Genomic DNA, 57,671 nt, shown 5'->3' with positions numbered 1-57,671 from the left:
GGCGCGCATTGGCGGTGATGAGTTCGCCGTGGTGCTGCCGGGGCTGAAAGATATCGCCGCCGCGCATCAGATCTCAAAACGCCTGATCGAATCCGTGCGTCCGCCGGTGATGGTCGACGGCCATTCGCTGTCGGTCGGCCTGAGCATCGGCATTGCGCTGGCGGATTCACCGGATAACACGCCGGATCAGCTGCTGCGCTGCGCAGACATGGCGCTGTACGAGGCCAAACGCAACGGCCGCAACCGCTATGAAGATTTTCGCATTGAAATGGATGCTGCCGCGCGTAAACGCCGTGTGGTGGAACTGGATTTACGCGATGCAATCACCTGCAATCAGCTGCGCCTCTACTATCAGCCAATCACTGATGCCAAACATGATGCAGTGATCGGTTATGAAGCGCTGATGCGCTGGCACCATCCGCAAAACGGTTTGATCATGCCGATCGATTTCATTCCCATTGCCGAAGAAACAGGGTTGATCCACAGTCTGGGATCGTTCGCGCTGCACGAAGCCTGTCGCGAAGCGACCACCTGGGCGGGAAACCAGACCGTTGCGGTGAACCTCTCGCCGATCCAGTTCAAAAACAGCGGCCTGGTTTCCGTAGTTGAATCCGCACTGGCCGCGTCAGGGCTGGCACCGGAAAGGCTGGAAGTGGAAATCACCGAATCGGTATTACTCGATAACACGCTGGGCAACGTCGGCACGTTGCGTAAACTCAAGGCGCTCGGCGTGCGCATCGCGCTGGATGATTTTGGCACCGGCTATTCATCGCTGAGCTATCTGCGGTCGTTCCCGTTCGACAAAATCAAAATTGACCGGTCGTTTATCAATGATATGCAAGACAGCCCGGAAGCGCTGGCGATTATCCGCGCCATCACCGGTATGAGCCGCAGTCTGGCTATTCAGACCACCGCCGAAGGCGTGGAAACTGACGAGCAGTTCCGGCGTCTGAAAGAAGAAGGGTGTTCATTGTTTCAGGGGTATTTTTTTGGACGGCCTCAGCCCTCAGAATCCCGCCTGCTTGGCTTTGCACCTGTCTGATGTTATCCAGTAGACCAGAAATCGGTAAGACCCGATCGGGGAATAAAGGGGTGTTTTGCGGTTTACTTCAGGCGATTAGCCTTTCTTAAATCACGTACTGCTCCCTGATAAAACGAAAGAAGCCCGCTTAACGGTTTACGCTAAGCGGGCTTTTGGCGTTTAGAACCGCATCAGATCATGGGTAAGTTGAGCCCGTTGCGCTCTGCGCACGCTGCCGCCTGTTCATAGCCGGCATCGGCGTGACGCATTACGCCGGTCGCCGGATCGTTCCACAATACCCTTGCCAGACGGGCATCCGCTTCTTTTGTGCCATCCGCCACAATCACCATGCCCGCATGCTGTGAAAAGCCCATGCCGACGCCGCCGCCGTGATGCAGGCTGACCCAGGTCGCGCCGCCTGCGGTGTTAAGCAAAGCATTGAGCAGCGGCCAGTCGGAAACCGCGTCGGAACCGTCTTTCATCGCTTCAGTTTCACGGTTCGGCGAGGCAACGGAGCCTGTGTCCAGATGGTCGCGGCCAATCACTACCGGCGCTTTCAGCTCGCCGTTGCGCACCATTTCGTTGAACGCCAGCCCGGCGATGTGGCGCTCGCCCAGGCCCAGCCAGCAGATACGCGCCGGTAATCCCTGAAACGCAATACGCTCACGCGCCATGTCCAGCCAGTTGATCAGATTGGCGTTATCCGGGAACAGCTCTTTCAGTTTGGCGTCGGTTTTGTAGATATCTTCCGGGTCGCCGGACAGTGCCACCCAGCGGAACGGGCCTTTGCCTTCGCAGAAGAGCGGACGGATATACGCCGGAACAAACCCCGGGAAATCGAAGGCATTCGTCACGCCTTCATCTTTCGCCACCTGGCGGATATTGTTGCCGTAATCGACGGTCGGGATGCCCATGGCGTGGAAATCAAGCATCGCCAGCACGTGTTTGGCCATCGAGGCTTTGGCCGCTTTGATCACCGATTGCGGGTCAGACTGACGCGCCGTCTGCCATTGTTCTACGCTCCAGCCTTCCGGCAGATAGCCGTTCAGCGGGTCGTGCGCGGACGTCTGGTCGGTGACGATATCCGGGCGCAGGCCGCCTTCTTTGGCACGCGCCACCAGCTGCGGCATCAGTTCGGCCGCATTACCCAGCAGGCCAACGGAAATCGCTTTTTTCCCGGCGCAGGCTTTCTCGATCAACGCCAGCGCTTCATCAATGCTGTGGGCTTTATGGTCGAGATATCGGGTGCGTATACGAAAATCAATGCGCGACTCCTGACATTCAATCGCCAGCACACAGGCTCCGGCCAGCACTCCGGCCAGCGGCTGCGCGCCGCCCATGCCGCCCAGACCGGCGGTCAAAATCCACTTACCGCGCAGATCGCTGTTGTAATGCTGACGCCCCGCTTCGGCGAAGGTTTCGTATGTGCCCTGCACGATGCCCTGCGCACCGATGTAGATCCACGAACCGGCGGTCATCTGGCCGTACATCATCAGCCCAGCTTTATCCAGCTCGTGGAAATGTTCCCAGTTCGCCCAGTGCGGCACCAGATTGGAGTTGGCAATCAGCACCCGTGGTGCGTCGGTATGAGTGCGAAATACGCCGACCGGTTTGCCGGACTGCACCAGCAGCGTTTCGTCTTCGCGCAGCGCGCGCAGGCTGGTGAGAATGGCTTCAAACGCCGGCCAGTTGCGTGCCGCTTTGCCTATTCCGCCGTACACCACCAGATCGTTCGGGCGCTCGGCGACGTCCGGATCGAGATTGTTTTGCAGCATGCGGTATGCCGCTTCGATCAGCCAGTTCTGGCAACTGAGCTCTGTGCCGTGCGGGGCACGAACAACGCGTGCAACGGCAGTTTTTTGTGGAGCGTTCATTTTCGGTTCCTTTATCGGGTCAGGAGAATCAGGCAAAACTCGGCAACAGCGCTTCAACCGCCGCTGGCCAGCGTTCACGGGTGGCCCACAGGCGCATCATTTCAACGTCCGGTGCCATCAGGCGGTCATGTTCAAGGAACGGCACATCGGCACGGATGGCTTTCAGCTCGTTTTCCAGCACCCGCGAACTTTGCAGCGGACGGTGGAAATCAATACCCTGCGCGGCAGCCATCACCTCAATGCCCACCACGACGCTGGTGTTAAAGCACATGTCGCCCAGACGACGTGCGGCGTAGGTCGCCATCGAGACGTGATCTTCCTGATTAGCGGAGGTCGGCAGGCTGTCCACGCTGCCCGGATGCGCAAGGGATTTGTTCTCAGAGGCCAGCGCGGCGGCGGTCACCTGCGCAATCATAAAGCCGGAGTTGACCCCACCGTCGTTGACCAGGAACGGCGGCAGGCCGGAAAGCCCGGTATCGAGCAGCAATGCCATGCGCCGCTCGGAGATCGCGCCGATTTCGGCAATCGCCAGGGCGAGGATATCGGCGGCAAAGGCCACCGGTTCAGCATGGAAATTGCCACCGGAAATCACATCCCCGTTTTCGGCGAACACCAGTGGATTATCGGATGCCGCATTGGCTTCGATGCGTAAAATACGGGCAGCGTGATGAAGATTATCCAGACACGCGCCCATGACTTGCGGCACGCAGCGGATGGAATACGGATCCTGCACGCGGCCGCAGTTGGAATGTGACGTGACAATGTCACTGCCTGCCAGCAATTCTGTTACCGCCGCCGCCACGGCGATTTGCCCGACCTGACCGCGTGCCTGATGTATGCGCGCATCCAGCGGTTTTACTGACCCTTTAATAGCTTCCAGGGACAGCGCACCCGCCACCAAACCTGCCGCAAAAACGCGTTCCGCTTCAAACAATCCGGACAACGCCAGCGAAGTTGAGACCTGCGTGCCGTTGAGCAGCGCCAGCCCTTCTTTCGGCCCCAGCTCAAACGGCGCAAGCCCGACGGTTTTCAGCCCTTCTACCGCCGACACTTTCTCACCCTTAACCGTCACCTGACCTTCACCGATCAGCATCAGGGAAAGATGCGCCAGCGGTGCTAAATCGCCGGACGCGCCCACGGATCCTTTCTCAGGAATACATGGATAAACACCGGCGTTGAACAAGGCAATCAGCGCGTCGATCACTTCAATGCGGATACCGGAATGCCCGCGCGAGAGGCTCAGCACCTTGGTGGCCATCACCAGACGCACCACGTTATCCGCCAGATCCTTGCCAATGCCGACGCTGTGCGACAGCACCAGATTACGCTGCAATTCCGCCAGCCTTTCCGCCGGAATGCGCGTTTGCGCCAGCTTGCCGAAGCCGGTATTGATGCCGTAAACCACCTTGCCAGATTCGACGATGCGCGTGACCGTTTCCTGAGAAGCCTGAACGTCTGCCCGCGCGCTCTCTGCCAGCGCAAGGCGGACGTTACCCTGATAAATCTGGCGCAACGTCGGTAAATCAACCTGACCCGGTTGCAGAGGGCAAAGGGTTATTTCTGGTGATGAAGAAGCCATAATCTATTCCTGTATAGACAAGTTAAGCTAAACGAAAACCCGCACCAGAACACAGTCTGTCGGGCTGTTCTTCGCAACGATTAATCCGTAATGATTGAGGCCCAAAGCAGCAGGCCGTCAGGGTGTTCTGTGCTGACGATAACCGGGTTTATCTGCGCCGTTGCCGTCCAGTAAAATCCATCGCCCTGCCCGATTTGCGCGCCGTCCGGCAGATGCCAGTCACCGTTAAGGACGTAAATCACGCCGCCGTTTTCAGGTAAAACCGCCAGCGTATCGCGGGCGGCAATCACCCGTGCAAGGCAAGCACTACGGCGGGTCATGATGTTGAAATCGGTGGTCACGCCGCCGAGCAGCCGGGCGCTCACCGCCTGTTCGCCGCGAAAAGCAAAAGGTTCAGCCGCGCGGCTGAGGGAATGGCTGACGTCCGGTGCGGCCAGCAAATGAACGCCTGCACCGCTGAGTAACGTGATCGAACGGTCAATGCCGGGGAATAAGGAAAATGGGGCGTCCTGCGCGATGGTCGCGATGCTGGCACGCCAGTCAAAATCCGCGCTTCCTGCCGGAAAGCTGATGATTTCGCGGGTTTCGCCGCCGCCGTTACGCCACGGGCTGACCGGCAGGCTCGCAAAGCTGAATGGCTGCCAGCCGGTCATGCGTCACGCTCCGCCAGTTGGTTCAGCACCTTGAGGAAATCCGCCGCAGCGGTCTGTTGCTGTGTATGCTGACCTTCGACAATGCGCGCGATACCGCCGACATAGACATCGCGGATTTGCCCACTGTTACCGGCAAACAACCAGCGGTTAAGAATTTCGCTGTTTTTGGCCGCCGCCAGATAGGGATCGCTGCCGTCGAGTACCAGCCAGTCGGCGCGATAGCCCACGGCCAGCGTGCCGATCGCCGCACCGCATGCCTGCGCACCGCCCTGTAAGGCGTGGGAATAGAGCACGTCGCCGACGGAATGCTGGTTCTGATGCGGCAGCGTCAGGCGGTTGCGGCGCTGATCGCGCAGACGCTGACCGTATTCGAACCAGCGCAGCTCTTCCACTACGTTGAGCGAAATGTGGCTGTCGGAGCCAATGCCCCAGCGGCCGTTGTGAGCCAGGTATTCCACGCCGGGGAAAATGCCGTCGCCTAAGTTAGCTTCCGTCGTCGGACATAATCCCGCCACCGCACCGCTTTTCGCCATGCTGGCTAATTCAAAACGGTCGGTGTGCGTGGCGTGGATCAGGCACCAGCGGCTATCAATATCCAGATGGTCATACAGCCAGGTGACTGGCCGCTGTCCGCTCCAGCCGAGGCAATCGTTCACCTCTTTTTGCTGTTCGGCGATGTGGATGTGTACCGGGGAATTTTTGTCGCCCGCCGCCAGCACCTCACGCATTTGTGTCAGAGTCACGGCGCGCAGCGAGTGGAAGCACAGACCGGCGTTTTGCAACGGTTTGCCGCCAGTCTGCTGACGGATCGTATCCTGCTGTTGCAGGTAGCTGTCCACTTCCTGAATAAAGCGTCTTTGCCCGCCCTGCGCCGGTTGCGCGCCAAATCCGGCGTAGCTGTACAGCACCGGCAACAGTGTCAGGCCGATGCCCGCCTGCTCCGCCGCCGCGCTCAGCTGTGCGGTCATTTCGCCGCGATCGGCATAAGGCTTCCCGCTGAGGTCGTTATGCAGATAGTGGAATTCGGCAACCTGTGTATAGCCGCCTTTGAGCATTTCGATATACAGCTGGCGGGCGATGACGCCGGTCTGATCAGGCGTCAGGCGTTGCACCATGCGATACATCAGGTCGCGCCACGTCCAGAAGCTGTCCTGCGGATCTCCGGCGACTTCCGCCAGCCCGGCCATCACCCGCTGAAAAGCGTGCGAATGCAGATTCGGCATGCCCGGCACCACCGGTCCTGAAAGCGTGGTGCAGCCCTGCGGATGGCTACCCGGCGTCACCGCCGTCAGCATTCCGGCGGCGTCAACCTCCAGACGAACATCGTGCGCCCAGCCGTCGGCAAGTAAGGCGCGTGAAGCAAAATAAGCAGCCATGACATCGTTCCTGAATCAACATGGGGAAACATAAATGCAATTTTTGATAAACAAACGCTACTGTTTTAATCAACTTGTCTATACATATACATATGCCTGATTGCGCTGTAAACTTGCAACAGGAATTTTTTTGATTTTTGTTTCCCCCGTCCTCTTTTCGTTTGCCTGCCCGTGGTGGACACTACGGGGCTGTGAACGGAAAACAATTCAGCAAGATCAACGAGCGAGGTACGAGACATGTCGGAGCCGACACCACTTTTTCATTCTGGTGCAGCGCAACAGGGAGTGTCCCAGCAGACATTGTCCGAACTGGCGGCCGCAATGAGCGACACCCCCGCCCCTATTTATCAGCGTGTGAAACAGGCGATCGTCAGCCAGATCCGCGCGGGCGTATGGAAACCGCATCAGCGCGTACCTTCCGAGAGTGAGCTGACCAACGAGCTGGGCGTCAGCCGCATGACCATCAACCGCGCACTGCGTGAGCTGACCAGCGAAGGTTTTCTGATCCGCATGCAGGGCGTCGGCACCTTCGTGGCCGAAGCCAAGGCCTATACCCCGATGCTGGAAGTGCACAACATCGCCGATGAAATCGCCGCGCGCGGCCATCAGCACGACAGCAAAATTCTGCTGTGCGAAGCCCGGCTGGCGGATGCCGCACAGGCGCAGCAGATGGACGTCGCCCTCGGGCAAATCCTGTTTTATTCGCAAATCGTGCATTACGAAAATCATGTGCCGGTACAGATTGAAGAGCGTTTTGTGAATCCGGAAATGGCTCCCGATTATCTGGAAGAAGTGCTGAATAAGCAGTCGCCTTATACCTATCTGATGACCATCGCGCCGCTGACTGCCGGTGAGCATCGCGTGGAAGCCGTCAGCGCCAGCGACGAGCAGCGCGAACTGTTGCAGCTTAGCGAGCATGAGCCTTGTCTGCTGATCCACCGCCGTACCTGGAGCGGCAGCCGCGTGGTCACGTCGGCGCGGCTGATCTACGCCGGTTCCCGTTATCAGCTGTTCGGACGCTTCACCAGTCACGGTTGAGACGCTTTTCGCTTGCCGGTTTTCGGGTTATGCGCTAGGTTGACTTTAGTTGTCTATACAAGATCAACCTTGTCCGGAGCCCGTCATGCCCTTAACGCTGTCCACGCATTTCTCTTCTGAACCCTCCTCGCAATGTGACAGCGTCTGGCGCGGCGCCACGCTGGTCACCATGCGGGACGGGAAATACAACCTGATCGAAAACGGCGCGATTGCCGTCAGCGGCGGCCAGATCCTGTGGGTCGGCGCTGACGCTGACTGCCCGAATTACCCGAACGCCATCGAACATCAATTCGACGGCGGGATCATCACGCCGGGGCTGGTCGATTGCCACACGCATCTGGTATTTGGCGGGAATCGCAGCGCCGAATTTGAACAGCGGCTGAACGGCGTGAGTTACGCAGAGATTGCCGCAGCGGGCGGCGGCATTTTATCAACGGTCAACGCCACACGCGCCGCCAGCGAGGATGAACTGCTGGCGCAGGCGTTAGTCCGCCTGCAACCGCTGCTGGCCGAAGGCGTCACCTGCGTGGAGATTAAATCGGGCTACGGCCTGAGCGTGGAAAGCGAAATCAAAATGCTGCGGGTGATCCGCAGGCTTGGCCATATGCTGCCGGTCGAGGTGAAATCCACCTGCCTCGCCGCCCATGCGCTGCCGCCTGAATTCAAAGACCGGCCGGATGAATATATTCAGCTAATTTGTGACACCCTGCTGCCGGTGGTTGCACAGGAAAATCTCGCCGACGCCGTGGATGCCTTTTGTGAACACCTGGCGTTTTCGCCAGAGCAGGTGGAACGCGTCTTCAATGCCGCAAAATCGCTCGGCCTGCCGGTAAAACTTCACGCCGAACAACTCTCTTCCCTGCACGGCAGTGCGCTGGCCGCACGCCATCATGCCCTGTCTGCCGATCATCTGGAATACGCCACCGAAGACGATGCCAAAGCAATGGCCACCGGGGGTACCGTCGCGGTATTACTGCCCGGCGCCTACTATCTGCTGCGCGAAACGCAGCGCCCGCCGGTGGAATATTTTCGCACTCACGGCGTACCGATGGCGCTGGCCAGTGATGCCAATCCGGGAACCTCTCCGGCGCTTTCTCTGCGCTTAATGCTGAATATGGGCTGTACGCTGTTTCGACTGACGCCGGAAGAGGCGCTGGCCGGTGTGACCTGCCACGGCGCGCGGGCACTGGGTTTGCAGGATTCTCACGGCTCGCTGGAAGCGGGCAAGGTCGCCGATTTTATTCACTGGCCGCTGTCGCGCCCGGCTGAACTGGTTTACTGGCTGGGCGGACAGCTGCCCTGCACCGTTATTTTTCGTGGTCACCTGCGTGGAGAAGTTCGTTTATGAGCCTTTCAGCTAATTCTGTTATCGCCGAACCGCTACATTTCATCCGGGGAACCGCCCCGTTGCTGATCAGCATTCCGCACGCCGGAACGCACCTGACGCCGGAAGTCGCCAGCGGGCTGACCGATGCCGCGCTGCCGCTTTCTGACACCGACTGGCATATTCCGCAGTTGTATGATTTTGCCCGTGCGCTCGGGGCCAGCATTCTGGTCGGGCAATATTCCCGCTTTGTGATTGATCTCAATCGTCCGGCCGACGACACCCCGCTTTATGCCACTGCCACCACTGGCCTGTTCCCGGATACGTTATTTGATGGCCGCCCGACCTTCAGAGCCGGGATGGAGCCGACCGTGGCGCAGCGCCAGCAGTATCTGGCGCAAATCTGGCAGCCGTATCACCACACTATTGCGTCAGAACTGGCGAGGATGAAACAGGAGTTTGGCTACGCGCTGCTGTTTGATGCTCATTCTATTGCCTCACAAATCCCGCGTCTGTTCGATGGCAAACTGCCGGATCTGAATCTCGGCACCAACGGCGGCGCAAGCTGTTCGCCCGGTTTAAGCGGCGTGGTGGAAGGCGTTTGCCTGCAACAATCGCGCTTCAGCCACGTGCTGAACGGCCGTTTCAAAGGTGGCTACATTACCCGCGAATACGGTCAGCCGGATGTGCATCAGCACGCGGTTCAGCTGGAGCTGGCGCAGGTCAATTACATGGAAGAGATCGAACCGTTCGCCTATGACGACGCTAAAGCCACTGAATTACAGGGCGTTCTGAAACCGCTGCTGGCCGGGATGCTGGCGTGGGGCGAACAGCAATATAAGAAATAAAACAGTGTACGAATGATCCGGTGCAGGTTCCCCGCCTGCACCGCCAAATTTCTACATTCACTTTCTACCTTCACAAACCTGTCATGTCACCGTCACACATTCTCTTTAGGCTCAGCAGCACTAATAAGTCCCAAAGAGGATAGTACCGTCATGAACATTCCAGCTTTAAACGGCGGGGATGCGCCACCGCGCATTGCTTCGCCTCCCGCTATCGCAGTCCATCAGGTGTCCCATTTCTTCGGGAGCACACCGGTACTCAATCACGTCAATCTGACCGTGCCCAAAGGCACGATCCTCGCCCTGCTCGGCCCCTCGGGCTGCGGCAAAAGCACGCTGCTGAAAATGCTCGCTGGTTTACTGCACCCGGCCTCCGGGCAGTTAAGCTTCGACGGCGAAATCGTCGCCAGCGGCACCTTCAGTCTGCCACCGGAGCGGCGCAATCTCGGCATGGCCTTTCAGGATTACGCGCTGTGGCCGCACATGAGCGTGCGGCAGAACGTCGCGTTTCCGCTGCAAATGCGCGGAGTTCGTGGCGCACTTCAGCAGGAAAAAGTGATGGCTGCGCTAGATCGCGTCGGGCTGGCCGATTTCGCTTCACGACGCCCTTCCGAGCTTTCCGGTGGTCAGCAACAGCGCGTGGCACTGGCGCGGGCGATTGTCGCTGAGCCGCGCATTCTGCTGTTCGACGAACCGCTCTCCAATCTTGACCGCGATCTGCGCGAAAGCCTGTGTGAAGAGATGGCAACGCTTTTACGCCAGCTCGGCACCACGGCGGTGTACGTCACCCACGACCGGCACGAAGCCCGCGCACTGGCGCACCGTATTGCACGCATGGACCAGGGCGCGATCGCCAGTATTGACCTGAATGATGCTTCCGTTGTTTCCCCTTTTGTTGCTTAACCTCTGATGGAATTGACTCAATGACTCGCACACTTTTATCCCGAACCAAAACAGGCGTAATGACTGCAATGACTCTTTCTCTCGCAATGGCAGCGGGCAGCGCCCAGGCACTGACGCTTTACACCGCCGGGCCGGGTTCGCTGGCCAAAAAACTGGCGGCGGGCTATGAAAAACAGACCGGCGTAAAAGTCGATGTGTTTCAGGCCACCACCGGCAAAGTGATGGCGCGCCTCGAAGCCGAACAGGCCAATCCGCGCGCCGACGTGCTGATCTCAGCGTCATGGGATACCGCTACCGATCTCGAACAGCGCGGCTGGTTACTGGAATATCAGAGCCCGAACGCGGCGCAGGTTCCGGCGCAATTCAAGACGCCGTATTACGTGGCGCAGGGCATTTCCGCGCTGGGGATTGTGTGGAACACCAAAAGCGGAACGTCCGAGCCGAAAGACTGGGGCGACCTGACTAAACCGGAGTTCAAGGACAAAGTCACCACACCGGATCCCTCCCTGTCCGGCGCGTCGCTGGATCTGCTGATCGGGTTGCAGAATGCCCACGCGCAACAGGCATGGAAATTGTTTGACGACCTGAAAGCCAACGGCATGATCATTGCCGGGCCGAACGCGCAGGCGCTGACGCCGGTGTTACAGGGCGCGAAAGCGGCGGTATTTGGCGCGGTGGATTACGTCTCTTACGCGAGTATGCAGGACGGTGAATCCGTCAAAGTAATTTTCCCGCAGAGCGGCACCGTGATCGCCCCGCGCCCGATGATGATCCTCAAATCCAGCCAGCAGCAAAAAGAGGCTAAAGCCTTTATCGATTACGCACTGTCGCCAGAAGGCCAGAAGCTGGTGGCCGACGCATGGCTGATGCCAGCCCGTACCGATATTGATGCTAAACGTCCGCTGTTTAAATCCCTGAAACTGCTGCCGGAAGACCCAAAAGCGACCGCCTCGCGCAAAGACGTTCTCGATCGTTTCGCCAAACTCTTCGCCCAGCCGTAACCCCCCGACGGGCTGCGCACACCCGCTGCGTAGCCCGTTTCTGAGAACTGAATCATGAATAGAAACGCTTTTTTACCCGGCGTGACCGGTCTTGCGCTGCTGTTGCTGGTCGCCGTGCCGGTCAGCTTTGTGGTGCTGCAGGCGATTTTCCCGCATCTGGATTCCGGCCGCTATTCTGCGCCGTTCAGCGCCTTTTCCCGCGTCTTCGCCGAACCACAGATGCTGGCGCTGATCGCCACAACGTTAAAAGTCGGGCTGGGCGTGGCCTTGTGCAGCGCGCTGATCGGTATTCCGCTCGGCGCACTGCGCGGATTGTTCCGGCTGCCGGGCGCGGCGCTGTGGGACGTGCTGTTTCTGGTGCCATTTTTGCTGCCGCCGTATATCGCCGCGCTGTCCTGGATGCTGGCGTTGCAGACCAACGGCTATGTGCAGCAGTTGCTGCCGTGGCTGCATCTCAATGATTTTCTGTTTTCACTGCCGGGTATGATTGTGGTGATGACGCTGAATATTTTTCCGGTGGTCTATTTCGCGGTTTCGCGCAGCATGGCCGCCAGCGGCAGCCGGCTGGCGGATGTCGCGCGCATCCACGGCGCCGGTGCGTTTCAGGCTTTTATCCGCATTACGCTGCCCATGGCGTTACCGGCGATGGCGTCGAGTTTACTGCTGGCGTTCACGCTGTCGATTGAGGAATACGGCGTGCCCGGCGCGCTGGGCTCACGCAGCGGTATTCTGATGCTGACCACCGGCATCGAGCAGCGGCTGGCGGACTGGCCAATCGATTTGCCGGGCGCGGCGGTGCTTTCGCTGGTGCTGGTGGCGATGGCGTTGTGCGCCTACAGCGTTCAGCGCGCGGTGCTGGCGGGGAAAAATGTCGAAAGTATGACCGGCAAACCGGCGGACGTAACGCCAAAGCCGCTGTCCGGCTGGACGGTGCCGGTGCTGGCGCTGTTTTCGCTGGTGGCGCTGACCGCCGTCGCGCTGCCTCTGGCATCGATGCTGGTAACGGCGTTTTCCGGCACGCTGTCCGGCGGGCTGTCTTTTGCCAATCTCACCCTGCGGCACTTCGCGGCGCTGTTTGCCACCCACGGCGACGCGCTGGGTGCGCTTTCTACCAGCCTCAGTCTGGCGCTCGGTACAGCGCTGATTGCGGGGGCAACCGGCTTTCTGGCGTCGTGGCTGGTGGTGGCGAGGAAAATTCGTGGTGCGGCCGTGATCGACGGGCTTTCTCTGCTGCCCGCCGCATTGCCGGGGATTGTGGTCGGTGTCGGGCTGATTCTGGCGTGGAACCGCAGTTTCTGGCCGGTCACGCCGTATAACACCTGGGGGATTTTGTTGCTGGCCTATTGCTGCCTGCTGCTGCCCTATCCGGTACGCTACGTCAGCGCAGCGCTGAAACAGATTGGCGGTAATCTGGATGCTGCCGCCCGCGTTCACGGCGCAACGGCGGCGCAGACGTTGCGGCTGATCCTGCTGCCGCTGGTATTACCGAGTTTGCTGGCCTCAATGATGATGGTGTTTGCCGTCGCGTCGCGCGAACTGGTTACCTCCCTGCTGCTTTCTCCGGCGGGCGTGCAGACAGTGTCGGTCTTTGTCTGGCGTCAGTTTGAGCAGGGCTCGGTGGGCGACGGGATGGCGATGGCGTCGGTCGCAGTATTACTGAGCCTGACGCTGATGTTAGCCGCATTCAGGCTTTCGCAACGCCAGGCATGAATTAACTTTCGCGCTGAGGTGCTGCGTGCGGGCGGTCACCCGCCGGGATCAATAAACCGGCAGCGACCGCCAGCACGGAAATCACCGCCGACACCACAAATACCCAGTGCAGCGAGGCCGCCACGCTGTCGGTCAGCGCGCTGAGCTGGTCAGAGCCCATCGCGCTGCGGGTGGCTTTCTCCATCAACTTTTGCACCGGATCGGCAATCTCCGGCAAACGGTATTGCAGATTGAGATTGAGCGTCGCACCAAGCAGCGCAGTGCCGATGGCGGAACCCAGCATCCGCGTAAACAGCGTGGAAGCCGTGGCTATTCCACGGATAGCAGGGCCGACGCTGTTTTGCACGGAGACGATAAACGTGGTGTTACACAGCCCCATCCCCGCACCAATCGAAAACGCCGCCAGGCGCGCAATCCACAGGCCCGAGGTTGGTGAAAGCAGCAGTAACGCCAGACTGCCGCCGACCAGCAAAATCCCGCCAATCACCGCCGTAGCGCGGTAAGACGTCGCCTGCATCAGACGGCTGCTGAGCATACTCGCCAGCGGCCAGCCGATGGACATCAGCGCCAGCGTAGTGCCCGCCTCCAGCGGCGTGCCGCCGAGTACGCCCTGCACGTACGTCGGCAAAAATGCGCTGATCCCCATCATGGTCGCACCGATAATCAGGCCGCCGATGTTCCCGGCGATAATCACCTTGCTTTGCCACAGCTCCAGCGGGAACAGCGGCTCCGGCGTTTTGCGCTCCTGCCGGATAAGCAACAGCGCGCTGCACACCGCCAGCGCAATCAGCCCCAGCGCCCAGTAGCCGAGCACTTCGGCCTGTAACAGCGCCAGCAGCAATGCGGCAACTGAAAGCGTCAGATACCCGGTTCCCGCCAGATCCAGCTGATGTTGTTTACGCTGGCCGTCCGGCGGCAGGTATTTGATCAGAATGCCCATCGCCACCAGCCCGATGGGCACGTTGACCCAGAACACCACCGCCCAGTGAAAATGCGAAACGATAAACGCGCCCATCAGCGGGCCGACGATCGCCGAAACGCCCCACACGCTTGACAGATAACCTTGCGCTTTGGCGCGTTCCTGCGGGCCGTAAACGTTGGCGATTAGCGTGGTGGCAATCGGCGTGATTGCCCCGGCACCCAGCCCCTGCAAGGCGCGAAAACCGATCATCCAGCCGAGCGAAGGCGCAAAACCACACAGCACCGAGCCAATCAAAAACAGCGTGGTGCCGATGAAAAACATCTTCCGGCAACCGTACAAATCCGCCAGCCTGCCATACACGGGCACGGTGATCGCCTGGGTCAGCAGATAGACCGCAAATACCCAGCCCAGCAGCGAGAAACCGCCGAGATCGCCAATGATGGTCGGCATCGCGGTCGCGACAATCGTCACTTCCACGGCGGCCATAAACATCGACAACATGCAGGCGATGAGGATCAGCGGACGGTGAGCATTTTTAACGACGGGTGAGTGTTCAGATGAGTGCGTAACGGCCATGTTCTCTTTTTTCTTCAGATTGATGCATTAAAGCTAATCCTGAATTATAGACAAAAAAAACGGCTCCGGGCGAGGAAGCCAGAACCGTTTAACCGTTGTGGAACGTAGCGACGCGGCCAATCAGGCGCTGGTCAGCGTTTTCAGATTAAAACTGGAGAGATCGATAAACTTCGCCATATCGCGGCTTTCTGCCCGTGGCAGATACGGAATTTCACCGAGCAGAGGCGCGGAAATATTCGCGGTAAGCGCTTCGATAGTCTCCTGATAATGAGCAAGGCATGGATTAATTCGGTTTGCCACCCAGCCTAACAACGGTAATCCGTCAGCAATAATGGCCTGCGCGGTTAATAACGCGTGACTGACACAGCCTTCCTGAATACCGACAACCAGCACGACCGGCATATTTTGCTGGCGTACCCAGTCGGAATATAAAAGATGTGGAGTAATCAAGGTTCTCCAGCCGTCGCATCCTTCAACCACTACCGAATCTGCCTCTTCACGCATAAAATTGAGGCCGTCTGTCATTATTTCAAACACGTTTTTCGGTATTTCACTGGCATAAATATCTTCATCCGTTAATGCCAGTGGCGTTATTTTCTTAAAAGGATAAGCAATAGAAGATGACTGCTGAAGAGTTACCGCATCTTTATTTCGAACCCCGTCGGCCAACTCCTGGCTGCCAGTAGCGATAGGTTTATAGCCAAGAACGCAGCGATCCTGCGCGGCTAAAGCCTGAAGCAGGGCACGTGTGACAATGGTTTTACCTACACGGGCGTCCGTACCCGTGACGAAAAAGTGCGTTAACATGGAATTCAGGCTCCGGGATCTCTCCGTCTTATTGAAAGATAGTCTCCGGGAAAACACCGCCAGAGACAAAGTAACGACGGAAAGTCTAGGCGATGCGAGATGCGAGCAGTTTGCGTTAGCGCAATGTTTTGTTTACCAGCGCGAGAAAGCTTATTCGGATTTATTTTAAATCAGTCTTTAACGTTATAAAAAACTTAGCCTTGTAAGAGTTTTATCAGCAATGATCCGCTGTACAGCGCGTCTTTAACTAATGCCGCGCCAGGCATCGTTCCCTGATTATAAAATTGCGTGGATTCGAGTTTGATATTTTCACTATATGCGGGAAGGGATTGCTGTTGAATACAAGACATTATTGCCGGATGAAGAATATCCTGCGATAAATTAAGCGGTGAGCCGATCAGCACTTTTTCAGGATTGAACAGATTGACCATGATCGCCAACATCCGCCCGACGCTCTGCCCCACGCCGACGATGACGTCGCGTGCCAGCTGATCGCCACGGTTTGCCGCATCACACACCGCTTCGATGGTCAGCGTTACCCCGTGCAATAAACTTGCGGGGGCTGAAGCGGTCAGACGCTGACGCACCAGTTCGAGAATGCTGTCGGTACTGGCGACGGTCTCCAGACAGCCATGATTGCCGCAATAACAGCGTTTGCCATAAGGATCGACCTGCGTATGGCCGATTTCAACCACGCTGCTGCTGCCCGCGTGCAGAACGCGTCCGCTGGTAATAACACCTGCGCCAACGTTGTGATCGATAACAATCTGCACCACGTTTTTGCAGCCGCGCGATGCGCCGTACAAGGCTTCCGCCAGCGTCCACGCGCTGATGTCATGCTGCACGTACACCGGCAACCCCGTATGTGCGCAAAGAGTATCGCCGAGCGGCATATCGAACACATCGTGATAAAACGGCATGCGGTGAACGATGCCGCGCCGCGCGTCGATCATGCCCGGCAGGGTAATGGCGATGGCGGTCAGGCGTTCGAGTTTGCGCTGATGGCGGATAAAGAACTGATCGATTTCAAATATGATGCGCTGCATCAGCGACTGCGGAGCCTGTTCCGGCAGCGGCAACACTTCTTCCACCACCAGTTTGCTGCTCAGATCGCGTAACCCCAGCGTGATAGAGCCGAGGCTGATGCGGGCAGAAAGGTAGTGCCAGGCTTGCGTGTCGAGGGCTAAACCGATTGCCGGACGCCCGCGGCTGCCGGGATCCTGAAATTCCGTTTCCAGTACCAGGTGCGCCTGAATCAGTTCACGGACAATTTTGGTAATACTGGCAGGTGCCAGCTGGGCTTTTTTGGAAAGCTCAATGCGCGAAATAGGACCAAACTGATCTATCAGGCGATACACAGCACCGACGTTAGTTTGTTTGATTTGATCAATATGGCCGGGCTGCCCATCGGGGATCACTCAGGGAACTCCTGTTATTTTCGCGCTTCAAAATAAAGATTAGAGGCTATGGTGGGGTTTTTGCCATATGCCGTCAACTATTTGATTCGTTATGTGATTTAGTGCACACATTGCGCGAAAACACGTTCGGAATTGACTGGAAATTCAGCAGCTTTTGTCTTATGTCAAACACCGTCCTCTTTCATCATCAGATCTGTAAAGGCCTTGGTCGCCGCCGTCATTGGCCGTTCGGCGTGATTCACCAGCCAGAGTTCTGTGGTGCCTTGCATATCCCCGAAGCGTAAATATTTCACGCCGTCGACCTGAATGCGCAGATAGGACGCCGGTAAAATCGACACGCCCAGTCCGGCGGCGACCAGCCCGATAATGGTCAGCGGCTCACCCACTTCCTGCGTGATATAGGGCGTGATCCCCTGCGCTCTCAGCTGGTCGAGAATATCGTCGTACAGTGAGGTGCCGACATCTTTGGAAAAAAATACGAAAGGCTGATCGGCCAGATGCTGGAACGTCAGTTCACCGGCGGGCAAATCATTGAGCGGATTGTCTTTATGCACCACGGCAATCAGCGGCTCCGACCATATCCGCTGATGCGCCAGCTGCGGCGGCAGATCGCCGTTGCGCATAATCCCCAGATCCAGTTTGCCTTCCAGCAGCGGGTCGATCTGCTGCTTGCTGTTGAGCTGTTCAATGCGAATATTCACGTCGGGATAAGTTAAGCGGAAACGATGCAGAGTGCGGGAAACCCGGTGTAAAAACGGTGCCGAAGAGGTTAGCCCGAGCGTCAGATTGCCGGACTCACCGCGATGGATCCGCGCTGCCTGCTCTGATGCTTCTTCCACCCGCTGCAAAATCTGCCGCGCTTCATGCACAAACGCCACGCCCGCCTGCGTCAGCCGCACCGTCCGGTTACTGCGGTAAAACAGCGCCGCACCGACGTGGGCCTCCAGCGCCTGAATCTGCTGGCTCAACGGCGGCTGGGAGATGTGCAGCCGCTCGGCTGCCCGCCCGAAATGCAGCTCGTCAGCGACGGCGATAAAATAACGCAGGTGACGCAGTTCTATATGGCTCATCGCGCGGTGTTGGCTCCAATTGATACTTTAAACATATCGTTTTAGCGAAATTAATATATTAGACAATATAAATCTCAGGGTTAAAATTTTCATACATTTTCAAATATTTTTTATTATCACCCTCGCTAAGGATTGACAGTGAAAACCACTCAGCGGAAGCCCGCTGCACCATCCGGATCTCCCTTCGATAACAGTCTGGTCAATGACGACGAACTTAATCCTGACACCTCCGTCGCCCGCACTACTCCAAAATCGCCCTTTATCAAACGTGGTACTCCACAGTTTATCCGGGTGACACTCGCCCTGTTCTCTGCCGGGCTGGCGACGTTTGCATTGCTTTATTGCGTGCAGCCGATCCTGCCAGTGTTATCTCATGATTTCGGCGTGTCACCGGCGACCAGCAGCCTTTCGCTGTCGTTATCCACCGGGCTGATGGCCATCGGCCTGTTGTTTACCGGGCCGGTTTCGGATGCCGTCGGGCGTAAATCGGTGATGGTGGTAGCGTTGCTGCTCGCGGCAGGTTGTACGCTGGTATGTTCCTTTATGCAAAGCTGGGATGGCATTCTCGTCATGCGTGCCCTGATTGGCCTTTCGCTCAGCGGCGTAGCAGCGGTGGCGATGACCTATCTGAGCGAAGAAATTCACCCGAGCGTGGTGGCTTTCTCGATGGGGTTATACATCAGCGGCAACTCTATCGGCGGCATGAGCGGGCGACTGGTCAGCGGCGTGCTGACCGATTTCTTCTCATGGCGCATCGCGATTGCGGTAGTCGGCCTCTTCGCGCTGGCGGCGGCCATCATGTTCTGGCGCATCCTCCCGGCCTCCAAACACTTTCGCGCCAGCTCGCTGAAACCACGCAAACTGCTCATCAACTTTAAACTGCACTGGCGCGACAGCGGGCTGCCTTTGCTGTTCGTGGAAGGTTTTCTGCTGATGGGCAGCTTCGTGACGATGTTTAATTACATCGGCTATCGCCTGCTCGGGACGCCGTACAATATGAGTCAGGCCATCGTCGGGATTTTGTCAGTGGTGTACCTGATGGGCACCTACAGTTCGCCGAAAGCGGGCGTGCTGACCGGCGTTTATGGCCGGGGCCCGGTGCTAATCGGTGCAATCGCCATCATGCTGGCCGGTATTCTGCTCACTGCCTTTTCGCCGGTCTGGTTGATTTTCATTGGGATGATCCTGGTCACCGGCGGCTTCTTCGCCGCCCATTCCGTCGCCAGCGGCTGGATCGGCAGGCGCGCACGCCGTGCGAAAGGACAAGCCTCCTCACTGTATCTGTTCTGTTATTACGCGGGTTCGAGTGTGGCGGGTACGCTGGGCGGATTCTTCTGGCATGCGTACGGGTGGAATGGGATCACGGTGTTTATTAGTGTGATGCTGGTGGCAGGTGTAGGCGTAGGGGTCAGGTTGATGAGGCTGGCGGAGGCTAAACCGGCGTAATTTTTATTGGCCGGGCTGCTGTTTAAAATCAACGTCAATGTCAAAACCGTGGGTTGCCACCCACACTGGCCTTAAGGGGGCTTATCGCCGCCCCCTTAAGAATCCGCGGCTCTTTAAAACACGTGCCATGCAGACGGGCTATGTTTCAGCCACCACCGCTATTGCCGCAAAATCCCGCCGCGGCGCGGTACCCTCCGGTCGGGTTACAACCTGCGCAAAAAGGCGCGCGGTTTTCCACCTCTCCCTTCGGCGTGATTTTTGAAAGCGGCCAGAGCTTTTTAGGGCACAGCCTCACCGGCTCAGGATCATTTTAAAAACCAAACGCGCAGTTCAGATGTCTTGGATTTGTTTCTAAAAATGGCGAGATGGCGCGATCAAAAAATCCTGCTGAACGGAGCGGCTTCGAGACCGTAGGCTCGAAGACCGAGAGAAGGAACCGCGCAGCGGCAGGGTTTTGCGCCACACGCGGGAGTCAAAGAACACGTCCATCGTTCCAGCGGTAGCGCGTGTTTTAAAAAGACGCGGAGATTCCAAAGAGGGCCCGTCCTGGTCCTCTTTGGGCGGTTTCGACGCAGTGCGCTATGGGATCGCTGAGCGTCAGAAACCGAAATATCCTCGATCATTGTTTTAAAAATGTCACCATTCCCGAATGGTTTGAACCGCCCGGTGCCCGGTCATGGCACCAAATTTTCCCCTTGTTTCGCCAGCCGCCTCTGACTCCCTCCGTCAAACACCTGCACCCTTGCGGTATCAATTGTTATCCACACTCTGTCCCCCGGCGCGGCTCCCGATCTCACCATGCTGTAAACACTCAGCTTTTCGCCGCCCAGCGTCCCGTGAATAAGCTCGCTCAGACCGGTCGGTTCAATGAGGGTCACATCCAGAGGCAGCGCGCCCGGCGCGTCCCCGGAGCAGAGCACAATCGCCTCGGGACGAACGCCGTAAATGACTTTTGCATCGCTTTGCAGGCCGGTAATGGCCGGGTCCACCGGTAGCGTCAGGGTGGGAGTGATGCGCAGCTGCGGGGCGGAATCGCCCATCTCTATCGTGCCGTCGATAAAGTTCATCGAAGGTGAACCGATAAAACTGGCGACGAATTTATTAGCGGGCGTGTCGTAAAGCTCCAGCGGCGTGCCGACCTGTTGGATCAGGCCGTGATTGAGTACCACGATACGATCGGCAAGCGTCATGGCTTCGACCTGATCGTGGGTCACGTAAACAATGGTGTTGCGCATTCTTTGATGCAGACTTTTAATTTCAATGCGCATCTGGCCGCGCAGCTGGGCGTCGAGATTGGAGAGCGGTTCGTCGAACAGGAACACCTGCGGTTCGCGCACAATCGCCCTGCCCATCGCCACGCGCTGGCGCTGCCCGCCGGAAAGCTCTTTCGGGCGGCGATGCAATAACGCGGTCAGGCCGAGAATGTCGGCAGCTTTATTCACGGCGGCGTCGATTTCTGCTTTCGGGCGCTTTTGCACTTCCAGGCTGAACCCCATGTTGCGTGCCACTGTCATGTGCGGATAGAGCGCGTAGCTCTGGAACACCATCGAGATATCCCGGTCTTTCGGCGCAACCTGATTCATCAGCCGCGTGCCGATGTGGATGTCCCCCGCCGTCGCCAGTTCCAGCCCGGCGATGGTGCGCAGTAAAGTGGATTTGCCGCAGCCGGACGGGCCGACCAGCACCACGAACTCACCGTCTTTGATCGTCAGGTTAATGTGCCGCAGCACTTCGACATTGTCGTAACGTTTTTGGAGATCGGAAATCGTAATCTGAGCCATAAAATTATCCTTTTACCGCACCGGCAGTCAGCCCCTGAACCAGGTAGCGCTGAATGAACGCAAAGAACAGACAAGCAGGGATCAGCGCCAGCACTGCCGCCGCCATCATGTCGCCCCAGGAAACCGCAAACTTCGACACAAAACTCAGCAACCCCACCGGGAAGGTCATCACGTCATTTTTGTTGATTAACATCAGCGAGAACAACAGTTCGCTCCACGCCGCGGTAAACACAAATCCCAGCGTGGCGGCCATGCCCGGCAAGGTCAGCGGGATGATGACTTTACGCAGCGCCATAAAACGGCTGCACCCTTCCAGCATTGCTGACTCTTCGAGATCTTTAGGAATGCTGTCGAAAAATGACTGCATCAGAAAGGTCGCGAAAGGCACGTTAAAAGCGGTGTAGATGAGAATTAATCCCAGCAGACTGTTGGTCAGCCCGAGCGGTGCCATTACTTTGTAAATCGGCGCGAGGATCATCACCAGCGGGAACATCTGGGTGAACAGCAACAGCGCGGCCATCACCGTTTTGCCTTTAAAGCTGAAGCGGGAAAAAGCAAAGCCCGCACCGGCGGCAATCACCGTGGTCAGAAACGCCGTGCCGAATGAAACAATCAGGCTGTTGAAGAAATACAGCGGAAACTGGCTTTCGGTAAACACGCGCTGAAAATGCACCAGCGTCATCTCCCCCGGCCACATCTTCACGCCTTCGCTGTAGAGCAGTTTGTCCGGGGTGATCGAAATTTTGATCAGCCAGTAAATCGGAAACAGCGAGAAAATCAGATAACACAGGATCCCCAGCCGGTGGCCGCCTTTGCGCAGCCAGAGTCCTAATGACAATGCATTCATATGGCGCTCCTTTATTTCAGTAACTGATGGCGGATGCGCAGAAGAACCAGCGCGTAAAGCGTCATCAGCACCAGCAGGAAAACCGCCATCGCCGAGGCATAGCCAAAGTCGAGTTTGCGGTAGGTGGTAGTGAAAATGAAACTTGAGAGAATGGATGTCGAATTCGCCGGACCACCGTCGGTCATCACCACAATCAGGTCAGCGAAATTGGCGATCCAGATGGTGCGCAGCATCACCGTGATGGCAATCATCGGTGCCAGAAACGGCAGCGTCACTTTGCAAAACTGCTGCCAGCCGGACGCTCCGTCCATCGCCGCCGCTTCGTATAAATCTTTCGGGATCGACTGCAACGCCGCCAGCAAAGTTATCGCAAAGAACGGAATGCCGAACCAGACGTTGGCCACCACCGGCCCGTACAGCGCCAGTTGCGGATCGGACAGAATGTTGTACGGCTCGGAAATAATGTGCAGATCGGTCAGCCAGTACGGCAGCACGCCGATCACCGGGTTGAGCAACCACGCCCAGGTCAGGCCGGAGAGAAACGCCGGAACTGCCCACGGCAGAAAAACCAGCGCCTGTACCCAGCCGCGTCCGGCAAATTCGCGGTTAAGCAGCAACGCCAGCCCGAGACCGAGCGCGAATTGCAGGACTAAGGACGTCAGTGTCCAGTTGAAGGTGTGACGCAGCGCAGCGTAGAAATGCCGGTCGTCAAACATGGTGCGAAAATTATCCAAACCGACCCAGCCGGTGTCGGAAGGGTTAAGCAGCTGAATGTTCTGGAATGCATAGGAAATGCCGATCGCCATCGGGACAAAAATAAACAGCGCGATCAGCACCAGCGTCGGGCTGAGGTAAACCCAGGGTTCCAGCAGCGCCCGCAAACGGGGAAAGCGCGGCGCGGCAGCGGTGTCTGGTGGTGAAACTTCCAACATCATGACGCGTCTCCAACAAAGGGGAATTTGCGCTCCGGCAGCAGTTGCCGGAGCCGTTGAACCTTACTTCTGCGCGGCCAGCCACGCTTTCTGTTCTTTCGTCAGGTACTTCGCCCAGTCTTTCACCATGCTTTCGGTGTCGTTCTGCCCGAGCAGCGTTTCCTGCGAACTGTCTTTAACGATGACCGAGTTGAAATAGCCCCAGCCTTTGAGGTGCGTCGGCATGGTCAGCGGGATGTAATCCGGGCTATTCAGCTCGGCAAACCAGCCAGCAAACTGCGGCGCGTGGTAATAGGCGTCCTGCTCCGCGCCCTTATAAATCGGCAACGTGCCAACAAATTTCGACCACGTCAGGTTGTTTTCTTTGTTACTGAGAAACGAGATCAGGTCCCAGCTTTGATCCTGATTTTTGCTTTGTTTGAACATCGACCAACCGGTGTAACCGATGGTCGGATAAGCTTTGCCGTTCGGTCCGAGCGGCATCGGCGCGACTGAGAAGTCATCCGGATTCATGCTGTTTTTGATGGCAATCAAGGCATCGGGATCCTGATCGAGCATTGCGCACTTGCCGGAGTAGAAGCTGGAGACGATTTCATTGAAGCCCCAGTTGACGCTGTCTTTCGGTGCATAACCTTTCTGATACATATCCACCAGGAACTGCGCACCTTTAATGGCGCCCGGTTGTGTCAGGGTGCTGTTACCCTCTTTATCGAAGAACTCCGGCGAACCGTTCATCGCCGCCATAAACATCATCCAGGCGTTGGTGCCACCCACGCCGCCGCGCATACAGTAGCCGCTGATGCCGTTGCCGAGCGCGCTGATTTTCTTCGCATCGGCCATAAATTCCTCCATCGTTTTCGGCGGTTCGGTTAGTCCCGCCTGCCCGAAGAGTTTCTTGTTCCAGAACATCGCCCGCAGGTAGAAACCATAAGGAACCATCGTCGCCGTGCCGCCGGAAGAGCGCGCCATGGTCAGCGTTTTGTCGGTTAAGTCTGGCGTGCCGTTCCAGCTTTTCAGACGCGGTTCAAGATCCGCCAGCATGCCGTTACTGGCGTAAAGCCCCTGCCAGGTGTCCGGCATTTCCACCACGTCCGGGTATTGTCCGCTCTGGATCATGGTGCCCAGTTTTTCAAACGCCTGCCCCCACGGCAGCGACACCACTTCAATCTCAACCCCCGGGTGTTGCGCTTTGTAGGCGGTGAGCATTTTTTGCAGCATTTCGGTACGCGCCGGGCTGGTGATCACTTCCACCAGCGTCAGTTTGGTCGCGGCAAAGCTGGCGCTGGAACACAGGCTGACGCTGAAAGCCAGCAGGCTGAGCAGATGACGTTTCGGGTGTCGCATAATCTTGATTCTCCACGGAGCTAAAGGTCGGATCACAGGAACAGTCTTTGAGAAAAATCTTCAGAAACAGGCGCTTTCGATGGCGTTTTTTAGGTCGCGCCACAAATCCTCGGTATCTTCCAGGCCGATGGAAATGCGGATCACCCGTGGCGATACGCCGAAATCAATTGCCGAATTGAATTCACCCGCCTGATTCAGCACGGAGACCGCCGGCATCACCAGGCTTTCGAAACCGCCCCAGCTGACGCCCATGCGGAATAACTTCAGCGCGTTGCAGAAAGCAGGAATGTCGATGCCGTCGCCAAGCTCGAATGAAAACAGGCCGCTGTAACCGGTCAGGGTTGACGTGGGCAGCGGATCTAAACCGGGATGATTGACTTTCGTGATGCGCGAATAACCTTGCAGGCGGTGCGCCAGCTGGAGTGCGCTTTCATGATGCTGACGCATCCGCAGCGGCAACGTGCGCAGGCCGCGCAGCAGCAACCAGGCTTCATTAGCAGAAAGTTTGCCCCCCAGAAACGGGCTGATATGACGGCTGATGGCACTGATGCGTTCAGCGCTGGAGATGACCAGTCCGGCCACCACGTCGCTGTGTCCGCTGATGTATTTGGACGCGGAGTGGATCACCAGATCGATGCCCGCCGCCAGCGGTTTCTGGAAAATCGGCGATGCCCAGCTGTTGTCGATCATCGTCACCACGCCGTATTTTTTTGCTAATTCCGCAATCGCCCGCAGGTTCTGTTCGCCCATCACCCAGCTGTTCGGGCTTTCGAGATACAGCAGCTTCGCGCCCTGCAATGCTTCTTCCAGAACGGCCAGCGAACTGCCGTCGACGAACTGAGATTCAATCTGAAAACGGGTGCAGAACCCGCGCAGGAAGCGGTAGGTATCCGGGTAAACGTGATTGACGCACACCACTTTGTCGCCGGGACCGGCTACGCTGAGAATAGCGTTACTGATTGCCGCCATCCCGCTGCCAAACGCCAGACAGGCTTCGCCGCCTTCCAGCTGCGCCACCTTTTTCTGCAATTCCACTACCGTCGGGTTATCGACGCGGGAATAGAGTGCGTGGTCGCTGTCGCCACGAAAACGGGCAATCATGCTGTCATAATCGGTGAAGCTGAAAAGTGACGACTGGTAAATCGGCGGCGAAATCGCACCGCGATCGTGGCGTGCGTCGTGAACTAAACGGGTACTTTCCGACAACTCATCGTGCTGGCTTTTATCATCTTGCTGCATTGATCACTTCCTTCATGTCGCGTTCAGTTATGTTCAGAATGTCGTTGCTCAGCCTGCGCGCGGTTTCAGGTTCGCGACGCGCGATGGCTTCAAATAGGGTGCGGTGCAGCGGGAATGAGTCGCTGAATAACGCCTGTTCAGGCGGCGATTCGAAAAAGGCGTGCAGCAGGTCGTAGATACCGCCAACCATCTGTAACAGCAGCGGATTATGCGCGGCGGTGTAGATTGCGGCGTGAAACTGCCAGTCCTCTGCCCCGGCAGAACCGACGCTCAGGTGGACTTTTTCCATCACATCCAGCTTGTGTTCGATGAACAGCAAATCGCTCTCCGTGGCGCGCACCGCCGCCAGCGCCGAGGCTTCGCATTCGATGATCCGGCGCACTTCCAGCGCGTGCAGCATGGTGGCGGAATCATTTTTGAAGCGAAGCGACAGAAAGCTGTCGTTGGCAGTGACTTCCGATTGCAGGAACGTCCCGCTGCCCTTTTTACGCAGGATAATCCCCAGCGCTTCCCAGCGTTTCAGCGCCTCACGCACCGTGTTGCGGCTAACCGCCAGCCCTTCGGCCAGCACGCGCTCAGGCGGTAACTTCTCCCCCACGCGGGTGCCGGACTGCGCCACATAACGGGTCAGCGCATCAAGCACCAGCGTGTCACTCTGCTGTGGCGCGATCGGGTGCAATAAATTCAGTTCACCGTGCATCTGTGTCTCCGCGCATCTGCCAAAATTGGCCCAACAACTCAACCTGTGGACCACTTTGCAATTTGTCTGCCAGTTTTACGCACAGAATTCAACCGCATGATTTAATAGCCTAATGTTTATTTTTCATTCAAAACGGACGCAAAGGAAAAGATCGCCGTGGTGCAATTTGCAGGTGAAGTGGACAGGAAACGTGCAGGCGTTGTTCCGGCATGGCGCAATCCGCCAATGGAAATGAGAGGTCAGGTCGATTGACGCGCATCGGCGCAAATGATAATTGTTATCATGTGAATTCATTTTGTCAGGCAGGTTGTTATGTCATCGAATACTGAGTCAGCCGCAGCGTCATGTTGCATTGTGGGCGGCGGCCCGGCCGGTTTAATGCTGGGCTATTTGCTGGCGCGTAAGGGTATTGACGTGACGGTGCTGGAAAAACATCGGGATTTCCTGCGTGATTTTCGCGGCGACACCATTCACCCTTCGACGCTGGACATTATCTGGCAGCTCGGCTTTCTCGATGAATTTCTTAAATTGCCGCACCAGCGCGCCGAAAAGCTCTACGGCGAAATCAACGGCAAGGAAACCACGCTGGCGGATTTCAGCCATCTGCCGACGCAGTGCAAATTCATTGCGTTTATGCCGCAGTGGGATTTTCTGAACTTCATTGCCGGTAAAGCCGCCGTGCTGCCCAATTTCCGTCTGATCCACAACGCACAGGTCCTGTCCTTGCAGGAAGACCACGGCAAGGTCACCGGTGTGCTGGCTGAAGTCGATGGCGAACAACAGCCTTTTCATGCAGATCTGGTGGTCGGCTGCGACGGGCGTAATTCGGTTGTACGTGAAAAAGCTGGTATGGAAATCCGCCGCTTCGGCGCACCGCGCGACGTGCTGTGGCTGAAAATCAACAAGCGCCCGGACGACCCTGAATGGTCGATGGGGCATCGCGGGCCGAAGAAAAATTTCATCATGATCGACCGTGGCGATTACTGGCAGTGCGGCTACTCGATCGCGAAGGACAGCCTCGACGCCCTCAGGGCGCAGGGCATTCCGCCATTTCTCGATTTGCTGGCCGAAGTCTCGCCCTTCGATCGCGGGCGTTTGCAGGAAGATATCGCCAGCTGGGACGACGTGCGCCTGCTGGTGATCCGCATTGACCGCCTGAAAGAATGGGCAAAGCCTGGCCTGCTGTGCATCGGCGATGCGGCGCATGCGATGTCACCGATTGGCGGCGTGGGTGTAAATCTGGCGATTCAGGACGCGGTGGCGACAGCCAATATTATTACGCAGCCGCTGATATCCGGGACGCTGACGTTGCGGCATCTGCAACGCATCCAGCGCCGCCGGACGTTTCCGACGTGGGCGACACAATCGTTGCAGATTATGATCAGTCGTGCCGGACAGAAGAAAAGAACCAAACCCCCATCCCGGATGGAGGCGTGGCTGCGCGGGCGGAAATTTATCCCGTTCTTGTTTGGGAGGCTGATAGGCGTTGGGTTTTATCGGGAAATCCCGAAGCTTTGAGATTGTGCAGAGGCCGCTGAAATGTGGCTTTTAAAACAACTTCAAGGTCAACACCGTGGGCGTCTGCCCACACCGACTTGGGGGCGGCATATCGCCGCCACCCCCCAAGACCCCCGGGCTCTTTAGAACACGCGCAGTCGCCAGAACGATGGCCGTGTTCTGTGGCTCCCGCGTTTGGCGCAAAACCCTGCCACTTCGCGGTGCCCTCTCTCGGTCCTGAAGCCCCAGGTCTTCAGGCCGCTCCGTTCGGCAGGATTTTTTGATCGCGCCATCTCACCATTTTTTAAAAAACAAAAACGTATTTGGTTTTTTGAAATGATCCGAGCCGGTGAAGTTGTGACCTAAAAGCTTCTGGCCGCTTTCAAAAATCACGCCGTAGGGAGAGGTGGAAAACCGCGCGTCTTTTTCGCGGGTTGTAACCCGACCGGAGGGAACCGCGCAGCGGCGGGATTTTGCGGCAATAGCGGGAGTTTCTGAAACATAGCCGGGATGCAGGGCACGTTTTTTGATAACGCGGGAGTCCAGAGGGCGCGCGTTTACGCGTCCTTTGGGCCGGTTTGGGCGGCAGCACAAGGTCTTGACCTAAAAATCGATTTAAAAGCCGCCCCCCGTTATGTCAGCCTCGCATCACATTTCCCAAATCCCCTCCCCGTTTCAACCCCAATCATTGATGGGCGTCATAACACGCACCGCATTTATTGTTCACAGTGCCCGCCTTTGTCCAAATTTAATCTCCGGGGAGTCAACGTATGTGGGAATTGCTGATCGGGCTGGTGGTCGCCGTGTTTGTCGGGCGATACATCATCAAAGGATATTCACCAACTGGCGTGCTGATGGTGGGCGGGCTGTTGCTGCTGGTAATAAGTGCGCTGATGGGCCACAGCGTGCTGCCGGAAGGTGCGAAAAGCACCGGCTGGAATACCACGGATATCGTCGAGTACGTCAAAATTCTGCTGATGAGCCGGGGTGGCGATCTCGGAATGATGATCATGATGCTGTGCGGTTTCGCGGCTTACATGACGCATATCGGCGCGAACGACGTGGTGGTCAGACTGGCGTCCCGCCCGCTCAAGATGATCAATTCCCCGTATATCCTGATGGTCGCCGCCTATATCCTGGCGTGCCTGATGTCACTGGCCGTCTCCTCAGCGACCGGACTGGGCGTGCTGCTGATGGCAACACTGTTCCCGATTATGGTCAACGTCGGCATCAGCCGTGGTGCGGCAGCGGCGATTTGTGCGTCGCCTGCGGCGATCATTCTTTCTCCAACCTCCGGCGACGTGGTGCTGGCGGCGCAGGCGGCGAACATGCCGCTGGTAGATTTCGCGTTTAAAGTCACCCTGCCGATTTCTATCGCCGCCATTGTGGCGATGGCCGTCGCCCACTTCTTTTGGCAGCGTTATCTGGATAAACGCGATACCTCTGAACTGGTGGGTGCCGTGGATTCGAATAAAGATGACGTTGTGGAAACCAACGCGCCCGCGTTTTACGCCATTCTTCCCTTCACTCCCATCATCGGTGTGCTGATATTCGACGGCAAATGGGGACCGAATCTGCACATCATCACCATTCTGGTGATTTGTATGTTGCTTACCGCACTGATTGAAACCGTGCGCAACCGCAGCGGAAAAATCGTGTTCGCCGGTCTGGACGTCGCTTATCGCGGCATGGCGGATGCCTTCGCCAACGTGGTGATGTTACTGGTCGCGGCGGGCGTGTTCGCGCAAGGGCTGAGCACCGTCGGGTTCATAAGCAGCCTGATCGGGCTGGCGCAGAACTTCGGTTCCGGCAGCATTATCATGATGCTGGTTCTGGTTACGATCACCGTGCTGGCCGCCATGACCACCGGTTCAGGTAACGCCTCCTTCTATGCCTTCGTCGAACTTATCCCGAAACTGGCGGCGAAAATGGGCATTAATCCGGAGTATCTGGTCATCCCGATGCTTCAGGCCTCTAACCTCGGACGCACGATTTCCCCGGTCTCGGGTGTGATCGTCGCCGTCGCCGGTATGGCTAAAATCTCCCCGTTTGAAGTGGTCAAACGCACTTCCGTGCCGGTTCTGGTTGGTCTGGTTGTGGTGATCGTCGCAACGGAAATTCTGGTCCCTGTGCGTTAATCTGCCATTCATTGCAAATCCCCTTCAAAAACGAAGGGGATATTGATCACATAAATACGATAACGAGAAATTATCTCTCAGGTTAAGCTACTGCGCCTTGAAGATGGGGAAAAGCTCCCCGTACTGTCCGGGTGGAAAACCCGCGTAATAAAGGTTTTTTATGTCGAATATTCCGGGCTACAAACGTATTGGCGGATGGCTACTGGCCCCGATGGCGTATCTGATTGTGACGCTGATGAGCGTCGTATTAATGCTGGCGTTGTTTTCCATGGCATTATTTATGCCGGAATCGCGGGATTATTTACTGACCAATTCGCAGGCATTTACCCTGCAATGGTATTTCTCCGTAGTGACCACATTGGCGATGGGGTTATTTACCGTCACTGTACTGTGGCAATTCTGCAAGCGCGCCAAAGCGTTGCCGAAAATGTATATTATCTGGTTGCTGTGTACCGTATTGCTGGCGGTAAAAGCCTTTGCTTTCTCGCCGGTTACCGACGATCTGGCTGTTCGTAACTTATTGTTACCGTTATTAGCCGCTGCGGTGTTTGTGCCTTATTTCAAGCGCTCACTGCGGGTGAAAGAAACCTTCACGGAATAACCCTGAAGTTTTAATGTTTATTATGTCCGGGCTATTGTCATGACCTCATACTTATTACTGTTTGTTGGCACCATGCTGGTGAATAACTTCGTTCTGGTGAAGTTTCTTGGCCTGTGCCCTTTTATGGGCGTTTCCAAGAAGCTCGAATCGGCTATCGGCATGGGGCTGGCGACCACGTTCGTCATCACCCTGTCGAATATCTGCTCGTGGATGGTCAACACCTTCATCCTGATGCCGCTGGAGCTGGTCTATCTGCGCACGATGGCGTTCATTCTGGTCATCGCAGTAGTAGTGCAGTTCACTGAAATGGTGGTGCGCAAAACCAGCCCGTCACTGTATCGCCTGCTGGGCATCTTTCTGCCGCTCATCACCACCAACTGCGCCGTACTCGGCGTGGCGCTTTTGAACATCAACCAGCAGTTCGGCTTTATGGAATCTGCGCTGTACGGCTTTGCCGCCTCGCTTGGCTTCTCGCTGGTCATGGTGCTCTTTGCCGCCATCCGTGAGCGTCTGGTCGTCGCTGACGTCCCTGCGCCGTTCAAAGGATCTTCCATTGCGCTGGTCACCGCAGGTCTGATGTCGCTGGCCTTTATGGGCTTCACCGGTCTGGTGAAATTCTGATGTTTGAATTATGGGTAGCGATTGCCGCGCTGACCGCTCTGGCACTGGTTTTTGGCCTGCTGCTGGGCTACGCATCGCGCCGTTTTGCCGTGGAAGGCAACCCGGTGGTCGATCAGATTGACGATATCCTGCCGCAAAGCCAGTGCGCGCAATGCGGCTATCCCGGCTGTAAACCTTACGCCGAAGCCGTGGCCAATGGCGACAACATCAATAAATGCGTGCCGGGCGGCGAAGCGGTCATGCTAAAACTCGCCACGCTGCTCAACGTTGAGCCGCAGCCGATGGGCGAAGACGCCGCCGCGGCCGCACCGGTTCGCCGCGTGGCCTACATCGACGAAAGTAACTGCATCGGTTGCACTAAGTGCATTCAGGCCTGCCCGGTCGATGCCATCGTGGGTGCCACTCGCGCCGTGCATACCGTAGTGACCGATTTATGTACTGGCTGTGATTTGTGCGTCGCGCCGTGCCCGACCGACTGCATCGAAATGCTGCCGATCAAAACCACCACCGCAAACTGGAAGTGGGATATGCAATCCATTCCGGTTCAGGTCATCCATGCGGAGTAACATGTTTAATCTGTTTGCCGCGCTCAAAAAAGACAAAATCTGGGACTTCGACGGCGGGATCCATCCGCCGGAAATGAAGACTCAGTCGAGCCACGTTCCGCTGCGCAACGTGCCGCTGCCTGAGCGCTTTATCATCCCTCTTCAGCAACATCTTGGCCCTGAGGGCGAGCTGTGCGTGCAGGCTGGCGACCGTGTTCTGAAAGGTCAGCCGCTGACCACAGGCCGTGGCCGTACGGTACCGGTGCATTCTCCGACCTCAGGCGTGATCACTGCCATCGAGCCGCACATCACCGCGCACCCTTCCGGGCTGAAAGAGCAATGCGTGCTGATCGACGCCGACGGCCAGGACACCTGGTGCGAACGCGAATTGATTGCCGACTATCGCAAACTTTCCGCCGATGAGCTGAATCAGCGCATCAGTCAGGCCGGTATTGCCGGTCTCGGCGGCGCGGGCTTCCCGACCGCCAGCAAACTCTCGGGCGGGCTGACCTCTACCCGCACGCTTATTCTCAATGCCGCCGAGTGCGAACCTTACATCACCGCCGATGACCGGCTGATGCAGGAGCATGCAGATCAGATCCTCGAAGGCACCCGCATTCTGTGCCATATGCTGCATCCGGAACGCGTGATGATCGGCATTGAAGACAATAAGCCTGACGCCATTGCTGCATTTAAAGCCGCCATCAAAGCCAGCATGGAGCGTGATCTGGCCGCTGGCGTGCGGTTCGAATTGCGCGTGGTACCGACCAAATACCCGTCCGGCGGCGCCAAACAGCTGACCAAAATTCTGACCGGACTCGAGGTGCCTAAAGGCCATCACTCGTCGTCCATCGGCGTGCTGATGCAAAACGTCGGGACGGTGTATGCCATCAAACGCGCAATCATCGATGGCGAACCGCTGATCGAACGCGTGGTGACGCTGACCGGCGAAGCGATGGCGAAACCGGGCAACGTCTGGGCGCGTCTTGGCACACCGGTGGCGCACCTGATGCAGGAAGGCGCATTGCAGCCGCAGGGCGACAAAAAGATGGTGATCATGGGCGGGCCTCTGATGGGCTTCACCCTGCCATCGCTTAACGTACCGGTGGTTAAAATTTCCAACTGCCTGCTGGCCCCGTCTGAATCCGAACTTGGTCAGCCTGAGCCGGAAGAAGCCTGCATCCGTTGCAGCCTGTGCGCCGACGCCTGCCCGGCCGGTTTGCTGCCTCAGCAACTTTACTGGTTCAGTAAAGGTCAGGAACACGAGAAAGCCCGCAACCATAATTTATTCGACTGCATCGAATGTGGCGCCTGCGCCTATGTCTGCCCGAGCAACATTCCTCTGGTGCAATATTATCGGCAGGAAAAGGCCGAAATCCGCGCCATCGACACTGAAACCGCCCGCGCCACCGAAGCTAAAGCCCGCTTCGAAGCCAAACAGGCGCGTATGGAACGTGAAAAATTAGCACGTGAAGAGAAACATCAGAAAGCGGCCGTGAAACTCGATGACACGCCGGTCGAAACTGCGCCAGCAGCTGACGTGGTGGCAGACTCTGCCGATGCCGATCCGCGTAAAGCGGCGCTTGCAGCAGCAATTGCCAGAGCGAAAGCCAAAAAAGCGGCAGCTGAGCAAGAAATTCCCGTGGCCTCTGAGCCCGTACCTGAAGTCGCACCGACCGCCGATGATGACCGTAAAGCCGCCGTCGCTGCTGCCATCGTCCGGATGAAGGCTAAAAAAGCCGGGACCGGCGTGGTGGTGGAAGCAACGGACAGCGAGCTGAACGTCGCGCCTGCGGCGCAAGCCGCTGACGATCGCAAAGCCGCCGTGGCCGCCGCAATCGCCCGCGTAAAAGCCAAAAAAGCCGCTGCCGCACAGCCGGACGGTGCGAAAGCCGCTGTGGCTGAATCCGTGACAACGTCACCGGCAGAGCCTTCTGCTGACGACAAACGCAAAGCCGCCGTCGCCGCTGCCATTGCCCGTGCAAAGGCCAAAAAGGCCGCCGCGCTGAGTGAAGCGCAGGACGCTGAACCGGAACAAAAAGACACATCACAACAAGAAAGCGATCCACGCAAAGCTGCCGTCGCTGCTGCGATCGCCCGTGTTAAGGCCCGTAAAGCCGCTCAGACCATGTCGAACGAGGAATAAATGGCCTTCAGGATTGCAAGTTCACCTTTTACACATAACCGCCAGAACACCAGCACCATCATGATGATGGTGATTATGGCGTGCATTCCCGGCCTGGTCGCTCAGGTCTGGTTTTTCGGTTATGGCACGCTGGTTCAGCTCGCGCTGGCAATCACCATTGCGCTGCTGGCGGAAGGCGCGGTATTGCAGCTACGCAAACAACCGGTAAAAAAACGTCTTGGCGATAACAGCGCCCTGCTGACGGCGGTTCTGCTGGGTATCAGCCTGCCGCCGCTCGGCCCCTGGTGGATGGTGGTGCTTGGCACGATCTTCGCCATCATCATCGCCAAGCAACTGTACGGGGGTCTGGGGCAGAATCCGTTTAACCCGGCGATGGTCGGTTACGTCGTGCTGCTGATTTCCTTCCCGGTACAGATGACCACCTGGCTGCCGCCGGATGCGTTGCAGCATCATCACGTCGGTTTTGCCGACACGCTGCTGACCATTTTTACCGGTCACAACAGTCAGGATCTGAGCGCATATCAGTTACAGATGAACGTCGATGGCGTGACGCAGGCAACGCCGCTGGATGCGTTCAAAACCGGTTTGCGCTCCGGCCATTCTGCCGATCAAATCCTTGCCACCCCGCTGTTTGGCGGCGCGCTGGCCGGTCTCGGCTGGCAGTGGATTAACCTCGGGTTCCTGGCCGGTGGCCTGTATCTGATGTGGCGCAAAATCATCAGCTGGCACATTCCGGTGGCAATGCTCGGCATGCTGACGTTCTGCGCCGCTCTCGCCTGGGGTCTGGCGCCGGAGAGCTACTCCTCGCCGCTGGTGGGCCTGTTCTCTGGTGCAACGATGCTGGGCGCTTTCTTTATCGCGACCGATCCGGTCACCGCGTCAACCACGCCGAAAGGTCGTCTGATATTTGGTGCGTTGATTGGTTTACTGATGTGGCTTATCCGCACTTACGGCGGTTATCCTGACGGCGTGGCCTTTGCCGTTCTGCTGGCCAACATTACCGTGCCGTTGATTGATCACTACACGCAGCCGCGCGTTTACGGGCATCGCTGAGGAAGAATTATGTTAGCTACAATGCGACGCCACGGCCTGATCCTGGCATTTTTTGGCGCCCTGATGACCGGTATGACCGCTCTGGTCAATCTGATGACCAAGCCGACGATTGAACATCAGGCGCTGTTACAGCAAAAAACGTTGTTCGATCAGGTCATTCCTGCCAGCGTATATGATAACAACTTGCAGGATGAATGTTACAACGTCACTGATGAATCCCTCGGCACCGCTACACCACACCGGATGTATCTGGCGCGCAAAGCCGGTAAACCGGTCGCTGCCGTGGTAGAAACCACCGCGCCAGACGGTTACTCCGGTGCCATTCAGTTACTGGTTGCCGCGGATTTTAACGGCAACGTGTACGGTTCTCGCGTGCTGGAACAGCATGAAACGCCGGGCCTGGGCGACAAAATTGAAGTGCGTATTTCCGACTGGATCAAGCATTTCGCCAATCAGACCGTCAACGGCGCAAGTGATGCGCGCTGGGCAGTGAAAAAAGACGGCGGTATGTTTGATCAGTTCACCGGCGCGACCATTACTCCGCGCGCGGTGGTGCGTTCCGTTAAACGCACCGCATTATTTATCGGGACGGTACCGTCTCAGCTTTCCCACCTCACCCCTTGTGGAGCCCGTGATGAGTGAAGCCAAAAAGATAATCGTTCAGGGTCTGTGGACCAATAACTCCTCGCTGGTGCAGCTGCTGGGGCTTTGTCCGCTGCTGGCCGTGACGTCCACCGCAACCAACGCCTTAGGGCTGGGGCTGGCGACCACGCTGGTGCTGACCTGCACCAACGCCATGATTTCGGCGTTCCGTAAGTGGATCCCGGATGAAATCCGTATTCCGATTTACGTGCTGATTATCGCTTCGGTGGTCAGTACCGTGCAGATGCTGATCAACGCCTATGCGTTTGGTCTTTATCAGGCGCTGGGGATCTTCATTCCGCTCATCGTCACTAACTGCATTGTGGTCGGACGGGCGGAAGCCTGCGCGGCAAGCAGCCCGGTACATCTGGCGGCGCTCGACGGCGCGATGACCGGCCTCGGCGCGACCTGTGCGATGTTCGTGCTAGGTTCCATGCGTGAAATTCTCGGCAGCGGCGTGTTATTTAACGGCGCTGATTTACTGCTCGGCAGTTGGGCGAAGGTACTGCGCGTAGAAGTGATTCATTTGGACAACCCGTTCTTGCTGGCGATGCTGCCACCGGGCGCCTTTATCGGCCTCGGCCTGCTGCTGGCAGGCAAATATCTGATCGACCAGCGCATGAAAGCGCGCAAAGCCGTGCAGCACGTCGCGGCTGAAGAAACTCTGCCAAAAGGAAGTGTGCATGAATAAGGAAAAGCGCGTCGCGATCCTCAGCCGTTTGCGGGACAACAATCCGCACCCGACCACCGAACTGGTGTACACCACCCCGTTTGAGCTGTTGATTTCGGTGCTACTTTCCGCGCAGGCCACGGACGTCAGTGTGAATAAAGCGACCGCGAAGCTGTATCCGGTCGCCAATACGCCTGCTTCCGTTCTGGCACTCGGCGTGGACGGCGTGAAGGAATACATCAAGACCATCGGCCTGTTCAATTCAAAAGCCGAGAACGTGATCAAAACCTGTCGCATTTTGCTGGAAAAGCACAACGGTGAGGTTCCCGAAGACCGTGCCGCGCTGGAAGCCCTGCCAGGCGTCGGGCGTAAAACCGCCAATGTGGTGCTTAACACCGCCTTCGGCTGGCCGACGATTGCCGTCGACACGCATATCTACCGCGTCTGCAACCGGACGAAGTTCGCGCCGGGAAAAACCGTCGAAGACGTCGAAGAGAAATTGCTGAAAGTCGTCCCGAAGGAATTTATGCTCGATTGCCATCACTGGCTAATTTTGCACGGACGATATACCTGTATTGCACGTAAGCCGCGATGCGGGAGTTGTCTGATCGAAGATTTGTGCGAGAGCAAAGAGAAGGTGTACGCGGAGTGAAAGGGATTCCCTTTGGATCCCTTTAAAATTTTAATTGTTCTCTCGCTTGCAGCGAGGGGCTGGTTCGAAACAATTTCGGTTTTTCAATATCTGTTATCACCCGGCCTTTCGCGCCGAAACCGACCAAGAGGGAAAAGTGCTTTTTCCCTCTTGGATCTCCCTTCGCTTTTTCACTGCGCGTTATCACAGGCACGACGGACATCTTCCGGTGCATCAGTGAGTGGCGCAAAATGTCATCGCTGCGCGATTCCCGAATTTCAGGCTTCGAGCCTAAGGTCTCGAACCATTCATTCGGTGCCATTTTTGAGCGCGCCAATCTACTTTTCTAAAAGATAAAACCATTTTTCTTTTGAATTTAAGATCGTGCGGGCGATTCAGAAATCTTGCTGAGTGAGAGGTTGCAGACCTGAGGCTGCAATCCCGAAACGAAGGTACCGCGCAGCGGCAAGATTTCCAGCCTGTCGCTGTGCTACCTGAAACATAGCCAGCAAGCGGCAGCGCGCAGTTTAAGACGTGGAGATTCCAAAGAGGGCTCGTCTTAGCCCTCTTTGGTCGGTTTCGGCGCGGAAGGCCGATTGATAACCGTTATTGAGAAACCGAAACTTTCGCAGTCAGCCTTACAGGCCGCTATTTGCTGCGCCAACAGCAAAAATCAAATAAACGATTTGGCCTGCTTCAGCACCACATCACATGCTTTGGTTTTGACTTTCTCTTTCACCTGCGTCAATCCGCTGCCCAGATTATTCAGATCCACACTTTGATCTTTACCGGTTTTCAGCAAGCCACCCAGCCCCTGCTGGTAATCCTGGCTTTGTGCGCCGGAGGCGGTCTGGATGCCCAGTTTGCTTAACAGCTGGTCTTTCACATTATCGGTGCTGGCTTTGGAAAGTACGTTGTTTTTCACGCAGTACTGCAACACACCTGCCACGTTGTTGGCGCTGGTCGAAGTCAGTGCGCTGTCCCCGCCGCTAAGCAGTGAGGTCAGCGAAGATGTCGTGCCGGTGCTGTTGGTGTTCTTGCCCGCACCGTTCAGCCCTTCGTTAGCCGCCTGCTGAAGTTGCCCGAGCAGATTATTCGACGCCTGCGCGCCGCCTGCCAGTAAAATACCGCTCGTCGCCACTGCAAGAATCACCGTCTTTAATGCTTTCATTTTTATTCCATCCATTTCACTTAAGTCATAACGCAAAGCTTGACCCCAAACATTCATTACATCAATAGGATTTCATGAGATAAAGCTGCACTGAATAGTATTGGTTTATTTCTGAATCTGCTGCTGCGCTAACCACAGACCGGCAGCGGTGAAGAAGTGCTGCGCCAGCGGTGTTGACCGCCCTGCTTCGGCAACCACCAGTGCGGCATGGCGGCTCATCGGCGTGATATCCAGCGGACAACGTTTCAGCGCCGGATTCATTTCGTCGATCAGATGCCCGCGTGGCACCAGCGCACAGCCGATGCCGACAAAAACGCCCTGCATCAGCTGGAATATCGAGGTACTTTCCAGACGTGGATGCAGCTCCAGCCCGGCCTGACGAAAGAAATTATCCAGATAGCGGCGAAAATAGCGGCTCGGTTCGGACAGGCACAGCGGCAACGCCACGGCCTCTTCGGCGCTGATCAGACTGAGCTTTTGCAACTCCGGGAAGTGATCCGGGTGATAAACCACGTCAACACCGCCGTCATCGATCGGCACCAGCTGGAAGCGCAGTTCATTGAGGGTAGAGAATTCGAAAAATCCGATGCCGACGTCCACCGAATGGCTGCTAAGCGCCTCGATCAGCTGATCGGCGCTCACTTCAGACACCCGGTAATCCAGCCCCGGATGCACCAGACTCACCGCTTTGATAAGCTGCGCCAGAGAAACGCTGCACTGCGGCATCACGCCGATGCGTAACGTGCCACTCATGCCCTGCTTAAGCGATTCCACTTCCAGCTTCAGCCCTTCATACACCGCCACGATTTCCCGCGCCCAGCTCAGCACCCGCAGCCCTTCGGCGGTGAAACCTTCAAAGTTATTGCCACGGTTGATAAGGTTCAGCCCGAGTTCTTTCTCGAGATTTTTTAAGCGCATCGACAGCGTCGGCTGACTGACAAAACTGGCTTCCGCCGCCCGGCCAAAATGCCGCTCGCGTTCGAGATTACATAAATAGATGAGCTGTTTGATGTCCAAAATTTTTATTTCATTGAGTTAGGTGAATAATCTGGAATGGAGTGTGAACGGATCTCTATTCGCCCGGCCGTTTCCAATTAATGCATAACGCATGATATCCCACATTGGAGACATTTGTTTTTCCGGATAACTCAGAACCCCTGTCGCAGAACGCATTTTTCACGCATCTCCCTTTCGCATAACTCAAATTAAATGGCGTTAAAGGTATCTATCTGCGTACATCGGCCTAGTCTGGGGTTAGCGTTAAAATATTTAACGCAACAATGTTCTGATGTTTTTGCGAATGCAAACCGGCCAGTGAGCCGGTTTTTTAATGCCCGCGACGGACTTACCAGATTATTTTCACCCCCAGATTACCGCTGACATCCTGCCGGTGTTCGCTGTCATCGTCGCTGGTATGACTGACGGCTGAGTAAAGTTCAATCTGGCGGCTCAGGCTGGCGGCCACGCCGACGCCGACTTCCAGTGCCGTACTGCCTTCGTCCTGACTCAGGGTGTCATTGCCCAGCGTGACGGTGCTGGTGCCGTTGAAGTCGTGCCACAGGTTGACTCTCACGAACGGCATCAGGCGTTTACCCAGCTCGCCGTAGTTCCCCTGCAATCGTGCGCCGACGCGCCCGGTGTAGGTGGTGTCATCGCTGTAATGAATGTCTGAAATGCTGTCGGTGCTGTCATCGAGATTCAGCCGCTGGGTGATGAACTGCGCCTGCGGTTCAAGCGACCAGTTATCCGCCATCGGGACCGGATAGCCCGCCTCCAGCGAAGCCGACCAGAGTTTACCGCCGATGTCTGCGTCCACCCTGCGCCCGGAGGTGGTTGACCCGTTCAGCCAGGTGTGAACCAGCACCGCATCCACATACGCCAGTGAATCCCAGTGATGCGTCCAGTACACGCCTGCGCTGTTGCCTTCCAGCGTCAGATCTCCGGCCCAGGCGTCGCGGCGACCATTGACAAACCCTTTCACAATGCCTTTTGCACGGGTATAGCCATAGAACACACCGGCGTTATCACGATTGCCCGCCAGCAAATCCTGCCCGACCTGAAGCCCGGCGTAATTGCCGTCGAACGCCGGGGATGTCGCGCCCGACCACGATTGTTCACTGTGAACACCAAAGGTTCGCGCCCAGCCGGCCGCCTGACCCTGGGTGTTCACCTCGCCCTGCCGCTCATGGAATGTGCTGATCTGATGCAGACCTATCTGCTGCGCCAGCGGAGAGACCGCCTGATACAGCGGCGCTTCCTGTCGGTAGAGCGGAACGACAGTGCCCACCGGCGGCGCGGTTGGGACGACCGGCGACGTCACCGGTGGGATCTCGGGCGGCGTGCCCGGTGTCGTCACCGGCGGGATTTCAGGAGAAGTCACCGGTGGTGTGGTTGGCGGCGTCACAGGAGGATTTACCGGGGGCGTCACAGGAGGGGTCACCGGCGGCGTGGTCGGCGGGACGATCAGTGAATTACGCAGATACCAGCCCTGGGCATCGTCGCTGCTGCCGCGAAACAGCAGATACTCGTAGGCACCGGCGGATACCGAGCCGCCCGCCAGCGCAAACGCGCCGGTTGTGGTGGTCGCGCCGTTGGTGGCTTCGACCAGCATAATGCCGGAATTCAGCGTTGCGGCGCCCGTCCCGCCGACGTTCGTCACCTGGATCTGCGTGCTGCCGCTCGCCTGCCCGCCGGAAATCACCAGCCGGTCTGAGGCCGAATCATCACCGTTGAGCACGGTTTGCAGTTTGAGTACGCCGTTGTTGCCGACGTAATTGCCATTAATCGTCAGCCGGTCCGCAGTGCTGTTGCCGCCGTTGGTCAGATCTATCGTGCCGGCGTTCGTGACGCTGACGTCATTTTCGCCGCTAAAACTGGCGATACTTGCGGCGCTCTGACCCCCCGCCAGTAAAGCGCTGGTGGCATCAATACTGACGCTGCCGGTTCCGCTCTGCGCATCCCCCATAACCAGCGGTGTGTTGAGGGTCAGTTGCGCCGCGTTTTGCAGCAGCAGGCTTTCCCACTGGATAAAACGTGATGGCTGGCTGAGCCGGGCGTTATCGAGCGTCAGCCGGTCGTTACCGGTGCCACCGTCGAGAGCGGGCATTGCCGTCAAACTGCTGTCGTCCATATTGATCAGTGTTGCGGTGTCGTCGCCTGCGGCCATATCTACCGAGCCGGTGATCGCACCGCCGTTTTGCCAGATGAAGGTGTCGGTGCCACCGGAAAACTGCACCGCGACGCCGTTGCCAGTGAGATCGCCACTGTTAATCAGCGTGCCGTTGTCGTCGCTGTCGAAATGCACGGCGCGCTCATTGTCAGAGGTGATGGAACCGGTATTGGTGATGGTCGCGACGCCGTAGTAGCTGTCTATCCCGTCGCGCCACGCACGGATTTCACCGTGGTTTGTCAGCGTGCCGCCCGCCGTCGCCAGCACGCCACGCGCGGCGCTGCTGGTAATGTTGCCATCCGCCGCGTTGGTGAACGTCCCGGCATTATCGAAATACACGCCGTTGGCGAACACCCCCGACGTGGTGATCGCCCCGGCGTTGGTGACGCTACCAAGCTCGGTGCCACCGCCTGCATTAATGCCGTTCGCCGCGCGCCCCTGCGTGACGATTGTTCCGCGGTTATCGAGAAGATTCCCGTTGCCGTTCACTTGCATGCCGGAGGCGTTGTCGCCGGTGGTACTAATGCTGCCGGTGTTGGTCAGCCGGTTGCCGGTGCCCTGCGCAAACATCCCCGCTGAGCCCGCGCCTGACGTGGAAATCATGCCCGCATTGGTCAGCTGATTATCACCAACGTCGGTGGTCGAGGCTCTGAAGCTTATCATTCCGCTGGAATCATCCCCGGAGGTGGTGATCATCCCGCCGGACTGATTGATGGCCTGATTGTCGGTGCCAGAAATAAAGAGTGCTTCTGATTCCACGCCCTGCGTGTTGATAGTGCCGAAATTCTCAATGACGTTGCCGGAAAGGCGGGAGGATATGCCGTCAAAACTGTCGTTGCTGATATTCAGCGTGCCACGTTGAAAAACTGAGCTGTTGCTGTAGATCAGCACACCGTTTTGATCGCTTAAATTCAGAATAGTGCCAGTATCAATATTCACCGTGACATTGTCACTTCCCGTCACCGCCGTGACCCCCGTCACAGAAGGATTCGGCGTGCTGACCGAGCACGTCACGCTCTGGCCGGACGCGGGCTGGGTGATATCACACCCCGCTACAACCGTCCCGGAAAAGCCCAGGCTTATCAGGATGGTCAGGAGCGTCCTGCAACAGTTCACCGAAGAAATCTTTTGCTTCTTCATTCCCTACCCCCGCCAAACACGACAGCTTTGTCTAATTTGCGTTAAGGATAGTAAAAAAATAATACGTTGGTGGGAGAGTACAGGCGGGATTTGTGTGGCATAACAAAGGGGCCGAAGCCCCTTTAAGTTATTTTTTCCTTTCGCTTTCGCTGACTCAGTTTTTGACCTGTTTGGTCGCAAAACCTTTATTCAGCTTACGCCAGTACACCAGCCAGGTGATCAGCGCACACACCACGTAAAACACCAGGAAGACTTTCATCGCGCCAGCCGGTGAGCCGGTCAGCGCCAGAGAGGTGCCAAAGGCTTTAGGGATAAAGAACCCGCCAATCGCGCCAATGGAAGAGATGAAACCGAGTGCCGCAGCGGTATCGGTCACGGCTTCGCGCAGGGCTTCGTCGTCACTTGCGCCGCGCGCTTTCGCCTGATCGGTGGTCAGTTTACGGAAGATCACCGCAATCATCTGGTAAGTTGAACCACTTCCCAGACCGGCCGTCAGGAACAGCACCATGAATACCGCGAAGAAGGCCGGGAAGTTACCGCCCACGCCGTTGACCGGCAGGGTCAGGAACAGCAGTCCGGCGAAGATGGCCATCAGGATGTAGTTCACCAGCGTCACACGGATCCCCCCCAGACGGTCGGACAACATGCCACCTGCAGAACGCGCCAGTGCACCGAAGAACGGACCGAAGAAGGCGAATTGCAAGATGTTAACGTCCGGGAACTGGGTTTTGGTCAGCATCGCGAAACCGGCGGAGAAGCCGATGAACGAGCCGAATGTCGCCAGATACAGAACGCTCATGATCCACAAGTGACCACGTTTGAGCACCGGTAGCTGCTGGCGGATCGACGCTTTAGAAGACGCCAGATCGTTCATACCAAACCACGCGGCAATCGTCCCGACCACCAGGAACGGTACCCAGATCCACGCGGCGTTTTGCAGCCAGATATCTGAGCCATTAGCCAGCGTTTGTTTATCGCTGAACGCAGCAAACACGCCAAGGGAGATAACCAGCGGAGCAACCAGCTGCATCACGCTGACGCCCAGATTACCCAGACCGCCGTTGATACCCAGCGCGCCGCCCTGTTTGGCTTTCGGGAAGAAGAAGCTGATGTTAGACATGCTGGAGGCGAAGTTCGCGCCGCCGAAGCCACACAGCAGTGCGATGATTAAGAAAGTGTTGTAGGAGGTGCTGATGTCCTGCACCGCAAAGCCCAGCCATACGCAAGGCAGAACCAGGAAGATGGTGCTAAGCGCCGTCCAGCGACGTCCGCCAAACAGCGGGATCATAAAGGAGTAAGGTACGCGCAGCAGTGCGCCGGACACGGACGGGATGGCAGTCAGCATAAACAGCTGATCGGTGGTGAAGTTAAAACCGACTTTGTTCAGGTTTACGGAAACCAGGCTGAACAGCATCCAGACGCAGAAACCCAGTAACAGGCACGGTACGGAAATCCATAAATTTCGGCTGGCGACTTTATGGCCGGTCTTTTCCCAAAATGCCGGGTCTTCCGGACGCCAGTCCTGCAACAGGCGGGACGGTTTTTTCGTCGGTGAAGCGGATGTGTGTGACATAAGAACCTCGAGTTGAAGCGCGTTATTGTTGTAATGGTTGAGTTATGTCGCACACACTAGGTAGAGCACCGCTTAGGGATGTTGATGCAAATCAACGCAACAGCAGGTGGAAAAAGGCGTTAAAATCATCCCAGACCCTTTGTGAGTATCGGGCTGCTTTCCAATAAAATGCTACTATTCATCAGGTTGATGACTTAATCCTTTGCCTGCCCCCTCAGACAGCACTTGCAGGGAAATAAAGGAGTAATCACAAAGAGGTATAGGGAAAGTCATCCGGATCATAAAAAATGCCCCCCATTACACTGCGGTTATCTTAGCACTAAGCGGTATATAACCAATTACTTAACGCTTTTTACAGCCACCGGAAACCCGATCCATGCTTAAACGCGCCCTGCCTTCTTTGTCGCTGGTCAGCCAGATTACATTGCTGATGCTGCTGCTCGGCCTGCTGGGCATTGGCGGCATGAGCATGGCAGCGTGGATGGCGGGCAGTATCGAAGGCAACGCACACGCTATCAATAAGGCCGGATCGTTGCGTATGCAGAGTTACCGGCTGCTGTCGGAAGTACCGCTCAGCGGGAAAAACACCGCTTACATTCGTCAGATGGAAGTCGATCAGAACAGCGCCGATCTGTTGCAGGCGGTCGAACGTGAAAACCTGCAACCACAGTTTCTGGCACTGCGTAATTACTGGCAAACCACGCTGCGCGATCAGGTGCTGACGGCCAAACGTCCGCAGGATATTTCCGCCAACGTCGCAGTGTTTGTCGGCCAGCTCGATGTGCTGGTCGCCACTCTCGAACACAAAACCGAATACCATTTACAGCAGATATCGCTTATCCAGCGTGCGCTGGTGGCGGTGACCCTGTTCCTGCTCGCCGTCACCATCTGGTTCCTGCGCCGCCACCTGCTGATGCCGTGGCGCAACCTGTTATCGCAGGCCAGCGCCATCACCGCCGGCGATTTCAGCCATCGCTATCAACGCAAACGCGTGGCAAATGGTGATGCGCACAACGAGATGGATATTCTGGGCGACTCGCTCAACAGCATGTCCCTGGCGCTGGCGGAAATGGTGGATAATCTGGCGCAGCGCGTGGCGGAAAAAACCGCCGATCTGCAACAAAAAAATCAGGTGCTGGATTATCTGTACCGCGTCAGCCGCCAGCTGCACACCAGCGAACCGCTGGACGTGCGGATGGAGCCGGTGCTGAAAGAGTTGCAGTCTCTGACCCCGCTGAGCGGAGTTCAGCTGCGTCAGTATGAGAACAACAGCGCCGAAGTTTTTAACGAATTCAGTAACGCATCGCCGCGCCAGCCGGTCAGCCCGAAGGTCGGGGAACACGCGGATGAAAACGGCGAATCACTGAGCTGGAGTTTGCGCGATGAGCGCGAGAACTACGGCGTGTTGCTGGCGCAGCTGCCACCGGGCCAGCATCTGGACGACGATCAGCAACAGCTGGTGACGACCCTGCTCGAACAGCTGACCAGTACGCTGATGCTGGCGCGGCAGGCAGAACATCAGCAGCAACTGATGCTGATGGAAGAAAGATCGGCCATCGCCCGCGAGCTGCACGATTCGCTGGCGCAGTCGCTGTCTTGCCTGAAAATTCAGGTCGCCTGCCTGCAGATGCACGCCGAATCGTTTTCCGAAGACGACAAAAATCTGTTAAAGCAAATGCGTGATGAGCTGAGCACCGCGTACCGTCAGCTGCGTGAACTGCTGACCACCTTCCGCCTGACGCTCAACACGCCCGGCCTGCGTGCCGCGCTGCAACATACCGTCGATGAATTCTCGCGCCGCATGGGGCTGACGGTCGGTTTTGATTATCAGATACCGCCACGTTCCGTACCCGCCAATCAGGGCATACATCTGCTGCACATCGCCCGCGAGGCGCTGAACAATGCGCACAAACACGCCAAAGCAACGCAGGTTTCGCTTTCCCTGCATTGCGATGACACAGAGATCACCATGCGCATCTGCGACAACGGTCAGGGCATTGATCAACACGCCGAACGGCAAAATCATTATGGCCTGATCATCATGCAGGATCGCGCCAGTACCTTACACGGCAGTTGCCGGTTTGACCGGCGCCCGGACGGCGGCACTGAAGTTGTGGTGCGTTTCCGCCCGGAAGCCCTGCCCATCAATCCCCAGGAGCAAGTATGAACGACATCACCCCTTCCACCATTTTGCTGATTGACGATCATCCTATGCTGCGTAACGGCGTCAAACAGCTGATAGCACTCGACACCAGCCTGCAAGTCATCGGAGAAGCCAGCAACGGCGAACAGGGCGTCGAGCTGGCGAAACAGCTCGATCCCGACCTGATCTTGCTGGACTTAAACATGCCCGGCATGAACGGGCTGGATACGCTGGATAAGATGCGCCAGACCTCGCTTTCCGGGCGTGTGGTGGTGTTCAGCGTGTCGAATCATGAAGATGACGTGGTGACGGCGCTCAAGCGCGGTGCCGACGGTTATCTGCTCAAAGACATGGAGCCGGAAGATTTGCTGACCGCGCTGCACAACGCCGCCGCCGGTAAGATGGTACTGAGCGAAGCCCTGACGCCAGTGCTGGCCGCCAGCCTGCGCGAAAGCCGTCCAAGCGGAGACAGGGATATTCAGTCACTGACGCCGCGCGAGCGTGACATCATCAAGCTGATTGCCGAAGGTCTGCCGAACAAGATGATCGCCCGCCGTCTGAACATCACTGAGAGCACGGTGAAAGTCCACGTTAAGCATCTGCTGAAAAAAATGAAACTTAAATCCCGTGTCGAGGCGGCAGTTTGGGTATTGCAAAGTAACGTGCTGTAAGCCTTTGCTTTATGGCGGGGCACAGCCATTGCGCCCCGCTGCGTGCGCGGTGTGGCGTTTTGTGCAATCTAAATCGAAATCATTACTATTCCGCTTCAATATTCGCTACTCTACCTCCATGATTTATAGCGCCGAATCCCATTCGACACCGACAATGCAAAGACTTCTCGACAGTTTCCGCGATACGCCCGTCAGTTGGGTGGCGGACACCTTCAAACCGCTGACACCGCTGGTGACCAACGCCGTGCCGATGTCGCACCTGACCACGGCCGAAGGCTGCGCCAGCGTGCTCAAACGCTATCTGGATGCCAACGCTGCCGACGCCGCACAGTGCGACAAACGCCGTGCGCGGATTTCGATGTGGTCACAATGGTATTTCGCCACCCTGTTGCCGAGCTGGGTCATCGTTTCCCTGCGCCACGGCTGGCAGTTGCCTATCGCTGCGCAAAATGTCTATTTGTGCATGCAGGAAGAGGGATTACCGGCGCAAATTTATCTCGACGGCGAGGGCGAAGCGCTGACGTCCGCCGAGCCAATGGCGCGGTTTGATGTGATGATCGAGCAGCATTTGCGCCCTGTGTGTGAAGCGCTGGCAGAATTCTCCGGTCTCAAGCCGGGTATTTACTGGAGTAACGCGGCGATCCGCGTCGGCTGGGGCGTTAAACAGGCGGAGCTGGCGAACGCGGATATCTCTGACGGCATGGCGCTGATGGAATCCCGTGAGCTGCGCTGGGGCGGTAAAAATCCGCTGTTCCAGCCGCTGCGCCCGGAAAACCCTGCCGATCCCGACAGCCCGCAATACCGTAAACAGTGCTGTCTGCGCTACGATCTGGCAGATCACGCGATGTGTCCTTCCTGCCCGTTATTGCTAGCAGAACGTAAATCCGGCAAAAGACGCAAAACGATGGCGGAGTAATTTCTAAATCCGCCAAAGGCTTACAAAACCTGACTAAGCTTAGCGTTAAAAATCATTGGATCTTAACCGCAGATAATTATAAGAATTAGGTTATATAGACCAACGAGGTATTCATCATGACTATGAAGAAATCGACGCTCAACTCGCTGGCCTCAGACGTGCTTGACACGCTGTCGCAACCCGTTAACCGCGTATGGAATATGTTAACTGGCACTCAGCAGCCGCTCAGAGCAAGGATTGTTCACCGTTATGCCGTTCCGTCTTCGCGCACCATCAGCGTGGCGGAGGGATTCTTCGGGTTTATCCCGGTGGAATCTTATGAAAACGAGCGTTTCATACTGGAAGTCGCGTACGCCGACAAGCAGTATCAGGTAGAAGTGCCACGCGCTTATTACCAGAAAAGTAACATCGGCGATGGGATCGACATCCACACGCTCTGACCCTTTTCACTCCCCCTTTTATTGCACAAACATTCCGCAGACAGGCGATGCTTCCGGGCATCGCCTGTTTTGTTTCATCTGCGTATTCCTCTTTAAATTCGGTTCAACCCCACAGATTTCGCTTTTATTTTGTTCAGTAGATGAAAATTATTGACATAATGATCACCTGAATTTAGAAAATTATTTACATTTCCTATCTGCTCATGACCTGAGGTTATTGATGACCAGCCAGACTTCCCCTGCTGTAGCCAGCGCCAGTCAGTCCCGTCGGGCACTTGTTGCCGGTTCCGTCGGCAACTTTATCGAATGGTACGAATTCGGTGTGTATGGTTATCTGGCGACGCTTATCGCCGGTAATTTCTTTACGCTGGAAGGCCAGACCGGCCTGACCGGCTTGCTGCTCACCTATGCCTCTTTCGCGCTGGCATTTTTCTGCCGTCCGATTGGGGCGATTATTTTTGGCCGCATCGGTGACCGCATTGGTCGTAAACCGACGCTCATCGCCGTGGTTTTACTGATGACCGTCGCCACCGCCATCATTGGCCTGCTGCCGACTTATGCCCAGATCGGCGTCGCGGCACCGCTCTTACTGACGCTGATGAGGATGTTTCAGGGGCTGTTCGCCGGAGGTGAATTCGGCGGCGCAGTCTCGCTGATGACCGAGTTCGCCCCGAAAGGCAAACGCGGTATTTACGGCGCCTGGCAGTCGTTCACCGTCTCCTTAGGTTTACTGACCGGTGTCGGGCTGGTGGCGATTCTGGTTCAGACACTGCCCGACGCGCAGATGAAAGACTGGGGCTGGCGTATTCCGTTCCTGCTCGCCCTGCCGATGGGGCTGGTAGCGCTGTGGCTGCGCCTCAAACTCGATGAAACGCCAAGTTTTGTGGCGAGTAAAAAGCCGGAAGTGAAAGCGCAAAAAACCGCTGCTGAGAAAGCCTCTGCCGTGGCCACCGCCAAAGCCATCGCGCTGGGGATTGGCCGCATGATGGGCTGGTCGGCGGGCGGTTATACTTTCCTCGTCGTAATGCCTTCTTATCTGCAAACCTCGCTGCACGCCACGTTTTTACAGGCGCTGGTCGCGACGGTATTGGCGAATGTCGGTTTTGCTATAGCAATCCTCCCTTCTGGCTGGCTGAGCGACAAAATTGGCCGTAAAAAAGTGATGATGGCGGCGGTGCTGGCGGTGATTATCCTCAGCTTCCCGCTGCTGCATCTGTTGCAAAATCCGGATAGCAGCCTGCTGGCGAAAGGTGTTGCGGTGCTGATCGCCGGGGCAACTATCGGCATGATTGCCGGACCCGGCCCGGCGATGCTGGCGGAAATGTTCCCGACCCGCGTGCGTTACACCGGCCTTGGTTTATCCTATTCGCTGTCAAACGCGGTGTTCTCCGGCTGCGCGGGTCTTATCATCACGGGTCTTATCAAAGAAACCGGCAATCTGGATATTCCGGCCTATTACGTGGTCGCAACCTGCATCGTCAGCCTGTTTGCGCTCATGACGCTGCGCAAAGATGACCATCTGCGCGAACTGGATAAATAACCGATGAGCGTGATGAATTTACAGTCGCGCTTAGCGGCGCTACAGGGAAGTTTTTCACAGGCTGAACAGCGGGTGATCACCCTTATTATCAGCGATCCGCCGGGCATCTCCCGGCTCGGCGTGGCGGAACTGGCCCGACGTGCTGCGACCAGCACCGCCACTGTGGTGCGCGCCAGCCGACGGTTAGGCTTCGAAGGTTATCCCGCGCTGCGGCTGGCATTAGCCGCCGAACTTCCACGCAAAGCGCCTGCCGGTGAGCCGCTGGTGGCGGATATCGGCGAGGACGACACGCCGAAACAGATCCTGCATAAACTGCTGGCATTTGAAGTGGAAGGCGCAAGTGCCACGGCGCAGTTGCTCAGCGGTGAAACGCTGGAGCAGGCGGTGAGCGTGCTGGCGCAGGCCAGACGCATCGATGTGTACGGCGCAGGCGCATCGGCGCTGGTCGCCCAGGATTTCTGCCAAAAGCTGCGCCGCGTTGGCGTCATCGCCCAGACTTACGGCAGCACCGATGAAAGTCTGGTCAGCGCCTGTCAGCTCACCTCTGCCGACGTCGCGCTGGCGATTTCCCACTCGGGCGAAACCACCGGCGTTCTCGATGCGCTTTTGCAGGCGAAATCCGCCGGTGCCAAAACGCTGGCGATCACCGCGGGCGGACGTTCTCCCCTCGCCCGCAAAGCCGACGCCGTGCTGCTGACCAGCGGGCGCGAGCTGGGTTTCCGCGCCGCCGCTATGGCCAGCCGCACCAGCCAGTTGCTGATCATCGATTGTCTTTACATCGGTATCGCCCAGCGGTTACCGGGCGCGCGCGATGCCCTGCGCAAAACCCACGACGCCGTCCGTCAGCGCCGCCGCTGAATTTCCGGCGATCCTTAAGAGGCCTTCTATACTTCTTAAAACACTGCGTTTTCTGAGGGCTTCTATGTTCACCCACTGGTTGGTATTTCCTGCCAGCGTCCTGCGCGGGCGCGGGGCGATTAAGCATTTGGGCGCGATGTGCGGACGTCTGGGACAGCGCGCCATGCTGGTCGGCGGCAAACGCGCGATTGCCAGCGTCGAGGCGAAAGTCGCCGACCAGCTGGAACAGCAGATGGTCAGTTATCTTGGCAGCGAAGTGTTTAACGGCGAATGTTGTCAGGAAGAGATCAACCGGCTGGCCGACATTTTCCGCACGCAGGGGGTGGAAGTGATCATTGCCACCGGCGGCGGTAAAGCCATCGATGCCACCAAAGCGGCGGGCGTTGCCTGCAATGTCCCGGTCGTCACTTTGCCGAGTATTGCGGGGACCTGTTCCGCCGTTACGTCGCTGACGTTTCGTTATCATCAGGACGGCCAGTTTCGCGATATGTACCCTCTCCCCTGCGGCCCGGCCGCTGCGGTTATCGACGCCGATCTTCTCGCCGCCGCCCCGCTACATTGGTTGTCAGCGGGCATCGGCGATACGCTGGCGAAGTGGTACGAATACCGCGCCATCAGCGATCTCAGCCAGCTCACCGGCCTGGCGGGCGTTGCCCGCACCAACAGCGAACTTTGCTATACCCTCATCGAACACTTCGCCGCTGACGCCTGTTTTGCCGTGCAGGAAGGCAAAGCCAACAACGCGCTCGAGCAGGTTCTTGACGCGATTTTTCTCTATGCAGGACTCACCTCAATCATGAGCAACGGCGCGCACACCGGCGCGGCACATGCCTTATACGAAGGTTTCACCGCCTGCGACAAAACCCGCCACGTCGCACACGGTCTGCTGGTCGGCTATGGGAATTTATGCCTGCTGGCGCTGGAGGGCCGCAGCGACGAAGAGTTGCTAACCGCGATTGCCCTCGCGCAGGCCAGTGCCGTTCCGACGCAGTTATCTCAGCTTGCCGGGGGGATCACGGAGGAGGATCTGGCAGTAATTATTGACCGGAGCCTGAGCACTCCGGATATGGGGAACATGCCGGGGGAGATTGAATTTGGCGCAATTCGGCGCGCAATAGACAGGGTCGAACAGTTATCTTTGCGGGGAGCCGCAGCGAAGGACAGAGATTAAACTCAAGATCAACGTCAAGATTTTGGGCGTCGGCATATCAGCGCCAGATATTGGCGGTTTTAAATGCTGGTCGAGTACTGCTTTACATAGCCTTTGGCCGCGTTCAAAAATCACGCCGGAGGAAGAAGTGGAAAAAGACGCGAGTCCAAAAGTTGGCGAGCCATCCAAACTGTTATATATATTCATCACCATACTGTATCTGTTATACAACCCCTCTCCATGTTTCAATCTCTCCCCTTATTAAATTCCCTATTTTGAATAAATTTTAACCATCCTGGTTCTACCACCTATGATTGGTTAAAGGGCTCACCTGCAAAAAAAGAGGTTTTATGTTTGGTCTGGATGCCTTTGAGCTGGCACGTATACAGTTCGCCTTCACCGTTTCATTCCACATTATATTTCCGGCTATCACCATCGGGCTGGCCAGTTTTCTGGCCGTGCTCGAAGGGATGTGGCTGAAAACCAGGAAAGAGGAATATCGCGATCTTTACCACTTCTGGTCGAAAATTTTTGCCGTAAACTTCGGGATGGGCGTGGTTTCCGGGCTGGTGATGGCTTACCAGTTCGGCACTAACTGGAGCTTTTTCTCCTCGTTCGCGGGCAGTATTACCGGCCCGCTGCTGACTTATGAAGTGCTCACCGCCTTCTTCCTCGAAGCCGGTTTTCTCGGCGTAATGCTGTTCGGCTGGAACCGCGTCGGCCCCGGGCTACACTTCTTCGCAACCTGTATGGTGGCCCTCGGGACGCTGATGTCGACGTTCTGGATCCTCGCGTCCAACAGCTGGATGCACACGCCGCAGGGTTATGAAATCGTTAATAATCAGGTGATCCCGGTAGACTGGTTTAAGGTGATTTTCAATCCATCCTTCCCCTACCGGCTGCTGCACATGACCACCGCCGCGTTCCTGTCTTCGGCGTTCTTTGTCGGCGCGTCTGCCGCCTGGCATCTGCTGAAAGGGCGCAATACGCCGGCGATGCGCACCATGCTGTCAATGGCGATGTGGATGGCGCTGATCGTCTCGCCGATCCAGGCGTTTCTTGGCGACGCACACGGGCTGAACACGCTTAAATACCAGCCCGCTAAAATCGCCGCCATTGAAGGCCACTGGGAGAATAAAGACAGCGAACCGACGCCGCTGATCCTGTTTGGTTATCCGGACATGAACCGCGAGGAAACCCGTTATGCCCTCGAAATCCCCTATCTCGGCAGCCTGATCCTGACCCACAGCCTGTCGCAGCAAATTCCGGCGCTGAAGTCCTTCCCGAAAGAAGATCGCCCGAACTCAACCATCATCTTTTATACCTTCCGCATCATGGCCGGACTGGGAATGCTGATGATCGTGCTGGGTCTGTGGAGCCTGTATCTGCGCTGGCGCGGCAATTTGTATGAGAACAGAGCCTTCCTGCATTTTGCCTTATGGATGGGGCCTTCAGGGCTTATCGCGTTGCTGGCGGGCTGGTTTACCACAGAAATCGGGCGGCAACCGTGGGTGGTATACGGCCTGCTGCGCACCAAAGATGCCGTATCGAATCACGGGGCGATGCAGATGAGCATCAGCCTGCTGCTGTTTGTGGTGATTTACTCATCAGTGTTCGGCGTGGGCTACATCTACATGATGAAACTGATCCGCAAAGGCCCGCAGCCGCATGAAGGACAAAGCAGTGAGCACGGCGGTCCGGGGCAGCATCGCACACCGGCGCGTCCGCTCTCGGCCATCAAAGAATCGCTCGACGATGAAGGTAAAGGAGTCTGATATGGGTATCGATCTGCCGCTGATTTGGTTTTTGATCATCGTCTTTGGCGTGATGATGTACGTAGTGATGGACGGTTTCGATCTGGGGATCGGCCTGCTGTTTCCGCTGGTCAAAGAAGAACATGAGCGTGACGTGATGATGAACACCGTCGCCCCGGTCTGGGACGGTAATGAAACCTGGCTGGTGCTCGGCGGTGCGGGGCTGTTCGGCGCGTTTCCGCTGGCCTATTCGGTGATTCTGGACGCGCTGGCGATCCCGCTGACGCTGATGCTGTTCGGCCTGATTTTTCGCGGCGTGGCGTTTGAGTTTCGCTTCAAGGCCAGCGCGGAGAAACGCCATGTGTGGGATAAATCATTTATCGGCGGCTCGGTGCTGGCGACGTTCTGTCAGGGCGTGGTGCTGGGAGCGGTGATAAGCGGCATTCCGGTGGTCAATCGTGCTTACGCGGGCGGCGCGCTGGACTGGCTGACGCCGTTCAATCTGTTCTGCGGACTGGGTCTGGTGGTCGCTTACGCCCTGCTTGGCTGTACCTGGCTTATCATGAAAACCGAAGGCGCGTTGCAGGAGAATATGCACAGCCGCGTCAAACCGCTGCTGTTCACCCTGCTGGCGGTGCTCGCGATTATCAGCATCTGGACGCCGCTGACGCATGGCGACATCGCCGATCGCTGGTTCACACGGCCAAATCTTTTCTGGTTCCTGCCGGTGCCGGTGCTGGTCGTGCTGGTCTCGGTATGGATGCTGCGGGCAGTAAACCGTCAGGCTCACCACACGCCGTTTCTGCTGACGCTGGCGCTGGTATTTCTCGGTTATACCGGCCTTGGGATCAGCATCTGGCCGAACATTATCCCGCCATCGATATCCATCTGGGAAGCCGCGTCACCGCCGCAGAGTCAGGGCTTTATGCTGGTTGGCGCGCTGTTTATCATTCCTATTATTCTGGTCTATACCTTCTGGAGCTATTACGTATTCCGCGGAAAAGTGACGCCGGATCAGGGCTATCATTGATGAAAGCGAGGTGAAAAAATGAAAAAGCTGATCAGAGAAATGGACCAGGATACCGTCATCAAACAACCGTTCTGGAAACGCGTCGGCTGGATGGCGATGATCTGGCTTTGCAGCGTGCTGGCGCTGTTTGCCGTTGCCTCTGTGTTTAAGCTGCTGATGGCGGCAGCGGGTATGCGCACGCACTGAGTGAAATTCGTAAGATAAAAAAACCTCCGTCATCACTGGCGGAGGTTTTTGTTTTCAGTGAGGCACAGAGTGAATCAGAGCAGCACGTTATCCAGCCGGTCATCGTCGATGCCGTCAGGTTCAAGATGGGCAGTAACGTCAGCGGATTTAAACAGTTTACTGACCGCCATTTCAGCGGCGTCGCCAATTTCATGGCCGATATCGACCGATAACGCACCGTCAACTTCAACGTGGAACTCGACGAATACGCGGTCACCACCGTTACGGGTGCGGATATCATGCACGCCGCGCACGCCCTCAACGCTCAACACCGCCGCCTTCACCCGTTTGCGATCCACAATATCCAGTTCGCGGTCCAGCAACTGCTTGAGCGCATCCGCCGCCATGCCGCGCGCGTTCCAGATCATATAAAAGGAAATCAGCAGTGCACCGATGGAGTCCGAACGGGTCCAGCCGAGATGACGCTCGAGGATCAACGCCACCAGCACCGCGATATTCACCGCGACATCCGTGATGTAATGCGCACGGTCAGCGGCGATGGCCGTCGAGCCAGTGCGTTTCACGACGTAAGTTTGCATCAGCACCAAACCGGTCGCGGCAATCGAGCTGCCGATAATGACCCAGATGCCTAAACCAAGCTGCGCCAGCGGTTGCGGATTAATGATACGGCCGATGGATTCGCCGCCGAGCACCAGCCCCGCCGCGCCCAGCAGCAGTGCCTGTACAAACGCCGCCACGGCCTCAGCCTTGCCGTGACCATACCGGTGACCCTTATCCGCCGGGCGCAGCGCGTAGCGTACGCCAATCAGCGTCACCATCGATGCCAGCACGTCCACCAGGCCATCAGCCGCCGAGGTAAGCAACGCAATCGAGCCGGTCGCCGCCCAGGCCCACACTTTTACGCAGACCAGAATCAGCGCCACGCACAGCGACACCAGCGACGCAATACGTGTCAGTCCTTTATAAGAAGGTGCAGGACGGCTCATAGTTTGCCCCACGGAAGTACAGCAGTTTGGGAAGTCATCACAGGAAGTTCCTGAAGCAGAGAATCAACTTTATTTTGAAAAATACAAATACCAGCCCTGCATTATACATCCTTTTGACGTTTTCGGAGCTTCCCTATGGTTTGGATCTTCGTGCCCTCACTGAGGTTTATTGACCTATATTTACTTGCATTTACATCAATACACTCTAGGTTAAAACAAGATTTCCTTGTTCCGGTCAGCCCCGCCGATAATCAGAAGAGCATTATGACAAACGATAACCAGCCACAATCTTCCGCGTCGGATGACGCACACACTGAATATGATTCCAGCCAGATTAAATCGGGAGAAGGCCACAGCAAAGATCCTGACAACGAAAAAGACGCTAAAGACAGCGATGAGTCGGAGGCAAAAGGGAAAGGTCCCGGTAAAAAACCGCTGATTATTCTCGGAATTGTCGTGGTGATCATGCTGATTGTCGCGCTGGTCTGGTGGCTGATGACCAAAGATCAGGTCAACACTGATGATGCCTTTATCGAAGGCGATGCCGTCACCATTGCGCCGAAAATCGCCGGGTACGTGACCAGCCTGTCGGTGAAAGATAACCAGTTCGTCAAAAAAGGCGATCTGCTGGTGGAAATTGATCCGCGTGACGCCACCGCGCAGCGCGATCAGGCGCAGGCTCAGCTCGGGCTGGCCGTCGCACAACTCCATCAGGCGCAGGTTCAGTTTGATCTGGCAAAAGTACAATATCCCGCACAGCTCGCGCAGGCCAAAGCGCAGCAAACGCGCGCCGAAGCCAGCCTGATGAATGCCACCGCCGATTTCCGCCGTCAGCGCGGCGTCGATCCGCGTGCCACCACGCAACAGAATATCGACTCCTCTAATGCGCAGGTGCGTTCTGCGGCGGCAGATTTAGAGAATGCCAAAGCGCAGGTGCAGGTTGCCGCTCAGGTTCAGCTGCAAATCCGTCAGGCCGAAACCAACGTCGAAGCCCGTCAGCAACAGGTTGAACAGGCGAAAGCTCAGCTGGAAAGCGCCACGCTTAACCTGTCTTATGCGCAGGTGCGCGCACCGTTCGACGGCTACGTCACCAAGCGAAATGTGCAGCTCGGCACGCTGGTGCAGGCCGGTTCGTCATTGTTCTCGGTGGTTTCTAAAGACATCTGGGTGGCGGCTAACTTTAAAGAATCTCAGCTTGAGCGCATGCGTCCGGGCAATAAAGTTGAAATCACCGTGGATGCTTATCCCGATATCAAATTGCAGGGCCACGTTGACAGCGTTCAGCAGGGTACCGGCTCACGCTTCTCAGCTTTCCCGGCGGAAAACGCCACCGGTAACTACGTGAAAATCGTTCAGCGCGTGCCGGTCAAAATCGTCATCGACAGTGGTCTGGATCCGAAACAACCTCTGCCACTCGGCCTGTCTGTTGATCCGACGGTGACCGTCGAATGACCGAAGACCGCAGTTACTGGAAACCCAAGGCTAATCCCTGGGCGGTTGCTGCCGTTGTCACCATCGCGGTGTTCATGGAAATTCTGGACACCACGATAGTCAACGTGGCGCTGCCGCACGTCGCCGGTTCGCTCTCCTCAAGCTACGACGAATCGACATGGGTACTGACCTCCTACTTAGTCGCCAACGGCATCGTTTTGCCGATTTCCGCATTCCTTAGCCGCGTGATGGGGCGTAAAACGTACTTCCTGATTTGTATCGGGATGTTCACCGTCTGTTCATTCCTGTGCGGGATCGCCACCGAACTGTGGCAAATGATTTTGTTCCGCATTTTGCAGGGCTTCTTCGGCGGCGGTTTGCAGCCGATCCAACAATCGGTGCTGCTTGATTACTTCAAACCGGCCGATCGCGGTAAGGCGTTTGGGCTCTCTTCGATTGCCATCATCGTGGCACCGGTAGTCGGCCCGACGCTCGGCGGTTACATCACCGACCACTTCAGCTGGCGCTGGGTGTTTTTGATCAACATTCCGGTGGGAATTATT

Annotated in this window: 50 protein-coding genes (2 of these 50 cut by a window edge); 30 read left to right on the top strand and 20 right to left on the bottom strand. The window is 56.9% G+C overall.

Translation table 11 applies throughout. From position 1 onward, the window contains the following. On the top strand, window positions 1–1,042 hold the 3' end of the coding sequence (locus tag ACMHLI_RS06730) for a putative bifunctional diguanylate cyclase/phosphodiesterase (RefSeq protein WP_413528776.1). It extends 1,043 nt beyond the left edge of the window; the window shows 1,042 of its 2,085 coding nt (coding positions 1,044–2,085); its start codon lies off the left edge, out of view; it ends in the stop codon at window positions 1,040–1,042. A 170-nt stretch (window positions 1,043–1,212) separates the two neighbouring features. On the opposite strand, the gene hutU is transcribed toward ACMHLI_RS06730, so the two are convergent. From hutU to ACMHLI_RS06710, 4 genes are all read right to left on the bottom strand, one after another. Continuing rightward, window positions 1,213–2,895 carry a urocanate hydratase gene (gene hutU / locus ACMHLI_RS06725; protein ID WP_413528775.1) on the bottom strand — a complete coding sequence of 561 codons (1,683 nt, stop codon included), beginning with the start codon at window positions 2,893–2,895 and terminating at the stop codon, window positions 1,213–1,215. A gap of 28 nt (window positions 2,896–2,923) precedes the next feature. Further along, complete coding sequence (gene hutH / locus ACMHLI_RS06720; RefSeq protein ID WP_413528774.1) at window positions 2,924–4,474, bottom strand: histidine ammonia-lyase; 1,551 nt, start codon at window positions 4,472–4,474, stop codon at window positions 2,924–2,926. An 80-nt stretch (window positions 4,475–4,554) separates the two neighbouring features. Continuing rightward, window positions 4,555–5,127, bottom strand: coding sequence for a HutD family protein (locus tag ACMHLI_RS06715; RefSeq protein ID WP_413528773.1), 573 nt, complete (start codon window positions 5,125–5,127; stop codon window positions 4,555–4,557). After that, window positions 5,124–6,503 (bottom strand): formimidoylglutamate deiminase, encoded by a 1,380-nt coding sequence (locus tag ACMHLI_RS06710; protein ID WP_413528772.1) that lies wholly within the window; start codon window positions 6,501–6,503, stop codon window positions 5,124–5,126. The genes ACMHLI_RS06715 and ACMHLI_RS06710 overlap by 4 nt, the downstream gene beginning before the upstream one ends. Before the next feature lie 237 nt (window positions 6,504–6,740). Here ACMHLI_RS06710 and hutC point away from each other — a divergent pair, with 237 nt between their 5' ends. The 6 genes from hutC to ACMHLI_RS06680 all read left to right on the top strand — a co-directional run bounded on the left by hutC (window position 6,741) and on the right by ACMHLI_RS06680 (window position 13,324). Then, window positions 6,741–7,541, top strand: a complete 801-nt coding sequence (gene hutC / locus ACMHLI_RS06705) for a histidine utilization repressor (RefSeq protein WP_413528771.1) — start codon at window positions 6,741–6,743, stop codon at window positions 7,539–7,541. An 85-nt stretch (window positions 7,542–7,626) separates the two neighbouring features. Continuing rightward, entirely contained in the window at window positions 7,627–8,889 is a 1,263-nt protein-coding gene (gene hutI, locus ACMHLI_RS06700; protein WP_413528770.1) for an imidazolonepropionase, read from the top strand. Next, window positions 8,886–9,713, top strand: a complete 828-nt coding sequence (gene hutG / locus ACMHLI_RS06695; RefSeq protein WP_413528769.1) for an N-formylglutamate deformylase — start codon at window positions 8,886–8,888, stop codon at window positions 9,711–9,713. Before hutI ends, hutG begins: the two co-directional genes overlap by 4 nt. A gap of 150 nt (window positions 9,714–9,863) precedes the next feature. Next, window positions 9,864–10,613 carry an ABC transporter ATP-binding protein gene (locus tag ACMHLI_RS06690; protein WP_413528768.1) on the top strand — a complete coding sequence of 250 codons (750 nt, stop codon included), beginning with the start codon at window positions 9,864–9,866 and terminating at the stop codon, window positions 10,611–10,613. A 20-nt stretch (window positions 10,614–10,633) separates the two neighbouring features. Continuing rightward, entirely contained in the window at window positions 10,634–11,614 is a 981-nt protein-coding gene (locus ACMHLI_RS06685) for an ABC transporter substrate-binding protein (RefSeq protein WP_413528767.1), read from the top strand. Window positions 11,615–11,668: 54 nt separating this feature from the next. Next, window positions 11,669–13,324 carry an ABC transporter permease gene (locus ACMHLI_RS06680; RefSeq protein WP_413528766.1) on the top strand — a complete coding sequence of 552 codons (1,656 nt, stop codon included), beginning with the start codon at window positions 11,669–11,671 and terminating at the stop codon, window positions 13,322–13,324. A 1-nt stretch (window position 13,325) separates the two neighbouring features. Here the strand turns inward: ACMHLI_RS06680 and ACMHLI_RS06675 are convergent, their stop codons facing one another. The 4 genes from ACMHLI_RS06675 to ACMHLI_RS06660 form a co-directional block, all read right to left on the bottom strand. Continuing rightward, the gene (locus ACMHLI_RS06675) at window positions 13,326–14,822 is read right to left on the bottom strand and encodes an MDR family MFS transporter (RefSeq protein WP_413528765.1); all 1,497 of its coding nucleotides are present in this window, start codon (window positions 14,820–14,822) and stop codon (window positions 13,326–13,328) included. Window positions 14,823–14,942: 120 nt separating this feature from the next. Then, window positions 14,943–15,629 (bottom strand): dethiobiotin synthase, encoded by a 687-nt coding sequence (gene bioD / locus ACMHLI_RS06670; RefSeq protein WP_413528764.1) that lies wholly within the window; start codon window positions 15,627–15,629, stop codon window positions 14,943–14,945. Window positions 15,630–15,823: 194 nt separating this feature from the next. Further along, entirely contained in the window at window positions 15,824–17,047 is a 1,224-nt protein-coding gene (locus ACMHLI_RS06665; protein ID WP_413528763.1) for an ROK family transcriptional regulator, read from the bottom strand. Window positions 17,048–17,211: 164 nt separating this feature from the next. Continuing rightward, window positions 17,212–18,117, bottom strand: a complete 906-nt coding sequence (locus ACMHLI_RS06660; protein WP_413528762.1) for a LysR family transcriptional regulator — start codon at window positions 18,115–18,117, stop codon at window positions 17,212–17,214. A 195-nt stretch (window positions 18,118–18,312) separates the two neighbouring features. Between ACMHLI_RS06660 and ACMHLI_RS06655 the strand changes: the two genes are divergently transcribed. Then, window positions 18,313–19,563, top strand: a complete 1,251-nt coding sequence (locus tag ACMHLI_RS06655; protein ID WP_413529015.1) for an MFS transporter — start codon at window positions 18,313–18,315, stop codon at window positions 19,561–19,563. Between the two features lie 674 nt (window positions 19,564–20,237). Here the strand turns inward: ACMHLI_RS06655 and ACMHLI_RS06650 are convergent. From ACMHLI_RS06650 to ACMHLI_RS06625, 6 genes are read right to left on the bottom strand one after another with little or no spacing between them, the layout of a single operon-like run. Next, complete coding sequence (locus ACMHLI_RS06650; protein ID WP_413528761.1) at window positions 20,238–21,344, bottom strand: ABC transporter ATP-binding protein; 1,107 nt, start codon at window positions 21,342–21,344, stop codon at window positions 20,238–20,240. 4 nt (window positions 21,345–21,348) lie between these two features. Next, window positions 21,349–22,191, bottom strand: coding sequence for a carbohydrate ABC transporter permease (locus ACMHLI_RS06645; protein ID WP_413528760.1), 843 nt, complete (start codon window positions 22,189–22,191; stop codon window positions 21,349–21,351). Between the two features lie 11 nt (window positions 22,192–22,202). Next, a complete protein-coding gene (locus ACMHLI_RS06640) occupies window positions 22,203–23,126 on the bottom strand; it encodes a carbohydrate ABC transporter permease (RefSeq protein WP_413528759.1) in 924 nt (307 codons plus the stop codon). A 60-nt stretch (window positions 23,127–23,186) separates the two neighbouring features. Beyond that, window positions 23,187–24,467 carry an ABC transporter substrate-binding protein gene (locus ACMHLI_RS06635; RefSeq protein WP_413528758.1) on the bottom strand — a complete coding sequence of 427 codons (1,281 nt, stop codon included), beginning with the start codon at window positions 24,465–24,467 and terminating at the stop codon, window positions 23,187–23,189. Between the two features lie 60 nt (window positions 24,468–24,527). Next, entirely contained in the window at window positions 24,528–25,706 is a 1,179-nt protein-coding gene (locus tag ACMHLI_RS06630; RefSeq protein WP_413528757.1) for an aminotransferase class I/II-fold pyridoxal phosphate-dependent enzyme, read from the bottom strand. After that, window positions 25,693–26,406, bottom strand: coding sequence for a FadR/GntR family transcriptional regulator (locus tag ACMHLI_RS06625; RefSeq protein WP_112167632.1), 714 nt, complete (start codon window positions 26,404–26,406; stop codon window positions 25,693–25,695). The genes ACMHLI_RS06630 and ACMHLI_RS06625 overlap by 14 nt, the downstream gene beginning before the upstream one ends. 312 nt (window positions 26,407–26,718) lie before the next feature. Here ACMHLI_RS06625 and ACMHLI_RS06620 point away from each other — a divergent pair, with 312 nt between their 5' ends. From ACMHLI_RS06620 to nth, 10 genes are all read left to right on the top strand, one after another. Next, window positions 26,719–27,924, top strand: coding sequence for an FAD-dependent oxidoreductase (locus tag ACMHLI_RS06620; protein ID WP_413528756.1), 1,206 nt, complete (start codon window positions 26,719–26,721; stop codon window positions 27,922–27,924). A gap of 749 nt (window positions 27,925–28,673) precedes the next feature. Next, window positions 28,674–30,041 carry an anaerobic C4-dicarboxylate transporter DcuC gene (gene dcuC, locus ACMHLI_RS06615; RefSeq protein WP_413528755.1) on the top strand — a complete coding sequence of 456 codons (1,368 nt, stop codon included), beginning with the start codon at window positions 28,674–28,676 and terminating at the stop codon, window positions 30,039–30,041. A 160-nt stretch (window positions 30,042–30,201) separates the two neighbouring features. Beyond that, entirely contained in the window at window positions 30,202–30,642 is a 441-nt protein-coding gene (locus tag ACMHLI_RS06610; protein WP_413528754.1) for a DUF2569 domain-containing protein, read from the top strand. 39 nt (window positions 30,643–30,681) lie between these two features. Beyond that, window positions 30,682–31,263, top strand: coding sequence for an electron transport complex subunit RsxA (gene rsxA / locus ACMHLI_RS06605; RefSeq protein WP_112167628.1), 582 nt, complete (start codon window positions 30,682–30,684; stop codon window positions 31,261–31,263). After that, window positions 31,263–31,829, top strand: coding sequence for an electron transport complex subunit RsxB (gene rsxB / locus ACMHLI_RS06600; protein WP_413528753.1), 567 nt, complete (start codon window positions 31,263–31,265; stop codon window positions 31,827–31,829). Before rsxA ends, rsxB begins: the two co-directional genes overlap by 1 nt. A gap of 1 nt (window position 31,830) precedes the next feature. Beyond that, the gene (gene rsxC / locus ACMHLI_RS06595; protein ID WP_413528752.1) at window positions 31,831–33,954 is read left to right on the top strand and encodes an electron transport complex subunit RsxC; all 2,124 of its coding nucleotides are present in this window, start codon (window positions 31,831–31,833) and stop codon (window positions 33,952–33,954) included. Continuing rightward, window positions 33,955–35,007: an electron transport complex subunit RsxD gene (rsxD, locus tag ACMHLI_RS06590; RefSeq protein WP_413528751.1), complete on the top strand. Its 1,053-nt coding sequence runs from the start codon at window positions 33,955–33,957 to the stop codon at window positions 35,005–35,007. A 9-nt stretch (window positions 35,008–35,016) separates the two neighbouring features. Next, on the top strand, window positions 35,017–35,649 hold the full coding sequence (gene rsxG, locus ACMHLI_RS06585; protein ID WP_413528750.1) for an electron transport complex subunit RsxG: 633 nt from the start codon (window positions 35,017–35,019) through the stop codon (window positions 35,647–35,649). Beyond that, window positions 35,642–36,340 carry an electron transport complex subunit E gene (locus ACMHLI_RS06580; protein WP_413528749.1) on the top strand — a complete coding sequence of 233 codons (699 nt, stop codon included), beginning with the start codon at window positions 35,642–35,644 and terminating at the stop codon, window positions 36,338–36,340. Before rsxG ends, ACMHLI_RS06580 begins: the two co-directional genes overlap by 8 nt. Then, window positions 36,333–36,971, top strand: a complete 639-nt coding sequence (nth, locus tag ACMHLI_RS06575) for an endonuclease III (protein ID WP_413528748.1) — start codon at window positions 36,333–36,335, stop codon at window positions 36,969–36,971. The genes ACMHLI_RS06580 and nth overlap by 8 nt, the downstream gene beginning before the upstream one ends. Window positions 36,972–36,993: 22 nt before the next feature. On the opposite strand, the gene ACMHLI_RS06570 is transcribed toward nth, so the two are convergent. From ACMHLI_RS06570 to ACMHLI_RS06550, 5 genes are all read right to left on the bottom strand, one after another. Continuing rightward, complete coding sequence (locus ACMHLI_RS06570; protein ID WP_413528747.1) at window positions 36,994–37,272, bottom strand: hypothetical protein; 279 nt, start codon at window positions 37,270–37,272, stop codon at window positions 36,994–36,996. A 351-nt stretch (window positions 37,273–37,623) separates the two neighbouring features. Further along, window positions 37,624–38,121 (bottom strand): DUF2501 domain-containing protein, encoded by a 498-nt coding sequence (locus ACMHLI_RS06565; protein WP_413528746.1) that lies wholly within the window; start codon window positions 38,119–38,121, stop codon window positions 37,624–37,626. Window positions 38,122–38,226: 105 nt separating this feature from the next. After that, the gene (locus tag ACMHLI_RS06560) at window positions 38,227–39,138 is read right to left on the bottom strand and encodes a LysR family transcriptional regulator (protein ID WP_413528745.1); all 912 of its coding nucleotides are present in this window, start codon (window positions 39,136–39,138) and stop codon (window positions 38,227–38,229) included. Between the two features lie 328 nt (window positions 39,139–39,466). Beyond that, window positions 39,467–42,430 (bottom strand): autotransporter outer membrane beta-barrel domain-containing protein, encoded by a 2,964-nt coding sequence (locus ACMHLI_RS06555; protein WP_413528744.1) that lies wholly within the window; start codon window positions 42,428–42,430, stop codon window positions 39,467–39,469. 154 nt (window positions 42,431–42,584) lie between these two features. Beyond that, complete coding sequence (locus ACMHLI_RS06550; protein ID WP_413528743.1) at window positions 42,585–44,003, bottom strand: NarK family nitrate/nitrite MFS transporter; 1,419 nt, start codon at window positions 44,001–44,003, stop codon at window positions 42,585–42,587. Between the two features lie 376 nt (window positions 44,004–44,379). On the opposite strand from ACMHLI_RS06550, the gene narX reads away from it, so the two are divergent. The 10 genes from narX to ACMHLI_RS06500 all read left to right on the top strand — a co-directional run bounded on the left by narX (window position 44,380) and on the right by ACMHLI_RS06500 (window position 54,691). Beyond that, on the top strand, window positions 44,380–46,170 hold the full coding sequence (gene narX, locus ACMHLI_RS06545) for a nitrate/nitrite two-component system sensor histidine kinase NarX (RefSeq protein WP_413528742.1): 1,791 nt from the start codon (window positions 44,380–44,382) through the stop codon (window positions 46,168–46,170). Then, complete coding sequence (narL, locus tag ACMHLI_RS06540) at window positions 46,167–46,817, top strand: two-component system response regulator NarL (protein ID WP_112169481.1); 651 nt, start codon at window positions 46,167–46,169, stop codon at window positions 46,815–46,817. The genes narX and narL overlap by 4 nt, the downstream gene beginning before the upstream one ends. Before the next feature lie 61 nt (window positions 46,818–46,878). Further along, window positions 46,879–47,733: a siderophore-iron reductase FhuF gene (gene fhuF / locus ACMHLI_RS06535; protein WP_413528741.1), complete on the top strand. Its 855-nt coding sequence runs from the start codon at window positions 46,879–46,881 to the stop codon at window positions 47,731–47,733. Between the two features lie 116 nt (window positions 47,734–47,849). Next, the gene (locus tag ACMHLI_RS06530) at window positions 47,850–48,173 is read left to right on the top strand and encodes a hypothetical protein (RefSeq protein ID WP_413528740.1); all 324 of its coding nucleotides are present in this window, start codon (window positions 47,850–47,852) and stop codon (window positions 48,171–48,173) included. A 220-nt stretch (window positions 48,174–48,393) separates the two neighbouring features. Next, entirely contained in the window at window positions 48,394–49,713 is a 1,320-nt protein-coding gene (locus ACMHLI_RS06525; RefSeq protein WP_413528739.1) for an MFS transporter, read from the top strand. A 3-nt stretch (window positions 49,714–49,716) separates the two neighbouring features. Then, window positions 49,717–50,571: a MurR/RpiR family transcriptional regulator gene (locus ACMHLI_RS06520; protein ID WP_413528738.1), complete on the top strand. Its 855-nt coding sequence runs from the start codon at window positions 49,717–49,719 to the stop codon at window positions 50,569–50,571. 64 nt (window positions 50,572–50,635) lie between these two features. After that, window positions 50,636–51,742, top strand: a complete 1,107-nt coding sequence (locus ACMHLI_RS06515) for an iron-containing alcohol dehydrogenase family protein (RefSeq protein WP_413528737.1) — start codon at window positions 50,636–50,638, stop codon at window positions 51,740–51,742. 329 nt (window positions 51,743–52,071) lie between these two features. Continuing rightward, on the top strand, window positions 52,072–53,496 hold the full coding sequence (locus ACMHLI_RS06510) for a cytochrome ubiquinol oxidase subunit I (protein ID WP_413528736.1): 1,425 nt from the start codon (window positions 52,072–52,074) through the stop codon (window positions 53,494–53,496). Window position 53,497: 1 nt separating this feature from the next. Continuing rightward, window positions 53,498–54,505, top strand: coding sequence for a cytochrome d ubiquinol oxidase subunit II (gene cydB / locus ACMHLI_RS06505; RefSeq protein WP_413528735.1), 1,008 nt, complete (start codon window positions 53,498–53,500; stop codon window positions 54,503–54,505). A 39-nt stretch (window positions 54,506–54,544) separates the two neighbouring features. Next, entirely contained in the window at window positions 54,545–54,691 is a 147-nt protein-coding gene (locus ACMHLI_RS06500) for a DUF2474 domain-containing protein (protein ID WP_413529014.1), read from the top strand. A 74-nt stretch (window positions 54,692–54,765) separates the two neighbouring features. Here ACMHLI_RS06500 and ACMHLI_RS06495 read toward each other — a convergent pair whose 3' ends face one another. Beyond that, complete coding sequence (locus ACMHLI_RS06495; RefSeq protein ID WP_413528734.1) at window positions 54,766–55,677, bottom strand: cation diffusion facilitator family transporter; 912 nt, start codon at window positions 55,675–55,677, stop codon at window positions 54,766–54,768. Between the two features lie 264 nt (window positions 55,678–55,941). On the opposite strand from ACMHLI_RS06495, the gene ACMHLI_RS06490 reads away from it, so the two are divergent. Continuing rightward, window positions 55,942–57,129: an HlyD family secretion protein gene (locus ACMHLI_RS06490; protein ID WP_413528733.1), complete on the top strand. Its 1,188-nt coding sequence runs from the start codon at window positions 55,942–55,944 to the stop codon at window positions 57,127–57,129. Then, a protein-coding gene (locus ACMHLI_RS06485; protein WP_413528732.1) for a DHA2 family efflux MFS transporter permease subunit crosses the window boundary here: on the top strand, window positions 57,126–57,671 show its 5' portion. It continues 1,023 nt past the right edge of the window; 546 of the gene's 1,569 nt are visible here — the first part of the coding sequence; it begins with the start codon at window positions 57,126–57,128; the stop codon falls past the right edge of the window. Before ACMHLI_RS06490 ends, ACMHLI_RS06485 begins: the two co-directional genes overlap by 4 nt.

Source organism: Rahnella inusitata (assembly GCF_965118895.1).
Classification (GTDB): domain Bacteria; phylum Pseudomonadota; class Gammaproteobacteria; order Enterobacterales; family Enterobacteriaceae; genus Rahnella; species Rahnella inusitata_A.
The sequence above is the reverse complement of the archived record's forward strand: the minus strand, read 5'-3'. Positions and strand labels throughout refer to the sequence as shown.

What these genes read in the sequence shown, in the direction of transcription:
- hutU (WP_413528775.1), bottom strand. Translation starts at nt 2,895, where the DNA reads ATGAACGCTCCACAAAAAACTGCCGTTGCACGCGTTGTTCGTGCCCCG.
- hutH (WP_413528774.1), bottom strand. Translation starts at nt 4,474, where the DNA reads ATGGCTTCTTCATCACCAGAAATAACCCTTTGCCCTCTGCAACCGGGT.
- ACMHLI_RS06715 (WP_413528773.1), bottom strand. Translation starts at nt 5,127, where the DNA reads ATGACCGGCTGGCAGCCATTCAGCTTTGCGAGCCTGCCGGTCAGCCCG.
- ACMHLI_RS06710 (WP_413528772.1), bottom strand. Translation starts at nt 6,503, where the DNA reads ATGGCTGCTTATTTTGCTTCACGCGCCTTACTTGCCGACGGCTGGGCG.
- hutC (WP_413528771.1), top strand. Translation starts at nt 6,741, where the DNA reads ATGTCGGAGCCGACACCACTTTTTCATTCTGGTGCAGCGCAACAGGGA.
- hutI (WP_413528770.1), top strand. Translation starts at nt 7,627, where the DNA reads ATGCCCTTAACGCTGTCCACGCATTTCTCTTCTGAACCCTCCTCGCAA.
- hutG (WP_413528769.1), top strand. Translation starts at nt 8,886, where the DNA reads ATGAGCCTTTCAGCTAATTCTGTTATCGCCGAACCGCTACATTTCATC.
- ACMHLI_RS06690 (WP_413528768.1), top strand. Translation starts at nt 9,864, where the DNA reads ATGAACATTCCAGCTTTAAACGGCGGGGATGCGCCACCGCGCATTGCT.
- ACMHLI_RS06685 (WP_413528767.1), top strand. Translation starts at nt 10,634, where the DNA reads ATGACTCGCACACTTTTATCCCGAACCAAAACAGGCGTAATGACTGCA.
- ACMHLI_RS06680 (WP_413528766.1), top strand. Translation starts at nt 11,669, where the DNA reads ATGAATAGAAACGCTTTTTTACCCGGCGTGACCGGTCTTGCGCTGCTG.
- ACMHLI_RS06675 (WP_413528765.1), bottom strand. Translation starts at nt 14,822, where the DNA reads ATGGCCGTTACGCACTCATCTGAACACTCACCCGTCGTTAAAAATGCT.
- bioD (WP_413528764.1), bottom strand. Translation starts at nt 15,629, where the DNA reads ATGTTAACGCACTTTTTCGTCACGGGTACGGACGCCCGTGTAGGTAAA.
- ACMHLI_RS06660 (WP_413528762.1), bottom strand. Translation starts at nt 18,117, where the DNA reads ATGAGCCATATAGAACTGCGTCACCTGCGTTATTTTATCGCCGTCGCT.
- ACMHLI_RS06650 (WP_413528761.1), bottom strand. Translation starts at nt 21,344, where the DNA reads ATGGCTCAGATTACGATTTCCGATCTCCAAAAACGTTACGACAATGTC.
- ACMHLI_RS06645 (WP_413528760.1), bottom strand. Translation starts at nt 22,191, where the DNA reads ATGAATGCATTGTCATTAGGACTCTGGCTGCGCAAAGGCGGCCACCGG.
- ACMHLI_RS06640 (WP_413528759.1), bottom strand. Translation starts at nt 23,126, where the DNA reads ATGATGTTGGAAGTTTCACCACCAGACACCGCTGCCGCGCCGCGCTTT.
- ACMHLI_RS06635 (WP_413528758.1), bottom strand. Translation starts at nt 24,467, where the DNA reads ATGCGACACCCGAAACGTCATCTGCTCAGCCTGCTGGCTTTCAGCGTC.
- ACMHLI_RS06630 (WP_413528757.1), bottom strand. Translation starts at nt 25,706, where the DNA reads ATGCAGCAAGATGATAAAAGCCAGCACGATGAGTTGTCGGAAAGTACC.
- ACMHLI_RS06625 (WP_112167632.1), bottom strand. Translation starts at nt 26,406, where the DNA reads ATGCACGGTGAACTGAATTTATTGCACCCGATCGCGCCACAGCAGAGT.
- ACMHLI_RS06620 (WP_413528756.1), top strand. Translation starts at nt 26,719, where the DNA reads ATGTCATCGAATACTGAGTCAGCCGCAGCGTCATGTTGCATTGTGGGC.
- dcuC (WP_413528755.1), top strand. Translation starts at nt 28,674, where the DNA reads ATGTGGGAATTGCTGATCGGGCTGGTGGTCGCCGTGTTTGTCGGGCGA.
- ACMHLI_RS06610 (WP_413528754.1), top strand. Translation starts at nt 30,202, where the DNA reads ATGTCGAATATTCCGGGCTACAAACGTATTGGCGGATGGCTACTGGCC.
- rsxA (WP_112167628.1), top strand. Translation starts at nt 30,682, where the DNA reads ATGACCTCATACTTATTACTGTTTGTTGGCACCATGCTGGTGAATAAC.
- rsxB (WP_413528753.1), top strand. Translation starts at nt 31,263, where the DNA reads ATGTTTGAATTATGGGTAGCGATTGCCGCGCTGACCGCTCTGGCACTG.
- rsxC (WP_413528752.1), top strand. Translation starts at nt 31,831, where the DNA reads ATGTTTAATCTGTTTGCCGCGCTCAAAAAAGACAAAATCTGGGACTTC.
- rsxD (WP_413528751.1), top strand. Translation starts at nt 33,955, where the DNA reads ATGGCCTTCAGGATTGCAAGTTCACCTTTTACACATAACCGCCAGAAC.
- rsxG (WP_413528750.1), top strand. Translation starts at nt 35,017, where the DNA reads ATGTTAGCTACAATGCGACGCCACGGCCTGATCCTGGCATTTTTTGGC.
- ACMHLI_RS06580 (WP_413528749.1), top strand. Translation starts at nt 35,642, where the DNA reads ATGAGTGAAGCCAAAAAGATAATCGTTCAGGGTCTGTGGACCAATAAC.
- nth (WP_413528748.1), top strand. Translation starts at nt 36,333, where the DNA reads ATGAATAAGGAAAAGCGCGTCGCGATCCTCAGCCGTTTGCGGGACAAC.
- ACMHLI_RS06570 (WP_413528747.1), bottom strand. Translation starts at nt 37,272, where the DNA reads ATGGCACCGAATGAATGGTTCGAGACCTTAGGCTCGAAGCCTGAAATT.
- ACMHLI_RS06565 (WP_413528746.1), bottom strand. Translation starts at nt 38,121, where the DNA reads ATGAAAGCATTAAAGACGGTGATTCTTGCAGTGGCGACGAGCGGTATT.
- ACMHLI_RS06555 (WP_413528744.1), bottom strand. Translation starts at nt 42,430, where the DNA reads ATGAAGAAGCAAAAGATTTCTTCGGTGAACTGTTGCAGGACGCTCCTG.
- ACMHLI_RS06550 (WP_413528743.1), bottom strand. Translation starts at nt 44,003, where the DNA reads ATGTCACACACATCCGCTTCACCGACGAAAAAACCGTCCCGCCTGTTG.
- narX (WP_413528742.1), top strand. Translation starts at nt 44,380, where the DNA reads ATGCTTAAACGCGCCCTGCCTTCTTTGTCGCTGGTCAGCCAGATTACA.
- narL (WP_112169481.1), top strand. Translation starts at nt 46,167, where the DNA reads ATGAACGACATCACCCCTTCCACCATTTTGCTGATTGACGATCATCCT.
- ACMHLI_RS06530 (WP_413528740.1), top strand. Translation starts at nt 47,850, where the DNA reads ATGACTATGAAGAAATCGACGCTCAACTCGCTGGCCTCAGACGTGCTT.
- ACMHLI_RS06525 (WP_413528739.1), top strand. Translation starts at nt 48,394, where the DNA reads ATGACCAGCCAGACTTCCCCTGCTGTAGCCAGCGCCAGTCAGTCCCGT.
- ACMHLI_RS06520 (WP_413528738.1), top strand. Translation starts at nt 49,717, where the DNA reads ATGAGCGTGATGAATTTACAGTCGCGCTTAGCGGCGCTACAGGGAAGT.
- ACMHLI_RS06515 (WP_413528737.1), top strand. Translation starts at nt 50,636, where the DNA reads ATGTTCACCCACTGGTTGGTATTTCCTGCCAGCGTCCTGCGCGGGCGC.
- ACMHLI_RS06510 (WP_413528736.1), top strand. Translation starts at nt 52,072, where the DNA reads ATGTTTGGTCTGGATGCCTTTGAGCTGGCACGTATACAGTTCGCCTTC.
- cydB (WP_413528735.1), top strand. Translation starts at nt 53,498, where the DNA reads ATGGGTATCGATCTGCCGCTGATTTGGTTTTTGATCATCGTCTTTGGC.
- ACMHLI_RS06500 (WP_413529014.1), top strand. Translation starts at nt 54,545, where the DNA reads ATGGACCAGGATACCGTCATCAAACAACCGTTCTGGAAACGCGTCGGC.
- ACMHLI_RS06495 (WP_413528734.1), bottom strand. Translation starts at nt 55,677, where the DNA reads ATGAGCCGTCCTGCACCTTCTTATAAAGGACTGACACGTATTGCGTCG.
- ACMHLI_RS06490 (WP_413528733.1), top strand. Translation starts at nt 55,942, where the DNA reads ATGACAAACGATAACCAGCCACAATCTTCCGCGTCGGATGACGCACAC.